This is a genomic window from Rhizobium chutanense (genome assembly GCF_002531935.1).
Classification (GTDB): Bacteria; Pseudomonadota; Alphaproteobacteria; order Rhizobiales; family Rhizobiaceae; genus Rhizobium; species Rhizobium chutanense.
In genome coordinates this window covers 1-57,061 of record NZ_NWSV01000018.1, presented here as the reverse complement: position 1 = coordinate 57,061, position 57,061 = coordinate 1, and the positions used below count along the sequence as shown (strand labels likewise).

General features: G+C 60.5%; 56 protein-coding genes (1 of these 56 cut by a window edge). 38 read left to right on the top strand and 18 right to left on the bottom strand.

Annotated features, from left to right (window positions below; all coding sequences use genetic code 11):
• Positions 1-1,069 carry the 5' portion of a calcium-binding protein gene (locus tag CO666_RS22745; protein WP_097614441.1) on the bottom strand. The gene continues 959 nt to the left of window position 1, outside the view, so the window shows 1,069 of its 2,028 coding nt (coding positions 1-1,069); the start codon lies at positions 1,067-1,069; its stop codon lies beyond the left edge, outside the window.
• A 479-nt stretch (positions 1,070-1,548) separates the two neighbouring features.
• Between CO666_RS22745 and CO666_RS22740 the strand changes: the two genes are divergently transcribed.
• On the top strand, positions 1,549-2,157 hold the full coding sequence (locus CO666_RS22740) for a shikimate kinase (protein ID WP_179869746.1): 609 nt from the start codon (positions 1,549-1,551) through the stop codon (positions 2,155-2,157).
• Between the two features lie 161 nt (positions 2,158-2,318).
• On the opposite strand, the gene CO666_RS22735 is transcribed toward CO666_RS22740, so the two are convergent.
• From CO666_RS22735 to CO666_RS22725, 3 genes are all read right to left on the bottom strand, one after another.
• Complete coding sequence (locus tag CO666_RS22735) at positions 2,319-3,554, bottom strand: RDD family protein (protein ID WP_097614439.1); 1,236 nt, start codon at positions 3,552-3,554, stop codon at positions 2,319-2,321.
• 300 nt (positions 3,555-3,854) lie between these two features.
• Positions 3,855-4,166: a hypothetical protein gene (locus tag CO666_RS22730; protein WP_097614438.1), complete on the bottom strand. Its 312-nt coding sequence runs from the start codon at positions 4,164-4,166 to the stop codon at positions 3,855-3,857.
• A gap of 193 nt (positions 4,167-4,359) precedes the next feature.
• Complete coding sequence (locus tag CO666_RS22725) at positions 4,360-4,806, bottom strand: DUF3597 domain-containing protein (protein ID WP_097614437.1); 447 nt, start codon at positions 4,804-4,806, stop codon at positions 4,360-4,362.
• A gap of 499 nt (positions 4,807-5,305) precedes the next feature.
• Here CO666_RS22725 and CO666_RS22720 point away from each other — a divergent pair, with 499 nt between their 5' ends.
• Complete coding sequence (locus tag CO666_RS22720) at positions 5,306-5,956, top strand: hypothetical protein (RefSeq protein ID WP_097614489.1); 651 nt, start codon at positions 5,306-5,308, stop codon at positions 5,954-5,956.
• A gap of 59 nt (positions 5,957-6,015) precedes the next feature.
• Here CO666_RS22720 and CO666_RS22715 read toward each other — a convergent pair whose 3' ends face one another.
• From CO666_RS22715 to CO666_RS22700, 4 genes are all read right to left on the bottom strand, one after another.
• A complete protein-coding gene (locus CO666_RS22715) occupies positions 6,016-6,789 on the bottom strand; it encodes an amino acid ABC transporter ATP-binding protein (RefSeq protein ID WP_085737131.1) in 774 nt (257 codons plus the stop codon).
• A gap of 15 nt (positions 6,790-6,804) precedes the next feature.
• Positions 6,805-7,950, bottom strand: a complete 1,146-nt coding sequence (locus CO666_RS22710; protein ID WP_097614436.1) for an amino acid ABC transporter permease — start codon at positions 7,948-7,950, stop codon at positions 6,805-6,807.
• Between the two features lies 1 nt (position 7,951).
• Entirely contained in the window at positions 7,952-9,154 is a 1,203-nt protein-coding gene (locus CO666_RS22705; RefSeq protein WP_097614435.1) for an amino acid ABC transporter permease, read from the bottom strand.
• A gap of 95 nt (positions 9,155-9,249) precedes the next feature.
• The gene (locus CO666_RS22700) at positions 9,250-10,275 is read right to left on the bottom strand and encodes an amino acid ABC transporter substrate-binding protein (RefSeq protein ID WP_097614434.1); all 1,026 of its coding nucleotides are present in this window, start codon (positions 10,273-10,275) and stop codon (positions 9,250-9,252) included.
• Between the two features lie 361 nt (positions 10,276-10,636).
• Between CO666_RS22700 and CO666_RS22695 the strand changes: the two genes are divergently transcribed.
• Positions 10,637-11,827 (top strand): cystathionine beta-lyase, encoded by a 1,191-nt coding sequence (locus tag CO666_RS22695; RefSeq protein WP_097614433.1) that lies wholly within the window; start codon positions 10,637-10,639, stop codon positions 11,825-11,827.
• 43 nt (positions 11,828-11,870) lie between these two features.
• On the opposite strand, the gene CO666_RS22690 is transcribed toward CO666_RS22695, so the two are convergent.
• Positions 11,871-13,022 carry an FAD-dependent monooxygenase gene (locus CO666_RS22690; RefSeq protein ID WP_097614432.1) on the bottom strand — a complete coding sequence of 384 codons (1,152 nt, stop codon included), beginning with the start codon at positions 13,020-13,022 and terminating at the stop codon, positions 11,871-11,873.
• Between the two features lie 27 nt (positions 13,023-13,049).
• The gene (locus CO666_RS22685; RefSeq protein ID WP_085737137.1) at positions 13,050-13,295 is read right to left on the bottom strand and encodes a zinc-finger domain-containing protein; all 246 of its coding nucleotides are present in this window, start codon (positions 13,293-13,295) and stop codon (positions 13,050-13,052) included.
• A gap of 157 nt (positions 13,296-13,452) precedes the next feature.
• On the opposite strand from CO666_RS22685, the gene CO666_RS22680 reads away from it, so the two are divergent.
• The 6 genes from CO666_RS22680 (at position 13,453) to clpA (ending at position 19,318) form a co-directional block, all read left to right on the top strand.
• Positions 13,453-14,238, top strand: a complete 786-nt coding sequence (locus CO666_RS22680) for an alpha/beta fold hydrolase (RefSeq protein ID WP_097614431.1) — start codon at positions 13,453-13,455, stop codon at positions 14,236-14,238.
• Between the two features lie 129 nt (positions 14,239-14,367).
• The gene (gene cysE / locus CO666_RS22675) at positions 14,368-15,201 is read left to right on the top strand and encodes a serine O-acetyltransferase (protein ID WP_097614430.1); all 834 of its coding nucleotides are present in this window, start codon (positions 14,368-14,370) and stop codon (positions 15,199-15,201) included.
• A gap of 138 nt (positions 15,202-15,339) precedes the next feature.
• On the top strand, positions 15,340-15,543 hold the full coding sequence (locus tag CO666_RS22670; RefSeq protein ID WP_085737140.1) for a DUF3126 family protein: 204 nt from the start codon (positions 15,340-15,342) through the stop codon (positions 15,541-15,543).
• 273 nt (positions 15,544-15,816) lie between these two features.
• Positions 15,817-16,188, top strand: coding sequence for a phasin family protein (locus tag CO666_RS22665; protein WP_097614429.1), 372 nt, complete (start codon positions 15,817-15,819; stop codon positions 16,186-16,188).
• A gap of 276 nt (positions 16,189-16,464) precedes the next feature.
• On the top strand, positions 16,465-16,815 hold the full coding sequence (gene clpS / locus CO666_RS22660; RefSeq protein ID WP_037094677.1) for an ATP-dependent Clp protease adapter ClpS: 351 nt from the start codon (positions 16,465-16,467) through the stop codon (positions 16,813-16,815).
• A 10-nt stretch (positions 16,816-16,825) separates the two neighbouring features.
• A complete protein-coding gene (gene clpA, locus CO666_RS22655; RefSeq protein ID WP_097614428.1) occupies positions 16,826-19,318 on the top strand; it encodes an ATP-dependent Clp protease ATP-binding subunit ClpA in 2,493 nt (830 codons plus the stop codon).
• 75 nt (positions 19,319-19,393) lie between these two features.
• Here clpA and CO666_RS22650 read toward each other — a convergent pair whose 3' ends face one another.
• The 4 genes from CO666_RS22650 to CO666_RS22635 all read right to left on the bottom strand — a co-directional run bounded on the left by CO666_RS22650 (position 19,394) and on the right by CO666_RS22635 (position 22,385).
• On the bottom strand, positions 19,394-19,825 hold the full coding sequence (locus CO666_RS22650) for an HIT family protein (RefSeq protein ID WP_097614427.1): 432 nt from the start codon (positions 19,823-19,825) through the stop codon (positions 19,394-19,396).
• A 107-nt stretch (positions 19,826-19,932) separates the two neighbouring features.
• Positions 19,933-21,123: a GNAT family N-acetyltransferase gene (locus CO666_RS22645; RefSeq protein ID WP_097614426.1), complete on the bottom strand. Its 1,191-nt coding sequence runs from the start codon at positions 21,121-21,123 to the stop codon at positions 19,933-19,935.
• A 78-nt stretch (positions 21,124-21,201) separates the two neighbouring features.
• Positions 21,202-21,918, bottom strand: a complete 717-nt coding sequence (locus CO666_RS22640; RefSeq protein ID WP_097614425.1) for a glycerophosphodiester phosphodiesterase — start codon at positions 21,916-21,918, stop codon at positions 21,202-21,204.
• Positions 21,915-22,385, bottom strand: a complete 471-nt coding sequence (locus CO666_RS22635) for a RidA family protein (RefSeq protein ID WP_097614424.1) — start codon at positions 22,383-22,385, stop codon at positions 21,915-21,917. The genes CO666_RS22640 and CO666_RS22635 overlap by 4 nt, the downstream gene beginning before the upstream one ends.
• Positions 22,386-22,521: 136 nt before the next feature.
• On the opposite strand from CO666_RS22635, the gene CO666_RS22630 reads away from it, so the two are divergent.
• The 14 genes from CO666_RS22630 to lpxB all read left to right on the top strand — a co-directional run bounded on the left by CO666_RS22630 (position 22,522) and on the right by lpxB (position 36,975).
• Positions 22,522-23,358: a cell envelope integrity EipB family protein gene (locus CO666_RS22630; RefSeq protein WP_097614423.1), complete on the top strand. Its 837-nt coding sequence runs from the start codon at positions 22,522-22,524 to the stop codon at positions 23,356-23,358.
• A 283-nt stretch (positions 23,359-23,641) separates the two neighbouring features.
• On the top strand, positions 23,642-24,409 hold the full coding sequence (gene rpsB / locus CO666_RS22625) for a 30S ribosomal protein S2 (RefSeq protein WP_003573382.1): 768 nt from the start codon (positions 23,642-23,644) through the stop codon (positions 24,407-24,409).
• A 239-nt stretch (positions 24,410-24,648) separates the two neighbouring features.
• A complete protein-coding gene (gene tsf, locus CO666_RS22620; protein ID WP_085737150.1) occupies positions 24,649-25,575 on the top strand; it encodes a translation elongation factor Ts in 927 nt (308 codons plus the stop codon).
• Positions 25,576-25,670: 95 nt separating this feature from the next.
• Entirely contained in the window at positions 25,671-26,393 is a 723-nt protein-coding gene (gene pyrH, locus CO666_RS22615; protein ID WP_097614422.1) for a UMP kinase, read from the top strand.
• Between the two features lie 268 nt (positions 26,394-26,661).
• A complete protein-coding gene (frr, locus tag CO666_RS22610) occupies positions 26,662-27,222 on the top strand; it encodes a ribosome recycling factor (protein WP_010066125.1) in 561 nt (186 codons plus the stop codon).
• Positions 27,223-27,259: 37 nt separating this feature from the next.
• On the top strand, positions 27,260-28,003 hold the full coding sequence (locus tag CO666_RS22605; protein ID WP_097614421.1) for an isoprenyl transferase: 744 nt from the start codon (positions 27,260-27,262) through the stop codon (positions 28,001-28,003).
• On the top strand, positions 28,003-28,833 hold the full coding sequence (locus CO666_RS22600) for a phosphatidate cytidylyltransferase (protein ID WP_097614420.1): 831 nt from the start codon (positions 28,003-28,005) through the stop codon (positions 28,831-28,833). Before CO666_RS22605 ends, CO666_RS22600 begins: the two co-directional genes overlap by 1 nt.
• Positions 28,834-28,861: 28 nt before the next feature.
• Positions 28,862-29,995, top strand: coding sequence for an RIP metalloprotease RseP (rseP, locus tag CO666_RS22595; RefSeq protein WP_097614419.1), 1,134 nt, complete (start codon positions 28,862-28,864; stop codon positions 29,993-29,995).
• Between the two features lie 196 nt (positions 29,996-30,191).
• Complete coding sequence (gene bamA, locus CO666_RS22590) at positions 30,192-32,531, top strand: outer membrane protein assembly factor BamA (protein WP_097614418.1); 2,340 nt, start codon at positions 30,192-30,194, stop codon at positions 32,529-32,531.
• A gap of 50 nt (positions 32,532-32,581) precedes the next feature.
• Complete coding sequence (lpxD, locus tag CO666_RS22585; protein WP_097614417.1) at positions 32,582-33,649, top strand: UDP-3-O-(3-hydroxymyristoyl)glucosamine N-acyltransferase; 1,068 nt, start codon at positions 32,582-32,584, stop codon at positions 33,647-33,649.
• Complete coding sequence (gene fabZ, locus CO666_RS22580) at positions 33,642-34,109, top strand: 3-hydroxyacyl-ACP dehydratase FabZ (protein WP_085737155.1); 468 nt, start codon at positions 33,642-33,644, stop codon at positions 34,107-34,109. Before lpxD ends, fabZ begins: the two co-directional genes overlap by 8 nt.
• Positions 34,106-34,924, top strand: a complete 819-nt coding sequence (gene lpxA / locus CO666_RS22575; RefSeq protein ID WP_097614416.1) for an acyl-ACP--UDP-N-acetylglucosamine O-acyltransferase — start codon at positions 34,106-34,108, stop codon at positions 34,922-34,924. Before fabZ ends, lpxA begins: the two co-directional genes overlap by 4 nt.
• A 3-nt stretch (positions 34,925-34,927) precedes the next feature.
• Positions 34,928-35,809 (top strand): LpxI family protein, encoded by an 882-nt coding sequence (locus CO666_RS22570; protein WP_097614415.1) that lies wholly within the window; start codon positions 34,928-34,930, stop codon positions 35,807-35,809.
• Positions 35,806-36,975, top strand: coding sequence for a lipid-A-disaccharide synthase (gene lpxB, locus CO666_RS22565; protein WP_097614414.1), 1,170 nt, complete (start codon positions 35,806-35,808; stop codon positions 36,973-36,975). The genes CO666_RS22570 and lpxB overlap by 4 nt, the downstream gene beginning before the upstream one ends.
• A gap of 28 nt (positions 36,976-37,003) precedes the next feature.
• Here lpxB and gltA read toward each other — a convergent pair whose 3' ends face one another.
• A complete protein-coding gene (gene gltA / locus CO666_RS22560) occupies positions 37,004-38,293 on the bottom strand; it encodes a citrate synthase (protein WP_085737159.1) in 1,290 nt (429 codons plus the stop codon).
• A gap of 290 nt (positions 38,294-38,583) precedes the next feature.
• Between gltA and CO666_RS22555 the strand changes: the two genes are divergently transcribed.
• Positions 38,584-41,013 carry a ComEC/Rec2 family competence protein gene (locus CO666_RS22555; protein WP_097614413.1) on the top strand — a complete coding sequence of 810 codons (2,430 nt, stop codon included), beginning with the start codon at positions 38,584-38,586 and terminating at the stop codon, positions 41,011-41,013.
• Here the strand turns inward: CO666_RS22555 and lexA are convergent.
• From lexA to choX, 3 genes are all read right to left on the bottom strand, one after another.
• Positions 40,994-41,713 (bottom strand): transcriptional repressor LexA, encoded by a 720-nt coding sequence (lexA, locus tag CO666_RS22550; protein ID WP_029873161.1) that lies wholly within the window; start codon positions 41,711-41,713, stop codon positions 40,994-40,996. The two genes, CO666_RS22555 and lexA, sit on opposite strands and share 20 nt — an antisense overlap.
• A gap of 420 nt (positions 41,714-42,133) precedes the next feature.
• The gene (locus tag CO666_RS22545) at positions 42,134-42,952 is read right to left on the bottom strand and encodes an alpha/beta fold hydrolase (RefSeq protein ID WP_245436838.1); all 819 of its coding nucleotides are present in this window, start codon (positions 42,950-42,952) and stop codon (positions 42,134-42,136) included.
• A 10-nt stretch (positions 42,953-42,962) separates the two neighbouring features.
• Positions 42,963-43,901: a choline ABC transporter substrate-binding protein gene (gene choX, locus CO666_RS22540; protein WP_097614411.1), complete on the bottom strand. Its 939-nt coding sequence runs from the start codon at positions 43,899-43,901 to the stop codon at positions 42,963-42,965.
• Positions 43,902-44,010: 109 nt separating this feature from the next.
• On the opposite strand from choX, the gene betI reads away from it, so the two are divergent.
• From betI to lipA, 14 genes are all read left to right on the top strand, one after another.
• A complete protein-coding gene (betI, locus tag CO666_RS22535) occupies positions 44,011-44,610 on the top strand; it encodes a choline-binding transcriptional repressor BetI (RefSeq protein ID WP_097614410.1) in 600 nt (199 codons plus the stop codon).
• A gap of 237 nt (positions 44,611-44,847) precedes the next feature.
• On the top strand, positions 44,848-45,744 hold the full coding sequence (locus tag CO666_RS22530) for a VOC family protein (RefSeq protein WP_097614409.1): 897 nt from the start codon (positions 44,848-44,850) through the stop codon (positions 45,742-45,744).
• On the top strand, positions 45,741-46,586 hold the full coding sequence (gene kdsA / locus CO666_RS22525; RefSeq protein WP_097614408.1) for a 3-deoxy-8-phosphooctulonate synthase: 846 nt from the start codon (positions 45,741-45,743) through the stop codon (positions 46,584-46,586). The genes CO666_RS22530 and kdsA overlap by 4 nt, the downstream gene beginning before the upstream one ends.
• A 142-nt stretch (positions 46,587-46,728) precedes the next feature.
• A complete protein-coding gene (gene eno / locus CO666_RS22520) occupies positions 46,729-48,003 on the top strand; it encodes a phosphopyruvate hydratase (RefSeq protein WP_097614407.1) in 1,275 nt (424 codons plus the stop codon).
• Positions 48,004-48,137: 134 nt separating this feature from the next.
• A complete protein-coding gene (locus tag CO666_RS22515; protein ID WP_011425208.1) occupies positions 48,138-48,458 on the top strand; it encodes an FtsB family cell division protein in 321 nt (106 codons plus the stop codon).
• A 145-nt stretch (positions 48,459-48,603) separates the two neighbouring features.
• Positions 48,604-49,650, top strand: a complete 1,047-nt coding sequence (gene pdhA / locus CO666_RS22510) for a pyruvate dehydrogenase (acetyl-transferring) E1 component subunit alpha (protein WP_097614406.1) — start codon at positions 48,604-48,606, stop codon at positions 49,648-49,650.
• Positions 49,651-49,665: 15 nt separating this feature from the next.
• Positions 49,666-51,051 carry a pyruvate dehydrogenase complex E1 component subunit beta gene (locus CO666_RS22505; RefSeq protein ID WP_097614405.1) on the top strand — a complete coding sequence of 462 codons (1,386 nt, stop codon included), beginning with the start codon at positions 49,666-49,668 and terminating at the stop codon, positions 51,049-51,051.
• Between the two features lie 15 nt (positions 51,052-51,066).
• On the top strand, positions 51,067-52,410 hold the full coding sequence (locus tag CO666_RS22500; protein WP_097614404.1) for a pyruvate dehydrogenase complex dihydrolipoamide acetyltransferase: 1,344 nt from the start codon (positions 51,067-51,069) through the stop codon (positions 52,408-52,410).
• 18 nt (positions 52,411-52,428) lie between these two features.
• Positions 52,429-53,070 (top strand): SGNH/GDSL hydrolase family protein, encoded by a 642-nt coding sequence (locus CO666_RS22495; protein WP_097614403.1) that lies wholly within the window; start codon positions 52,429-52,431, stop codon positions 53,068-53,070.
• A complete protein-coding gene (locus CO666_RS22490) occupies positions 53,071-53,652 on the top strand; it encodes a GNAT family N-acetyltransferase (protein ID WP_097614402.1) in 582 nt (193 codons plus the stop codon). It abuts the gene before it with no gap.
• Between the two features lie 18 nt (positions 53,653-53,670).
• Entirely contained in the window at positions 53,671-55,116 is a 1,446-nt protein-coding gene (gene lpdA, locus CO666_RS22485; protein WP_097614401.1) for a dihydrolipoyl dehydrogenase, read from the top strand.
• 96 nt (positions 55,117-55,212) lie between these two features.
• Positions 55,213-55,467: a GlsB/YeaQ/YmgE family stress response membrane protein gene (locus CO666_RS22480; RefSeq protein WP_085737168.1), complete on the top strand. Its 255-nt coding sequence runs from the start codon at positions 55,213-55,215 to the stop codon at positions 55,465-55,467.
• A 17-nt stretch (positions 55,468-55,484) separates the two neighbouring features.
• Positions 55,485-55,733 (top strand): GlsB/YeaQ/YmgE family stress response membrane protein, encoded by a 249-nt coding sequence (locus tag CO666_RS22475; RefSeq protein WP_097614400.1) that lies wholly within the window; start codon positions 55,485-55,487, stop codon positions 55,731-55,733.
• Between the two features lie 46 nt (positions 55,734-55,779).
• Positions 55,780-56,751, top strand: a complete 972-nt coding sequence (gene lipA, locus CO666_RS22470; protein WP_097614399.1) for a lipoyl synthase — start codon at positions 55,780-55,782, stop codon at positions 56,749-56,751.
• Positions 56,752-57,061 lie beyond the last annotated feature (310 nt).

The window sequence follows — 57,061 nt, the reverse complement described above, 5'->3', positions numbered from 1 at the left end:
CGAGGTGGAAGTCGCCGCTCGCTGCCCCCACGAAATGCGGGTCGATGCCCAGCTTGTTGCCGTTCGCCGTGCTCGGCATAGCGTTGCCGCCGTCGGTCCTGACCGAGGCCTGGCCGGCCGTGCCGTTGTAGGTGTTGTTGTTGGCCCAGACGACGTTGGCGTTGGTATAGCCGCCGTACGACGTGTTATCGACCGCAGTGTTGTTCTTGTTCACCGACGGGTCCGCGACGGCGATGTTGTTGGCCCAGGTGTTGTTGCTCGACTGCGCGTTGCTGAGTTCGCCGCGCCAGGTGCCGTCGTTCAGCGGGTCCTGATTGTTGTGGTATGCGGTGTTGTTCGTCACCGTGATGGAGTCGCTCCAGGCAACTTGGATGCCTTTGCCGCCGTTCTCGTAGACGAGGTTGTTGTCGACCAGGGTCTTGAACGTGTAGTTCGGATGACCGCTCGTTTGCGTGCTCTGGAAATCGTCGATGATGATGCCGTTGCCATCGGTGTGCGCACCCGTCTTGGTGACGTTGTCGTGCGAGATGTTGTTTTGGACGATATTCCGGTAGCCGGTCGTCGAGGTATCGCCTGTGATGTTCCGGTTCTCGTAGAGCGAGATGCCCGAGTACCAGCCCGTCGACGCGTTGTTGTAGGTCTCGTTGCCTATGACCTTGACGAAGTCCGAATAGTTGAACTGAATGCCCGACTCGCCGCTGTCGTGGACCTTGTTATTGAGAACTGAAACGTGATGGACGTTGTTCGCTTCGATGCCGTCACCGTTGCCGCCCTTGATGTCGAAACCGTCGATGGTCACGTAGTTGGCGTTGACGCTGATCCCGGTGTACGAGCCCGCGGGCGGGCGGATCAATGCTGCGCCGGGCACTTCCGAGCGTAGCGTGATGTCGGCTGCCGCCGAGCCGTCCTTGTCGATGTTGATGCTCTCGTTGTAGGTCCCCGGCTTCACCACGACCTCGTCACCGGGCTTAAGGTTCGACGCCATTGCCTCGCTGATCGTGCGAAAAGGAGACGAGGCACTGCCGTTGCCACCGCTGCTGCCGGTCGTCGCTACGTAGTAAGTCGTCATAATCTTGTTCCTCAACTTTAGCGTTGTTCTTTACCAATCACTAATTTTAGTTAATCAGCCGTTACCGCGGCGGGTTATAGGACGAGCTTCCGGAAGGCGCAACAGCAACGCGACAGTAAGTGCTTGAGAATCATAGCCATATTGCTGCCACATTATCCAAATGTGTCCGAAGTTACTTTTTGAAATATTTGGTGAATTTCGAGTCGCCCAAATTAGGACAATATATATGTCTCGTACGCCGCGAAATATTCTTTCTACAACTATAGCGATACGCGCTCGTTGAAAACATTAGAAAAATTTAGTGAGCGTAACGGGATTTCTTCCGTCAAAGGCGGAATCGACATTTTTTTCTGAATTTGGCAATTTTGGGCAGTTTTTCCCCACGAATTGGCACTGTCGGAATGGAAAAGCGGGAAAGTGAGTCGTTCTGACAAGCTATTGCTGGTGGTTGGACCGGCGGTATTTTGAGGATGCGGTCGATGGCAAAAACGCAGATCGAGGTTCGCAGGCCGTGGCGGCCATACGAGACTATTTTTCTGCTGGGACCGGGCGGCGTCGGAAAATCGACGCTCGGCCGACAGCTCGCAGAAAAGCTCGGTTGGGGGCTCGTCGACCTCGATCTGGAGTTCTGCGAGCGCCTGGAGACAATCGGAACCTACATTGCTTCCCACGGTTATGAGCGTTACCGCGCGGAAAACCTGGCGCTCGCGAAACATCTGGTGATGACCAATCCGGCGCCGCGTATTTTCGTCACGCCATCCGGATTCCTGGCGGCACAAGCGGGTACCTATGACTATGACGAGGCTCGGAGATTGGTGTCCACCGGCTATGGCATCGTCTTGCTGCCGTCTTTGGACATCGAGGTCGCGACCGCGGTGGTTGTCGAACGCCAATTGAAGCGAGGGTTCGGGCTTCAACACGCGACGGAAGATCGAAAGTTCAGGGAGCGCTTTCCCATCTATCTCAAGGAGGGGAACGCCTTGGTGGCCTCCATGGAGCGTCCCGCCGATGTTGCGGACGCTGTCATTCGGTCTGTTGCCGTGTCTCCGCCAACCAGGGCTCAGTCCACGCAGCCTGTCTGCACCTGATATCCTGACGCCGCTGCGGGGATCTCAATGACGACCTCGTGCAGAACGACTGATGCCAGCTTGCAAGTTCCGCCCCTGCAAGCCGACACGCGATCCTCGTTATAGGTTGCCCGCATGTTTGCGCGGTTTATACTGCGGCAACGCACGCTGACGCGATGTCATCAATTCGCCGTCCCGAATATAGCTTCGACGAAGTTATCTTTCTCCGGTAGTTGCTCAACCGGACGTCCGCGCGAAAAGATAAGCATTCGCCACGCGTTGCGGCCCACGACCGCTATCGTGACTTCCACGTGTGTGTCATCGGCTTTTACCGCATTACCGGTCGCTCGAAGGGCTGGAATGCCTTGTACAGATAGGGGTGCCCATTCGGAATTGATGCGAATATCCGAGGCGATCACCCCCTTGATGCCATTCGCGTATGCTAATTTGTCGATGCCGTCGAAGCCAAACTGTTCGTATCCGACGATCGCCTCCGCCAGAAGGCTCTGCGAGGCGAAGTAAAAGACACGGCCGCTGTTCGTCTTCATCTCTTCGCCGTGCCACGTGCGCCCGATCTGGGCTGTCAGTTGCGTGACCGGATTGATCCAAGTCTGTTTGGCGTAGACATCGTTTACAGCATTCTTGCTTTCCACCCGGAGGTAGACGGTGCCCGTGAACAAGGCTGCCACCACCGCTAATCCTGCCACCAGCCGCAAATTGGACGGATCCGCTAAGATATTGGGATTGCCCTCGTCATAGCTGGCAGTGTTGCCTGCCGCTATGAGCCGATATTGCCGGATTTGGGTAAACAGAGCGACGAACGGAATGCCGAGTCCTAATCCGGCTGCCCACACCTTCATTTCTCTCGCCAAAAAGAAGGCAAGACGGCTCTTGCTTGCTGGCACCGGCACTCGGACGCCGACGATGGCCTTTCCAGGAGTGGATCCGGTAGCAATCATGATGAGGGCGAGCAACAGATTAACAAGGGGAAGCAGCAGAACGCCGAGGAGTCCCTCATTCATCTCCGCGAGCTGAATATAGAGATGAGGCGCGTAAACTGCAGTTGATAGTCCAATGGCAAGACTAAGAAGTGGTGTGAAAATCAGAGTGTCAATAAATCTGGCCCAAAAGCGAGGCCAAGGACGCGACTTAGACGGTTGCTGCGTTTCCAGAGATGGCGGCGTTCCTTCCTGCGGCTGACATGGCCCAGACATGGAATGTGTGATCGGAAGGGGAGGTGGGACGACAAACGCGGCGGCTATCGTCGGCATTTCACCGGCTGGCTGCCAATCGTCCATTCCCTGCCGCCATAACAGAGTACTGTGTGAAATCCGACCGGTTTTTATCAGGTCGTGCAGCTTGTCTTCGCTTATTGGACCCTTGCGATCCTGCCCCTCTTCAAAGTGCCAAACAGTCATGATTCCCCCCAATAACAAAGAACAGTTAGCAGGGGAGAAATTGAACGTAAAGTTGTAGCGCTATGCCAATGGGCGAGATTTGTCCGTCCATGGTAAAGAACGGTCTTGCCGGATCGTAAGTTAGGGATGATATGAAAGTTCATGCAGTCTCGACCGTGAGGTGAGGCTTGTGGTCTGCCTGCTGCTCCGGCCACGGCTCGATTCAAGAAACTCGCTGAACCGATACGCCCCGCCAATACGGCAGGGTTTCTGTTTTTTGACTTCGACCGTCTACGGCGGATCGGCGCCGTTCGGCCTGTCTCAGCGATCCAGAAAATGCTCGAAGTAAACTTCGGGGATAGGGTAGGCGTAGACGCCTCTGTCGATGAAGCTGTGCCTGGAGAGGCAACTTCTCAGCGCCGCGTTATAGCGCAGGCTGCGTGAATCCTGCGAGCCGCGTTGCCAAGAGCCTGCCTCCGGTCCGCACCAGCGGAGCGCTTTGTCGTAGCGAGCCAGAAGGACCGGGTCGGTATCGACCCGAACGCCGCTGTAGGATTGATAGTTTGAAGGAGATTCCGCAGCCGAAATACAGCCCAAACCAAGTGTAACGCCGACGACCGCCATCAATCGCATTGGATTTAATTCTCCCCTGATCGATTATCGAAGTAATCAAGCGGAATGTTATTAGTTCCAGTGCCTGTGGGCAAGGGGACTCGTGGTCTCGGGATTGCCGAGCTTCCGTGAATAAGCCACTATCGAGAAGTGCCGGCGGCCGGATAGCCGCCGCAAAGTGGCGGCAGCTATCGGTTGTTGATCAGGCGAGGGATCAATCCATGAGATCGGCCGGGACTTTGCCGCCATTCTCCGAAAGCCGCTTCATCAATGCCTTGTGCAGCCACATATTCATTTTGGCGGAATCGCCGCCGTCGCCGGTATAGCCGAGCTCGGCGGCAAGTTCCTTGCGCTCAGCCATGCTGGCATCCATTCCAACGGCTTTCATCAAGTCGACGATCGAGTGGCGCCAATCGAGTTTCTGGCCGCTCTTTTTTACGGCCGCATCCAGGATGGGAACAATATCCACTGTGGCTGTGGCTGTGGCTGGGGCGGCAGCCGGCTTGCTCTGAGCGGGAGAGGCCGCAGGCGCCGGACTGGGCGATGCCGACGGCGAGGCAGGAGCCTGGGCGGGTTGCGTCTTTGGCGCGCTGGCTGTCACGGGTTCGGCCGCTTTCGCTTCTCCGAAGATTGCATGTTTGATCTTGTCGAAAATGCCCATTCTTGAACCTCCTCCATCAGATGAGAACATGCTGAAACATGGAATTCCCGTCTGATATATCCAGGCGGAAGGGGGCTATTTTTGGCGGTCTCAATTACTGGTGGAATCCGGTTCGAAGCAAGATACAGGCGATCTGCGCGACAACGCTCTCAATGGATCAACCGCCGGCAATCGTATCGAGAACCGGGCTTTGCTTGGCGGGTCTGAAGATTTTGACGTTGTTGGGAGGATATACTCGGGCCAGCGCTCCGGCTGCTGCCGGATATGTTCATTTTTGGCGCAGTCTGGTTGGAAATTCGTATTTCGATAACCGTGAAGGATCATTGTGCGCCACTAAGCCGACTTGCCGTGCCGTATTGCGAAACATTCCTCATGCCTTCACGTTGCTTTGCCGTGGACGCCCTGCAGGTTGCAGGAGATCCAGATGATCGAAGGCACGCGCGTTCCTCGATTTTCGACTGCCGGGCAGAGCGTCCGGCGAATGGAAACGGAGGAAAACATGAACCATAGTCACAAAAGACTATCCCTGACGGTGCTTGCATCCACCTGCGCCCTGCTTGCCATGCCGGCAAGCGATGCACGCGCCATCGATGTCGGCGTATCGGTGAATGCCGGCAACGCCGTTAGCGCCGATGTCGGGGCATCCCTTGGCGGCGGCAGCGGCATCAGCGCCGATGCCAATGCTTCCGTCGGCGGTTCGAGCGGCGTCAACGCCGATGCGAGCGCCAACGCCGGCGGCGGCCGGGTCGTCGATGCAGATGTCAACGCCGGCGTCGGCGGCCGCAATGGTCTGGACGCCAACGCCAATGCCAGGCTCGGTGGCGGGCGCGGCGTCGATGCCGATCTCAACGCACGCATCGGCGGTTCCGATGGGCTTGATACCGACGCCACGGCCTCGGTCAGACGCGGCAGCGGTGTCGATGCCGATCTCGCCATCGGCCGAGCGGACGGGGCAGGCGGCAGCAACAGGTCCGCAGCTAAGGGTGCCTTCAGCGCATCGCAGGCCCGTATCCTGGATGACTTCCGCGCAAGACCCGTGAATGAGCAGCGCAAGATGCTTGTCCGCTGCGCGGATATCGCGGCCTCGGGCGCCTCCGACTCCGGTCTTGCCGGTCTCTGCAGTCTGCTGCAGGCGTCAGCACCCCGCTGAACGTGAAAGACCCGCCGAACCGGAAGGCGCGGCGGGTCCTTTAAGACGCTTTCAGTTCCTCAATGCAGGATCTGGCTGAGGAACAGCTTGGTGCGTTCGTGCTGCGGATTGTCGAAGAATTCGGCCGGCGAATTCTGCTCGACGATCTGGCCCTGGTCCATGAAGATGACGCGGTTGGCGACCTGGCGGGCAAAGCCCATTTCGTGGGTGACGCAGAGCATGGTCATGCCTTCCTCGGCAAGACCCACCATGGTGTCGAGCACTTCCTTGATCATTTCAGGATCGAGCGCCGAGGTCGGCTCATCGAACAGCATGATTTTCGGGTTCATGCACAGCGACCGGGCGATCGCCACGCGCTGCTGCTGGCCGCCGGAAAGCTGGCCCGGATATTTGTTCGCCTGTTCCGGAATCTTGACGCGCTTCAGGAAGTGCATGGCGATTTCTTCCGCCTGCTTCTTCGGCATCTTGCGCACCCAGATCGGCGCCAGCGTGCAGTTTTCGAGGATCGTCAGGTGCGGGAAGAGGTTGAAGTGCTGGAACACCATGCCGACTTCGCGCCTGACCTCGTCGATCTTCTTCAGATCGTTGGTGAGCTCGGTGCCATCGACGATGATCTTGCCCTTCTGATGTTCTTCCAGGCGGTTGATGCAGCGGATCATCGTCGATTTGCCCGAACCCGACGGACCGGCAATGACGATGCGCTCGCCGCGCATGACCTTCAGGTTGATGTCGCGCAGCACGTGGAAATCGCCGTACCACTTGTTCATGTTGATGATCTCAATGGCGACCTCGGTCGCCGACACGGCCATCTTTTTTGTTTGAGCTTCTGCCATTTGGGGGACCCCTTTTTATCGTTTGTAGCCGGTGTCGAGGTGACGTTCAATGAATGCTGAATAGCGCGACATGCCGAAGCAGAAAAGCCAGAAGGCGAAGCCGGCGAAAATCAATCCCGTCAGCGGTGTGACCGCGCTTGCCCAGTTCGGATCGGTGAAGAGGAAACGAACGATGCCGAGCAAGTCGTACATGCTGATGATCGACACCAGTGAGGTATCCTTGAACATGCCGATGCAGGTGTTGACGATACCGGGGATCACCAGCTTGATCGCCTGCGGCAGTATGATCAGCCGCATCTTCTGCCAGTAGCCGAGGCCGAGGGAATCGGCGCCCTCGAATTGCCCCTTCGGGATCGCCTGCAGACCGCCGCGAATGACCTCGGCCATATAGGCGGAGGCGAAGATCGATACGCCGACGATCGCGCGCAGCAGCTTGTCCACCGTCCAGCCTGCGGGCAGGAACAGCGGCAGCATGACGCTCGCCATGAAGAGCACCGTGATCAGCGGCACACCACGGACGACTTCGATGAAGATGACGCAGATCGTGCGGATAACGGGCATGTGCGAACGCCTGCCGAGCGCCAGGACAATGCCGAGCGGGAAGGAGACCGCAATGCCGACGAAGGATAGCACCAGCGTCACCATCAGCCCGCCCCAGCGGGGGGTCTCGACGATTTCGAGGCCAAATCCGCCGTAAAGCAGAACGATGGAAATGATCGGCAGCGCGCCGAAAAGCAGGATGGCATTCAGGCCCTTGCGTGGTGCCGAAGGAATGAGCATCGGCACGAGCAGGAGTACGAAGAGAATGCCGACCAGCGTCGGGCGCCAGCGCTCGTCGGGGGGGTAGCCCCCGTAGATGATCTGGTCGAATTTTGCGTTGATGAAGGCCCAGCAGGCGCCGCTCCAGCCGTCCGGCTGGATGCCGCCCTGAACTGTCGTGGCGCAGAACGTGCGGTCCGGACCGCTCCAGACGGCCTGCACGAAGAGCCAGTCGATCGCGTGGAACAACGCCCAGGCGAGAAAGACCAGCGCCAGGGTGGTAAGCACGATGTCCTTCGGCGTTGCAAGCAGGTTACGGCGAAGCCAGGCGACCGCGCCTTTTTCTCCCAAGGGGGGCGGCTCGGGCGCCAGTATGGCGGTTCTGACGAAACTGTTGCTCATCTTATCTCTCCACCAGCGCCATCTTGGCATTGAACCAGTTCATGAACAGCGAGGTCACGATGCTGAGGCTGAGGTAGATGACCATCCAGATGAGGATCACCTCGACGGACTGACCGGTCTGGTTCAGCGTCGTGCTGCCGACAGCGACGAGATCGGCAAAACCGATGGCGATCGCCAGCGACGAGTTCTTGGTCAGATTGAGATACTGGCTGCTCAGCGGTGGAATGATGATGCGGAAGGCTTGCGGAATGACGACCAGACGGGTGATCGACGAGGGGTGGAGCCCAAGGGCGGCGGCAGCTTCCGTCTGTCCCTTCGGCACGCCGCGAATGCCCGCGCGCACGATCTCGGCGATGAAGGCGGCGGTATAGAAGGAAAGCGCCAGGAAGAGCGACATGAACTCGGGCCCGACGACGGAGCCGCCGGTGAGGTTGAATTTGCCCGCGATTGGATAATCGAAGGAAAGCGGAGCGCCGGCGAGCAGGAAGGCTGCAAGCGGCAGGCCGATCAGCAGGCCGATCGAAGCCCAGATCGTGTGAAACGGCTTACCTGTCGCCGCCTGCCGGCGATGCGCCCATCGGGCCGTCGCAAAGACGGCGATGATGGCGATGACGAAGGCGATGCCGACGAGCCAGAAACCTTCACCGAAAATCGGCTTGGGGAAGGAAAGGCCGCGATTGTTCAGATAGGATCCGAGCGGCAGATGCAGCGACTCGCGCGCATTCGGCAGAACCGCCAGAACGCCCGAATACCAGAAGAAGATCACAAGCAGCGGCGGGATGTTGCGGAAGACTTCGACATAAACCGTGCACAGCTTGGCAATCAGCCAGTTGCGCGACAGGCGGCCAATGCCGACGATGAAGCCGATGATGGTGGCGGTGATGATGCCGGTCACGGCGATCAGGATCGTATTCAGAAAGCCGACCAGCAGCGCGCGGCCGTAGGTCGAATCGCTGGAATAGGCGATCAGCGACTGACCGACCTCGAAGCCGGCGCGGCCGTTCAGAAAACCGAAACCGGATGCGATGTTGGCGCGCGCCAGATTGACGGCCGTGTTGTGCGCCACCCACCATACGAAGGCAACCAGCAATACGATGGTAAGAATTTGGAAGAAAATGCCCCGAATTGTCGGGTCGTAGAGGGCGGACTGGAAGCTCCAGCCGCTCCTGGATACACGTGTTGAATCCACAGCCTGATGCGTCATGCTTGGCCAATTCCCCATTACGCTCCTTTTCGGAGCTTTTTTATTGGAGGGGGAAAGGCGGTTGCCCCCCTTTCCGGCTTCATGCGTGATGCCGCTCAGCGAACCGGCGGAGCGTACTGGATGCCGCCCTTGTTCCACAGGGCGTTGAGGCCGCGAGCAATCTTGAGCGGGCTGCCCTGGCCGATATTGCGCTCGAACACTTCGCCGTAATTGCCGACGTTCTTGACGATGTTGTAAGCCCAGTCGTTGGTCAGGCCGAGATCGGTGCCGATCTTGGTATCGGCCTCGACGCCGAGGAAGCGCTTGATGTCCGGGTTCGGCGAGTTCTTCATGTCGTCGACATTCGCCTGGGTGATGCCGAATTCTTCAGCATTGATCATGGCATAGCCAACCCAGCTGACGATATCGAACCACTGATCGTCACCCTGGCGAACGGCCGGGGCGAGCGGCTCCTTGGAGATGATTTCCGGCAGGATCGTATGTTCGTCCGGGTTCTTCAGCGTCAGACGCAGCGAATAGAGGCCGGACTGATCGGTGGTGTAGACGTCGCAGCGGCCGGCATCATAGGCGGCATTGACCTCGTCCAGCTTTTCGAAGACGACCGGATTGTACTGAAGGTTGTTTGCCTTGAAGTAGTCGGCGAGGTTGAGCTCGGTGGTCGTGCCCGACTGGACGCAGACGGACGCGCCGGAGAGTTCCAGCGCCGACTTCACGTTCAGGCTCTTGCGAACCATGAAGCCCTGACCGTCATAGTAGTTGACGAAGCGGAAGTTCAGGCCGAGAGCGGTGTCGCGATTGATCGACCAGGTCGTATTGCGAGCGAGCACGTCGATTTCACCGGACTGAAGGGCCGGGAAGCGATTGGCGGCGCTGAGGGGGGTGAACTTCACCTTGGTGGGGTCGCCGAAGACAGCCGAAGCGACAGCCTTGCAGAAATCGACATCGAAGCCGGCCCAATTGCCGGAAGCGTCAGGCGCGGCAAAACCGGCGAGACCGGTATTGACGCCGCACTGAATGAAACCCTTTGCCTTTACGTCTCCGAGAGTAGTGGCCGAGGCGGCCGAGGCGCCAAGTGCCAAAACTGCTGCGCCGAGAGCGGCGGACAGAAGCTTGTTCTTCATTTTTTTCCCAACCTTTTCTGTTGTCTTATATTTTCTTGTGAGGATTCCGGCGGAAAAACCTGCCACCCCCATATGTCTCGACAACCTCCCGGCGCGAGTGGGCCTATCTCAGTCGCAAATGTCACTATGGTCAAGTGTCGCCATCAATAATTGCGGCAAAATTCAGAATTTTGGCAGATTGCGCTGAATTCGGAGGCGATTGGCTAGGAAATAGGCGTCTGATCGCGGAAAAATAACGCGAAAATCGAAAATTTCATCGTCCCGGGACATTATCCGCGACCGAACTTCAAGGGTTGACCGGAAACGGCGGGGCGTCCAAAAGTCTGCCTTCGCGCCCCTTCGCCAAAAGGCTATTTCCGACATGAAAGACAAAGACAGCGTGCTGCAGAATGCCGGGATCAATACCCGCCTGACCCATATCGGCAACGACCCTTTCGATTATCACGGCTTCGTCAATCCGCCGGTCGTGCATGCCTCGACGGTGTTGTTTCCGAATGCGCGGACGATGGAGACGCGCTCGCAGAAATATACCTACGGAACGCGCGGCACCCCGACGACGGATGCGCTCTGCGAGGCGATCGACGCTCTTGAAGGTTCGGCCGGCACGATTCTCGTGCCGTCGGGCCTTGCGGCCGTCACCATTCCGTTCCTGGGTTTTTCCGCCGCCGGCGATCATGCGCTGGTGGTCGATTCGGTCTATGGCCCGACCCGCCATTTCTGCGACACGATGATGAAGCGCCTCGGTGTCGAGGTGGAATATTACGACCCGGCGATCGGCGCCGGCATCGAGGCGCTGTTCCGGCCGAACACCAAGCTCGTCCACACCGAGGCTCCCGGCTCCAACACCTTCGAGATGCAGGATATTCCGGCGATCTCGGCAGTGGCGCACCGCCATGGCGCCATCGTCATGATGGACAATACCTGGGCGACGCCGCTCTATTTCAGGCCGCTCGATCACGGCGTCGACATCTCCATCCACGCGGCGACGAAATACCCGTCCGGCCATTCCGATATCCTGCTCGGAACGGTGTCGGCCAATGCCGAGCATTGGGAACGACTGAAGGAGGCGAATGGCGTGCTCGGCATTTGCGGCGCACCCGATGACGCTTATCAGATCCTGCGCGGCTTGCGCACCATGGGCCTGCGCCTCGAGCGACATTATCAAAGCGCGCTTGATATCGCAGAATGGCTGGAGGGCAGGGAGGATGTCGCCCGCGTGCTGCATCCGGCGCTGCCGAGTTTCCCCTCTCACCATCTCTGGAAGCGCGATTTCAAGGGCGCCAGCGGCATCTTTTCCTTCGTGCTGGCCGCCGATGGTCCCGAGAAGTCCAGAGCCAAGGCGCATGCCTTCCTCGATGCGCTCAGAATTTTCGGTCTCGGCTATTCCTGGGGCGGCTTTGAAAGCCTCGCTTTGCACGCCTACCTCAACGATCGCAAGGTCGCCAAGGCGCCGACGGATGGTGCGGTCATCCGCCTGCAAATCGGCATCGAGGATGTGGCCGACCTCAAAGCCGATATCGAACGGGGTTTTGCGGCCGCAAGCGCCGTCTGATAGGAGCCGTTTGATCGTAGCGGAAGTGGTGCGTCTGCCGCGCTTATGGCTGGCGCACAGCCTGGTAGCCGTAGATCCAATCGAGGTCGGCAGCCAGGCTTTGCGGCGGCTTGAGCCCGAGCACCAGATTGCGGCCGATCCGGATCGGCCCTTTCGCATGATAGGCAAAGCGGTTGAAGGCGCCGCGCTGGCGAAGCCTAACGATGCGCGGCGCTCGATGTCTTTCGAACAGCCCCAGCGCTTCCGACACCGGATGGTTCGAAAGAAACGCGGCAAGTTCGTAACCGTCCTCGATCGCCATGGCCGCACCCTGGGCGGCAAACGGCATCATCGCATGCGCGGCGTCGCCGATCAGAACCGTCGCGCGGCCATCCTGCCATGCGCCCGACGTGGTTTCGAACAGCGGCCAGAACGTCAGCTTCCGGTTTTCGAAGAGCGAGACGATCGCGGCGTTCCAGCCGGAAAAGCGTGTCCTGAGCTGGGCGCGCTGCTCTTCCGTCGCCTCGCTTTGCCAGGCCTGCGGCGCGATGTTGCCGGCGGTGATCGCCACCATGTTGAAGCTGCCGGTCTCTTTCAGCGGATAACAGACGAGATGCGCCGAGCCGCCGAGGAAAGCACAAACGCTTGTCCGATCGAGAAAGCCCGGCGTTTCCGCTTCGGCAATGGTGAAGCGGTAGGCGATATTGCCGGAAAAACGCGGCGAGGGACTATCGGCAACGGTTTGCCGGAGCTTCGACCAGACGCCGTCGGCACCAATGACGACATCGGCCGCCCGCTCGAAAGCCGGCAGGGCCGTTTCCATGCGCACACCGAGATGAAGCCGGCAGAGCGGATCGGCCTCGACCGCCGTCAGAAGGACTTTCTGCAACGTGGTGCGATGCAGGACCCCATAGGGAGCGCCCCAGCGCTGTCGCGCGAATTTGCCTGCCGGCACCGCCGCGAGCTGGCGCAGCGAGCTGCCGGATATCAGCCGGATCGTCTCCGGCTCGAGCCAGACCTTCGAGAGTTCTTCAAGAATGCCGAGTTCGGCAAGGATGCGGGAGGCGTTGGGGGAGATCTGCAATCCGGCGCCGATTTCGGTGAGTTCATCCGCCTGCTCGAAAATCTCCGAGCTGATGCCGCGCCGCGAAAGCGAAAGGGCGGCAGTCAGCCCGGATATCCCGGCGCCGATGATGGCGGCATGTTCGACCGGCATTGTCCGTCCGATCCCGAGCTGGATCGGCTACGCCGCCTTCACGTGGAAAACGCAGCCGGCCGGATTGGTCTGGCTCGGCTTGAGCGCCGAATTGAAGCGATAGAGCGTCGAGCAGTAGGAGCAGACCTTCTCGTTATCGTCGCCCATGTCGATGAAGATATGCGGATGGTCGTAGGGGGCCGAAGCGCCGGTGCACATGAATTCCTTGACGCCGACTTCGATAACGCGGTGACCGCCGTCGTTCTGGAAGTGGGGAATGTTGTGGCCGGCCATGTCGCTCTCCGAATGCTTTGAAATCTGCGCGGACCTTATAAGTCTTCGCCGCAAATGTGTAGAGCCAAAGCGCCGCAACGGGCACAGTTTTTAGCCGCAGTTTTTGGCTTCACGCTGAAAGATGGCTCGATTATGGTCGCGCCAAAAGGAAGACCCGATGAACCTGAATACGCCCACATTTTCAAGCTTCACCCATGACGGATTGAAACTGGCCTTTTTCGACGAAGGCGATCCTTCCGGCGTGCCCGTCTTGTTGATCCACGGTTTTGCCTCGACGGCAAACGTCAACTGGGTGCATCCAGGCTGGCTGAAGACGCTGGGTGACGCCGGCTACCGGGTGATCGCCATCGACAATCGCGGCCACGGCGCCAGCGACAAGCCGCATGATGCCGAAGCCTATCGTCCCTGGGTGATGGCGGGCGATGCGATCGCGTTGCTGGATCATCTGGGCATTCCGGAAGCCAATGTCATGGGCTATTCCATGGGCGCGCGCATTTCCGTCTTTGCCGCCCTTGCCAACCCGCATCGCGTCCGCTCGCTGGTGCTCGGCGGCCTCGGTATCGGCATGACCGACGGCGTCGGCGATTGGGACCCGATCGCCGAGGCGCTGCTGGCTCCCTCGTTGGATGCGGTGACGCATGACCGCGGCCGCATGTTCCGCGCCTTTGCCGAGCAAACGAAAAGCGACCGTGTCGCCCTTGCCCAATGCATCCGCGGCTCGCGTGATCTCGTGCCCCGCGCGGATATGGGAAAGCTCGACATGCCGACCCTGATCGGCGTCGGCACCAAGGACGATATTGCCGGCTCACCGCAGGAACTGGCGGCGCTGATGCCCAATGCCGAAGCGCTCGATATTCCGGGCCGCGATCATATGCTTGCCGTCGGCGACAAGGTTTTCAAGCACGCGGTTCTGGCCTTCTACGTGAACGTCGCCGGGCAGTGACATCATCGTGATGCCGTAAAACCTCATCTAAAAAACGATGGCGAGGGCACCCATTTATGTTATTGGCGTTTTCCTCTATATATTGGCATTCCGAAAACGGCCTTCCTGATGGCAACGAGGAGAGCGGCGATGGTCGCAAAGACTGACATCCGTGCTTTTGAGACGGGCCATCCGCTGAAGGTGATGGATCCCATCTGGGACAGCCTGCGCGAGGAAGCCCGGCTCGCTGCCGAACGGGATCCGGTTCTCGCCGCCTTCCTCTATTCGACGGTGATCAACTACCATTCGCTCGAGGAATGCGTCATCCACCGCATCTGCGAACGTCTCGATCATCCCGACATGCAGGCGAACCTGCTTCGTCAGACCTTCGAGGAAATGCTGCTCGACTGGCCGGAATGGAGCTCCATCCTGCGTGTCGATATCCAGGCGATCTACGACCGCGATCCCGCCTGCCTGCGTTTCATGGAAGCCGTGCTCTATTTCAAGGGCTTCCATGCGCTGCAGACGCATCGTCTGGCCCATTGGCTGCTGAACCGCGGCCGGCGTGATTTCGCGCTCTATCTGCAGAGCCGCTCCTCCAGCGTCTTCCAGACCGACATCAATCCGGCCGCCCGCATCGGTAAGGGCATCTTCCTCGATCACGCCACCGGCCTCGTCGTCGGCGAGACGGCTGTCATCGGCGACAACGTCTCGATCCTGCACGGCGTCACACTCGGCGGCACCGGCAAGGAGGGCGCCGACCGCCATCCGAAGATCGGTAGCGGCGTCATGATCGGCGCCGGCGCCAAGATCCTCGGCAATATCGAGATCGGCTACTGCTCGCGCATCGCAGCCGGCTCGGTCGTCTTGAAGGAAGTGCCGCCCAAGAAGACGGTCGCCGGCGTACCGGCCAAGGTCGTCGGCGAAGCCGGTTGTTCCGAACCGTCGCGCAACATGGACCAGGTCATCGGCGCCGATATCTGAGCGCCTGTTGGAAAAGGAAAGAAAAGCCGGCGGAACCGGAGCGGGGACAGAAATCGCCAAGCGGTCACCCTTGCCTTTACACCGCTGCTTTTCCTGTGCAAGAAGCGGCCAATCAAGACCGTTTACGGAGATGACAGAGTGAAGCCAGAAGAAATCAAGAAGCTCGACGCCTATTTCAAACGCATGTTGAACCCGCAGATCGTCGTCAAGGCGCGTCCGCGCAAGAATGATTCTGCGGAAGTCTATCTCGGCGAAGAATTTCTGGGCGTCGTCTATGTCGATGACGAGGACGGCGACCGCTCCTACAACTTTTCGATGGCGATCCTCGACGTCGATCTTTGATCGCGTTCGAATGTTTCAAGACGACCGGGCGGCGCATTCCGCCCGGTCTCTTTTATTTTTTTCGCCGCCGAGCCAAATTTTTTTTGAAGCTTCCGGTTGTGGCATTCTGATATATATTAGCAAAATCAGTTAAAGACGTACGTGCCCCGGCGCGCATGCTTTGTTATCTTTTTGTAATGCAACCTGTGAATGTTTTGCAATGCACAAGACTACTTGACTATTTGTGCGTTGCAGCTACCCTGCCGCCATCCCACAGCCCAACGGAGGACGGTCATGTTCAACTTTGACGATGCAAACAGGAAGAGCAAGGAAGCCGTCGATACGGCGCTGAAAACCTATTCCGAAACGACCAGGGGATTCCAGGCGATCGCCGCCGAAGCCGCTGACTATTCGAAGAAATCCTTTCAGGACGCGGTGACGCATTTCGAAACGCTGGCCGGCGTCAAGAGCTTCGAGGCCGCTTTCGAACTGCAGACCAACTACGTCAGGGCGTATTTCGAAGGCTTGGTCTCCGAGACGACGAAGCTCGGTGAAATGTATGCCGATCTCGCCAAATCCGCTTACAAGCCTTATGAGGCGCCGATCGCTGCTGCCGTCACCAAGGCGACTCGCCAGGCACCGCCGGCAACACCTGCCGCCGCATGATTTGATTTTAATAGTGCAACCTGCGCTATATGTTGAAATACCGAGACCGGCTACGCATCTGTAGCCGGTCTTTTTTGTTTCCACTTTCGCCGCAGCGTCTGCATGGATCGGCCGGGGACTTTTTTAGTCTTTCCCGTGCATGCCGGCCATTTCTTGATTGCAGTGACTGACAGGGGGCTTAAAATCGGCCTATTATGAACTAAGTTAGTGTTTCAGATATTCGGCGGAAAAAGCACCCTCCCATGCTCCGCCGGATTGCTTGAGGAATGAATGACAATGATCGCAAAGCCGATCCGGATGCAGAACGATAGCGAAAGGAACGGGGAGAACGGAAATCGAACCTCGGTCATCACGCGCACCAAGCCGAAGACCAAGAAGCCCAATCTCTACCGCGTGCTGCTTTTGAATGACGACTACACGCCCATGGAATTCGTCATCCATATTCTGGAGCGTTTTTTTCAAAAGGATCGTGAAAGTGCCACCCGCATCATGCTCCATGTCCATAACCACGGCGTCGGCGAATGCGGAATATTCACATACGAGGTAGCGGAAACGAAGGTCAGCCAGGTGATGGACTTCGCCCGGCAGCACCAGCATCCGCTGCAATGCGTCATGGAAAAGAAGTGAGGATCTGAACGTGCCAACATTTTCGCCTAGCTTAGAGAAGGCGCTCCATCAGGCACTGACCTTTGCCAACGAGCGGCACCACGAATATGCCACGCTCGAGCATCTGCTGCTCGCCCTGATCGACGATGCCGATGCGGCCGCGGTCATGGGGGCCTGCAATGTCGATCTCGACGCGCTGCGCAAGACGCTCGTCGAATATGTCGATAATGAACTGTCCAATCTGATCACCGGTTATGACGAGGATTCGAAGCCGACCTCCGGTTTCCAGCGTGTCATCCAGCGTGCCGTCATCCACGTGCAATCTTCCGGCCGCGAAGAAGTGACCGGCGCCAATGTGCTCGTCGCGATCTTCGCCGAGCGCGAAAGCCATGCCGCCTATTTCCTGCAGGAACAGGAGATGACCCGCTACGACGCCGTCAACTATATCTCCCACGGCATCGGCAAGCGCCCCGGCGCTTCGGAAGCACGCCCGCCGCGCGGCGCCGAGGACGAAGCCGAAAGCAGCAAGCCGACGGCGCGCGGCGGCGAGGAGGAGGGTGGCCCCAAGAAGCAGCAGGATGCGCTGAAAGCCTATTGCGTCAATCTCAACGAGAAGGCCAAGGGCGGCAAGATCGACCCGCTCATCGGCCGTCACGCCGAGGTCAGCCGCACCATCCAGATCCTGTGCCGCCGTTCGAAGAACAATCCGCTCTATGTCGGTGATCCCGGCGTTGGCAAGACGGCGATTGCCGAAGGCCTTGCCAAGCGCATCGTCGAAGGCAAGGTTCCCGAAGCGCTCGCCGATGCGACGATCTTCTCGCTGGATATGGGCACGCTGCTCGCCGGCACGCGCTACCGCGGCGATTTCGAGGAGCGCCTGAAGCAGGTCGTCAAGGAGCTGGAAGAATATCCGGGCGCCGTGCTCTTCATCGACGAGATCCATACGGTGATCGGCGCCGGCGCCACCTCCGGTGGCGCGATGGATGCATCGAACCTCCTGAAGCCGGCTTTGTCGTCGGGCGCGATCCGTTGCATCGGTTCGACCACCTACAAGGAATACCGCCAGTTCTTCGAGAAGGACCGGGCGCTGGTCCGCCGTTTCCAGAAGATCGACGTCAGCGAGCCGTCGATCGATGATGCCATCGAGATCATGAAGGGCCTGAAGCCCTATTTCGAAGAGTATCACCACCTGCGCTATTCGAACGATGCCATCAAATCGGCCGTCGAACTCTCGGCCCGCTACATCTCCGACCGCAAGCTGCCTGATAAGGCGATCGACGTGATCGACGAAACGGGTGCGGCCCAGATGCTGCTGCCGCCGTCGAAGCGCCGCAAGCTGATCACCGAAAAGGAGATCGAGGCAACGGTCGCCACCATGGCGCGTATTCCGCCGAAGACCGTCTCCAAGGACGACGAAGCGGTGCTTGCCAATCTCGAGCAGGAACTGCGTTCGGTCGTCTACGGCCAGGATATCGCGATCGAAGCCCTTTCGACCTCGATCAAGCTGGCACGTGCCGGCCTTCGCGAGCCGAACAAGCCGATCGGCGCCTATGTCTTCTCCGGCCCGACCGGCGTCGGCAAGACCGAGGTGGCAAAGCAGCTGGCATCGTCTCTCGGCGTCGAGCTTCTGCGCTTCGACATGTCGGAATATATGGAACGGCACACGGTGTCGCGTCTGCTCGGAGCGCCTCCCGGCTATGTCGGTTTCGACCAGGGCGGTCTGCTCACCGATGGCGTCGACCAGCACCCGCATTGCGTGGTCCTGCTCGACGAAATCGAGAAGGCGCATCCGGATATCTACAATATCCTGCTGCAGGTCATGGACCACGGCACGCTGACCGACCATAACGGCAAGAAGATCGACTTCCGCAACGTCATCCTGATCATGACGACCAATGCGGGCGCCTCCGAAATGGCCAAGGCGGCGATCGGCTTCGGCTCGTCCAAGCGCACCGGCGAGGACGAGGAGGCGCTGACCCGTCTGTTCACGCCGGAGTTCCGCAATCGTCTCGACGCGATCATCCCGTTTGCGGCGCTGCCGACGGCTGTCATCCACAAGGTCGTGCAGAAGTTCATCATGCAGCTGGAGGCCCAGCTTTCCGAAAGGAACGTCACCTTCGACCTGCATGCGGACGCGATCGCCTGGTTGGCGGAAAAGGGTTACGACGAGAAGATGGGCGCCCGCCCGCTTGCCCGCGTCATCCAGGACACGATCAAGAAGCCGCTGGCCAACGAAATCCTCTTCGGCAAGCTGAAGAAGGGCGGCGTCGTCAACGTCAGCGTCGGCCCGAAGGAAGACGGCAAGCCCGGCATCGTGCTGGAAGCCATTCCGGATACGGCGCCGATCAAGCCGAAGCCGGAAGCCGAGGTCGTCCATCCCGAAGCCGACGACGAGGGCGATGGCGAGCTGAAGACCAAGGCAGCGCCCAAGACCCGCGCCAAGACCGTACCGCAGGCCGAGCCCGAGGTCCGCGATGCGCCCAAGAAGGGCAGCACGGTTCCGAAGGTTCCACGCAAGAAGTGAGATTTCGTCACAGAATGGAAAAGGCCGCGTCACCCGCGGCCTTTTTTGTTTTTGGTTGAAACCGACAGGGCGACCCTACGCCAGTGCCGCCCTGATCTTTTCGGCATTGGCCGCAAGCACGGCGCCATCTTCCATCCTGCCGGAATGCGGCTTGAGGGCGAGGCCCTCATGGCGGGGGATGACGTGGAAATGCAGATGGAACACCGTCTGCCCTGCGGCGGGTTCGTTGAACTGGGCGATGAACACGCCATCGGCGTCGAAAACCTCTTGGACCGCCTGGGCGACCTTCTGGACGACGGTGATGGCATGGGCGAGGGTGGCGGGATCGGCGTCGAGGATATTGCGGGAGGGCGCCTTGGGAACGACGAGCACATGGCCCGGCGCCTGCGGCATCACATCCATGAAGGCGACGGTATGGGCGTCCTCGTAGATCCGGTGCGAGGGAATTTCGCCGCGCAGGATCTTGGCGAAGATGTTGTTGTCGTCATAGTCGGCCGGGCTGGTCATCACGAAATCTCCTCGGTTCCTACAGCATTTCGAATGACTGCATAACTCCTTAAATCGATTCCGATTTAAGGAGTTATGCAGGGGGTAGCGCGGCCGGCAGGGCGGCGTCAATCCTCCTGCAGGCGCTCGCCCTTGCGGAACGGGCTGTGCTCGGTGAACACCTCGCTCATCTGCTCGACATCGGCGCGTTCGCGCGCGAGATAATCGCCGATCGCCCGGCGCAGGCCGGCATGAGCGATATAATGGGCGGAATGTGTCGTCACCGGCAGGTAACCGCGGGCGAGCTTGTGTTCGCCCTGGGCGCCGGCCTCGACCCGTTTCAGCCCTTTCGAAAGCGCAAAGTCGATCGCCTGGTGATAGCAGACCTCGAAATGCAGGAAGGGGTGATCCTCGATACAGCCCCAGTGACGGCCATAGAGCGTATCGCCGCCGATAAAGTTGATCGCGCCGGCAATATAACGCCCGTCGCGTTTGGCCATGACCAGCAGGATGTCGTCGGCCATGCGCTCGCCGATCAGCGAATAGAACTTGCGGGTGAGGTAGGGCCGGCCCCATTTGCGGCCGCCGGTATCGATGTAGAATTTGAAGAACTGATCCCAGATGCGTTCCGTCAGGTCGCGGCCGGTGAGCCAGTCGATGCTGATGCCGTTTTCGAGCGCGGCGCGGCGCTCCTTGCGCAGCGCCTTGCGTTTGCGCGAGGCGAGCGTTTCGAGAAACGCCTCGTGGTCGGCATAGCCGTCGTTGATGAAATGGAACTGCTGGTCGGTACGGTGGAGATAGCCGTCCATCTCGAAGACGCCGATCTCCTCATCCGGCACGAAGGTGACGTGGGCCGAGGAGATGCCGAGCCGGCGCACGACCTCTTTCAGGCTTTCGGCGATCGCGCTCTGGATCGGCAGCCGCTGCAGGCCTTCGGCGACAAGAAGACGCGGGCCTGTCGCCGGCGTGAACGGAATAGAGCATTGAAGTTTGGGATAATAACGCCCGCCGGCCCGCTCGAAGGCATCGGCCCAGCCATGGTCGAAGACATATTCGCCCTGGCTGTGGTTCTTGAGGTAGCCGGGCAGGGCGCCGATCAACTCGCCGCGATCGGTCTCGAGCAGCAGGTGGTGTCCGAGCCAGCCGGTCTCGGCGCTGGCCGAACCGGACTCTTCCAGCGACGACAAAAAGGCATGCGAAACAAAGGGGTTGTAGGCAAGCGTGGCGCCACTCTTCGACGCCCCGGAAAGCCTGGACCAGCTCTCCGGGGAAATCGCGGTGAAGGAGCGTTCTACGCGAATGGATAATTCGTCGGTCATGCGGCAGATGCAAAGCCTGTGGGAGGATGGTCTCGGCTCTGTTTCAGTCTGCGCATGATCTTGGCCAAAAAGCGAGCGTCAAACCGCACGCGGGTCGAAACCTTCGAAGGTCATCTGGTCTGCATCGGCGAAAGTCCGCCGGCGCGCCTCTTCGTCGCGCACCGTCCAGGTAATGACGGGAATGCCCTTGTCGCGTTCGCCGGTGATGAAGGCGTTCGGCAGGTCGTCATAATAGTAGGAGATGAAATCGAGACCGATCTCCATTGCAGCCGCATGCGTCGCGAACGCCTCCGCAGTCTTGCCCTCGGCGGTCAGGCCGAGCGGGTAGGGTGAGCCAAGCGCCTTCAGATCGCGCAACAGCCAATGGTCGAAGCTCATCAGCGCCACTTTGCCCTGATAGCCTTGAAGCACTTCGAGGACGGCTTCGGCAAAACCTTCGTCATCGGTCTCGCGACCCTTGAGTTCCAGCACCAGCGGCACCTTGCCCTGGACGAGATCGAGAAGCTGGCTGAGCGTCGGCACCTTGTCGCTGGTGCCGCCGATTGCGATCAGTCCGAGTTCCCTGGAGGTGCGCTCGCGCACATCGCCGTTGAGGTTGCACAGGCGCTGCAGGTCCTCGTCGTGAAAGACGACCGGCACGCCGTCGGAGGCGTAATGCAGATCGCATTCGATCGCAAAGCCGGCTTCGACGGCGCGCGAAAAGGCCGAAAGCGTGTTTTCCCAGACGTCTCGGTTGAGGTCGTGATAGCCGCGATGGGCGACCGGCAGGTCCCTGATCCAGGCTGCATTGGTCATTCTTCGATTTCCATGATAGCATCGATTTCGACGGCGGCGTTCAGGGGCAGGGCGGCCATGCCGACGGCGGCACGGGCATGTTTGCCGGCCTCGCCGAGCACGCCGGCAATCAGGTTGGAAGCGCCGTTGATGACGAGATGCTGCTCGACGAAGTCGGGCGCCGAGGCGACGAAGCCGTTCAGCTTGATGACGCGCCGGATACGGCCGAGATCGCCACCAAGGGCCGCCTTCGCCTGGGCAAGAATGTTGATGGCGCAGAGTTCGGCGCCGCGCTGGCCGCTCGCCACGTCGACGGTCTTGCCGAGATGGCCCGACACAGCGATCTTGCCGCCTTCGAGCGGCAGCTGGCCGGAGATATAGAGAAGATTGCCGCTGATGACGTAGGGAACGTAATTTGCAGCAGGGGCTGCGGCTTCGGGCAGGGTTATCCCCATCTCAGTCAGGCGTGATGCAATTTCATCGGACATTTTCGTCTCCGCTTTTGTTGTCAATTCTTCAAAAATTATGCATCAAGACTGGAATCTTTAATATGACAGGTTCGAGCCTCGATTTGGCCGAAAGCGTTCTTATAACATCGCGACCGAGTCCAACAGGAGTTAATGAATGTTCCGATCAGGTCTTGTCGCTTTGCTTCTCGCCAGCGTTTCCGCCAATGCATGGGCGGCTGCGCCTGCGGTAAGCGCTGCGATCGCGACCGGCCTCGTCGCACATCGCGCGGTCTACGACCTGGAACTGAAGGATGCGTCGGATCGTTCCGGCATTGCCGGCATGTATGGTCGCATGGTCTATGAGTTCGACGGCAACTACTGCCAGGGCTTCACCACCAATTTCCGCTTCGTGACGCAGATCGACACCGGCGACAGCGTGCGCGTCAGCGACCAGCAGACGAAGACCTTCGAGAATCTCAAGGACGGCAAGTTCACCTTCGACACCAAATCCTTCACCGACCAACAGCTCGACAAGGAGGTCAATGGCGCGGCCGAGGATCAGCCGGATGGCGTCAAGGTCGATCTCAAGCAGCCGTCGAGCCGCGAATTGCAGCTGGCCGAAAGCCGTTTTCCCACCGAGCATATGCTCGACGTGATCCAGCACGCCAAGGACGGCAAGCGCTTCTTCGAGGCGCGCGTCTTCGACGGCTCCGACGACGGCGACAAATCGCTGGTGACGACGACGATCGTCGGCAAGCAGCAGACGCCGGTCGCCGAGGAGGCCGATGCCGGCAATGCCGGCGCCTTCTCAAAAGCGGCCTTCTGGCCGGTGACGATCGCCTATTTCAACGAGAATGCGAAATCGGATGCCTTGCCGGTCTACCGCATGTCGTTCAAGCTCTATGAGAACGGCATCACCCGCGACCTGACGATGGATTACGGCGATTTCGTCCTGACCGGCAAGCTCGCCAAGCTGGAACTGCTCGACCGCAACGCCGAGGTTTGCAAGTAGGCGCGAGATCGCGCTTGTCCTGACCGAGGTCGACGCCGTCCTGCCGATGTCCGACGCCGGCGTCATGCTGTCGCTCCTGTCGATGTTGGCAGGCTGAGGCGAATGAAGTCGGATTTTTTGGCATAAGCCTTGCTTTTGCGGCAAATCGAATGTATGGGCACCACCATTCCACACGTAAGGCATGGGATTGTCCGGGAGAAATCCGGATCGTTCCGCCCGGTGGCATCCTCGAAGAGGATGCTGTTCGCCTTGCGGAGGTTCAACCGGAAAAGGATAAAAAGGCATGGCATTGCCCGATTTCTCTATGCGCCAGCTTCTCGAAGCAGGCGTCCACTTCGGCCACCAGACGCACCGCTGGAACCCGAAGATGAAGCCGTACATTTTCGGCGATCGTAACAACATCCACATCATCGATCTGGCCCAGACCGTTCCGATGCTGTCGCGCGCCCTTCAGGTCGTCAGCGACACCGTTGCTCGCGGCGGCCGCGTTCTCTTCGTCGGCACCAAGCGCCAGGCGTCCGAGATCATCGCCGACAGCGCCAAGCGTTCGGCCCAGTACTACGTCAACTCGCGCTGGCTCGGCGGCATGATGACGAACTGGAAGACGATCTCCAACTCGATCCAGCGCCTGCGCAAGCTCGATGAGATCCTCAATGGCGAAGCCCAGGGCTTCACCAAGAAGGAACGCCTGAACCTCGAGCGCGAGCGCGAAAAGCTCGACAAGGCTCTCGGCGGTATCCGCGATATGGGCGGCACCCCGGACCTGATGTTCATCATCGACACCAACAAGGAAAAGATCGCGATCGACGAAGCCAAGCGCCTCGGCATCCCGGTTGTCGCCATCATCGATTCGAACTGCGATCCGGACCTGATCGACTATCCGATCCCGGGCAATGACGACGCATCGCGCGCCATCGCTCTCTACTGCGAGCTGATCTCCCGCGCCGCCATCGACGGTATCGCGCGTCAGCAGAGCTCGTCTGGTCGCGATCTCGGCGCATCCTCTGAAGTTCCGGTCGAGCCGGCTCTCGAGGAAGCAGCCGAAGGCTGATGAAAGCAGGCGGATCGAAAGCTCCGCCAAAGCTTACAGACTGGGACAAGGCCGCTCGCGACTCATCGAAGTTCGGCGGCCTTGCCTGTTTCAGGGCGAGAGCGCCAAACCTTTCGCCAGACAAGTTTCGTTATGACGCGTCTTCATCACGCTGTCATACATACAGGTACATTTCGTGCCTCAATCCGGTGCCGAGCCGCGCTTTGCGGTCCACCGTTTGAACCGACAAGAGGAAGCTAATGAGCGAGATTACGGCTGCAATGGTGAAGGAACTGCGCGAAAAGACCGGCGCAGGCATGATGGACTGCAAGAAGGCTCTTGCCGAAACCGGTGGCGACATGGAAGCGGCGATCGACTGGCTGCGCGCCAAGGGCATCGCCAAGGCCGACAAGAAGTCCGGCCGCACCGCTGCCGAAGGCCTCGTCGGCGTTTCGAGCCAGGGCACCAAGGCGGTTGTCGTCGAAGTCAATTCCGAAACCGACTTCGTCGCCCGTAACGATGCCTTCCAGGATCTCGTCCGCGGCATCGCCAAGGTCGCCGTCTCCACAAGCGGCACCGTCGACGCCGTTGCGGCTGCGGCCTACCCGGCATCGGGCAAGTCCGTTTCCGACACGATCAAGGACGCGATCGCAACCATCGGCGAGAACATGAATCTCCGCCGTTCGGTCGCGCTCTCCGTCGAGGACGGCGTCGTCGCCACCTATATCCACAATGCTGTTTCCGACGGCCTCGGCAAGCTCGGCGTGCTCGTTGCCCTGAAGTCGACCGGCGACAAGGAAGCTCTGAACGCAATCGGCCGCCAGGTCGCCATGCACATCGCCGCCACGGCGCCGCTGGCGATCCGCCCGGAAGAAGTCGATGCCGCCGTCGCCGAGCGCGAGCGCAACGTCTTCATCGAGCAGTCGCGCGCTTCCGGCAAGCCTGACAACATCATCGAGAAGATGGTCGACGGCCGCATGCGCAAGTTCTTCGAGGAAGTCGCTCTTCTCTCGCAGGCTTTCGTCATCAATCCCGACCTGACCGTTGCAGCCGCCATCAAGGAAGCTGAAAAGGCCGTCGGCGCGCCGATCGAAGTCGCCGGTATGGCCCGTCTCCTGCTCGGCGAAGGCGTCGAGAAGGAAGAGACCGATTTCGCGGCTGAAGTTGCGGCTGCCGTCAAGGGTTGATCTTCCAGCCATAATTGGGAAAACGCCAGGGCATCGCGTGACAACGCGGTGCCCTTCGTGTATCGGGCATTCACGGCAATTTACGAGGAGCCAAGATGTCTTTAGAGCCTGTCTATAAACGCGTTCTACTCAAGGCCTCCGGCGAAGCCCTCATGGGTAGCCAGGGCTTCGGCATCGATGTCGCGGTGGCGGACCGCATTGCATCCGATATCGCCGAGGCAAGGCACATGGGTGTGGAAGTCGGCGTCGTCGTCGGCGGCGGCAATATTTTCCGCGGTGTCGCGGTGGCGTCCAAGGGCGGAGACCGGGTCACCGGCGACCATATGGGCATGCTCGGCACCATCATCAATGCGCTGGCGCTGGCGACTTCGCTGCGCAAGCTGAACATCGATACGGTGGTGCTTTCGGCCATCTCCATGCCGGAGATCTGCGAGAGCTTTTCGCAGCGCGCAACCCTTTACCATCTGTCGATGGGACGCGTGGTGATCTTTGCCGGCGGCACCGGCAACCCCTTCTTCACCACCGATTCGGCCGCCGCACTGCGCGCTGCCGAAATGGGCGCGCAAGCGATCTTCAAGGGCACGCAGGTGGACGGTATCTACAGTGCCGACCCGAAGAAATATCCCGATGCGACCCGCTTCGACCGCCTGACGCACCAGGAAGTGCTGGACAGGGGGCTTGCGGTGATGGACGTTGCCGCCGTCGCGCTCGCCAGAGAGAATTCCATTCCGATCATCGTCTTCTCGATTCACGAGAAGGGCGGTTTTACCGAAATCTTGACGGGCGGTGGCCTCAAGACCATCGTCTCCGACAACTGATATAAGCTGCGCCGCCTTTCCGGCGCAGTCCTCGCTAGAACATGATGATTTTAGGCCCGCTTGGCCTAAAATCTGAATCATGTTCTACATTAAATAGTTAGAGCATGATGTCGTCCGAAAGCCGCTGACACTTTTCGGCATCGTGCTCTAGAGCATGTCGCGCAAAAGTGTGCAGCGGTTTTGCGAAAACGACATGCGTGAAACCAGGACTTAAAGCGCGGCAAGCGAATCTGAAAGATCGCGACGCGCTTTATACGGGAGCATCGACATGAGTGAAGGTATCGATATCAAGGAACTGAAGCGCCGCATGGACGGCGCGGTTTCCGCATTCAAAAGCGACATCGCCTCGCTGCGCACTGGCCGTGCTTCGGCCAACATTCTCGATCCGGTCACGATCGAGGCCTATGGTTCGCGTATGCCCCTGAACCAGGTCGCCAACATCACTGTGCCCGAGCCGCGCATGCTGTCGGTCTCCGTCTGGGACAAGTCGATGGTCGGCGCCGTCGACCGCGGCATCCGTGAATCCAATCTCGGCCTCAACCCGATCGTCGACGGGCAGAACCTGCGTATTCCGCTGCCGGAGCTGAACGAGGAGCGCCGCAAGTCGCTTGTCAAGGTGGCTCATGATTATGCCGAAAAGAGCAAGGTCGCGATTCGCCATGTTCGCCGCGATGGCATGGACGGCCTCAAGAAAGCCGAAAAGGATGGCGTAATCGGCCAGGACGAGGGCAGGGCGCAGTCGGAACGTGTACAGAAGATGACCGACGAGACGATTTCCGAAATCGACCGCTTGCTTGCCGAGAAGGAAAAGGAAATCATGCAGGTCTAGTGGATCTGTGCCTTTGCCTGGAAAGACCGGACGGGAAATGTCGGAATCTGTATTTGTAACTGTGCCAGAGCATGTTGCCATCATCATGGACGGCAATGGCCGTTGGGCCAAGCAGCGCGGCCTGCCGCGCACGATGGGCCATCGCAAGGGTGTCGAGGCGGTTCGCGAGACAGTGCGCGCCGCCGGCGTGGCCGGTATAAAATATCTGACCCTCTTTGCCTTCTCCTCGGAGAACTGGCGTCGGCCGGAGGCCGAAGTCTCCGATCTGCTGGGTCTGCTCAAGGCTTTCATCCGGCGTGACCTTGCCGAGCTTCATCGCCAGAATGTGCGCATCAAGGTGATCGGCGACCGCCACAGCCTGCGCAGCGACATTCTCGGCCTGTTGCTCGAGGCGGAGGAAACAACCAAGGACAATACGGCGCTGACGCTCGTCATCGCCTTCAACTACGGTTCGCGCGACGAGATTTCCCGCGCTGTGGTGAGCCTGGCGAAGGACGTCGAGGCTGGCCGCCTGAGGGCGCAGGACATCACGTCATCGCTGATCAATGCTCGTCTCGACACCGCAGGCATCCCTGATCCCGATCTCATCATCCGCACCAGCGGCGAGGAGCGGCTGTCCAATTTCCTCCTCTGGCAGGCCGCTTATTCGGAATTCATCTTCCTTCCGGAATACTGGCCGGATTTCAGCCCCGAGATCTTCCGCCAGGCGCTCGAGAAATTCGCCTCCCGCGACCGGCGCTTCGGCGGCCTGTCGTCGCAGGCAGCCGCGGTCGGCACCTGATGCAGAGGGAATTGAAGCTCCGCATCGTTTCAGGACTTATTCTGGCGGCCGTCGTTCTTGCCGCCACCTGGTATGGCGGGTTTGCCTTCCGCATCCTGGCGGCCGTGATCGGCCTACTGATCTATTATGAATGGTCCAAGATAACGGGTATCGTGCGTGATTGGGTCTCCAATACCGTTGGCTGGATCGGCCAGGCGGCAATCGCCTCCCTCGTGCTGGTCGGCCATTTCGAATTTGCCGCCGGTATGCTGGTCGGCGTCACGGCCGTCGGCATAGCGCTGATCATCCTGCACGGCACCAGCCGCTGGTTGCCGGTGGGGCTGTTTTATGCCGGCGCCACCGGCCTGGCGCTCGCCGCCATCAGAAGCGATGATCAGCCCGGCCTTTACGCCATGCTCTTCATCTTTGCCGTCGTTTGGGCAACCGACATCCTCGCTTATTTCGTCGGCAGGGCGCTTGGCGGACCGAAGCTCGCCCCTTCGATCTCGCCGGGAAAGACATGGTCGGGCGCCATCGGCGGCGCCGTTTCGGCGGTCGCAGCCGGCGTCGTTCTTATCCACTTTCTCATTCCGGGCGCCGAAATCATTGCCGCCGGTGCAGCGCTGGTTCTCTCGGTTTGCAGCCAGTCCGGAGATCTGTTCGAATCCTTCATCAAGCGAAAATTCGGCGTCAAGGATTCAAGCCGGCTCATTCCAGGCCATGGTGGCGTCATGGACCGTGTCGACGGACTGATTTTTGCCTGTTTTTCGGCGTTATTGCTTGCTGGAGCTTTTTCCTTGATAAAGGGAGCCGAAATAACGTCGCTCGGTGCGGCATTGTTCGGTCTCTGATGACGCGGCAGCCCGACGGAAGGAACTCATGGACGTGATGGCTGGTATATACGCATTCCTGATGGGGAATATCGTCACCTTCATCCTCGTGCTCTCGCTGCTCGTCTTCGTGCATGAGATGGGTCATTACCTCGTCGGGCGCTGGAGCGGTATCCGCATCCTTGCTTTTTCCGTCGGCTTCGGCCCGGAGCTATTCGGCTTCACAGACCGCCATGGAACGCGCTGGAAGATTTCGGTAGTCCCGCTTGGCGGCTATGTCCGTTTCTTCGGCGACGAGGATGCGTCCAGCAAGCCCGACAACGAGGGGATCGCCGCCATGTCCGAGGAGGACAGGGCGCGCTCCTTTGCCGGCGCCAAACTGTGGAAACGCGCTGCAACCGTTGCGGCCGGCCCGATCGCCAATTTTCTGCTGGCGATCGCCATCTTCACCATCCTTTTCTCCGTCTATGGCCGCACGATCGCCGATCCTGTCGTCGCCGAGGTCACGCCGGAGGGTGCGGCTGCCGCCGCCGGCGTCCTTCCAGGCGATCTCCTGGTCGCCATCGACGGCAACAAGATCGAGACCTTCGACGACGTGCGCCGCTATGTCAGCATCCGCCCGAGCCAGAATATCGTCGTGACGATCGAGCGCGCCGGCCAGAAACTCGACCTGCCGATGGTGCCGAAGCGCGTGGACCAGACGGACCAGTTCGGCAACAAGATCGAGATGGGCCAGATCGGCATCATCACCAACCAGCAGGCCGGCAATTTCCGCCTGCAGACCTACACGCCGCTCCAGGCGCTGCGGGAAGGCGTCATCCAGACCCGGGATATCGTCACCGGCACCTTCAAATATATCGGCAATATCTTCGCCGGAACGATGCGGGCAGATCAACTGGGCGGGCCGATCCGCGTAGCGCAAGCCTCGGGCCAGATGGCCACGCTTGGTATAGGCGCGGTGTTGCAGCTTGCCGCCATGCTGTCGGTTTCGATAGGATTGCTTAACCTGATGCCGGTTCCGGTACTTGATGGCGGCCATCTGATGTTCTATGCGGTGGAGGCGGTGAGGGGCAAACCCCTGGGTTCCGCAGCCCAGGAAATTGCATTTCGCATCGGCCTGGCGATGATACTGACATTGATGGTCTTCACGACCTGGAACGACATTGGCTCATGGATAGGGTAAACGAGCAAGGCGAGCGAATTACTATTTATTTACGATGTTTCAAGGCTGTAGTGGCGAATGGGTCACGCTTGCAAATGAAGTAAACAGAAATTAACGGCCTCGCTTGCTTGTATGTCAAAAGCGGGTAAAACGACACACGTGACCGGAATCGGGTTCTCCCGTGGATGGGACGAGGGAAACAAAGGTAATAGGTGAAATGAAGGCTGGTTCAAAGTTTTTGAACGCAGTATCGGCGGTTGCGCTGTCTGCTAGTGTTGTTGCTTCGGGCGCAGGTGCTTTGACGTTCGTTTCCGCTACCGCCGCTCAAGCCGCGGTCATCCAGCGCATTGACGTGCGCGGCGCAAGCCGCATCGGCGCGGAAGCTGTCCGCTCGAACCTCACCATCGCTCCCGGAAAGAGTTTTTCGAACAGCGATATCGATGCCTCGGTCAAGCAGCTCTATGGGACGGGTTATTTTTCCGACGTCAAGATCTCGGTCTCCGGCAGCACGCTCGTCGTCAATGTCCAGGAAGCCCAGCTGGTCAACCAGGTCGTCTTCAACGGCAACCGCAAGATCAAGGACGACAAGCTCGCGACGATCGTCCAGACCCACGCTGCCGGCCCCTACAGCGACACCCAGATCCAGGCCGACATTCAGTCGATCAAGGAAGCTTATGCTGCCACCGGCCGCAGCGAGGTCGAAGTGACGACGCAGGTGGTTCCGCTCGGCGAAGGCCGCGTCAACCTTGCCTTCGTCATCAACGAGGGTGATCGCACCAAGATCGATTCGATCAACTTCGTCGGCAACAATGCCTACAGCGCCGGCCGCCTGGCTGCCGTCATCCAGACCAAGCGTTCAAACTTTCTGTCGTTCCTGACCCGCAAGGACGTCTACAACGACGACAAGCTGCATGCCGACGAGGAAGCGCTGCGACAGTTCTATTACAATCGCGGCTACGCCGACATGCGCATCGTCTCTTCCGATGCCTCCTTCGACGAAGCGACCAACAAATACACGCTCACCTTCAACATCGAGGAAGGCCAGCGTTACGACTTCGGACCGGTGACTGTTCAGTCCACGGTCGAAGGCGTCGGCTCGGAACAGCTGCAGCCGCTCGTGCGCACGAAGGAGGGTCACCTCTACAGCGCCAAGGAAGTGCAGAAGTCGATCGAGGCGATCTCCGATCAGGTTGCTTCTGCCGGTTATCCCTTTGCGCGCGTCACGCCGCGCGGTAACCGCGACCTCAACAACAACACGATCGGTGTCGAATACCTGGTCGACCAGGGCGAGCGCGCCTATGTCGAGCGCATCGAGATCCGCGGCAACAGCCGCACGCGCGACTACGTGATCCGCCGCGAGTTCGACATGAGCGAAGGCGACGCCTTCAATCAGCAGATGATCACCAAGGCCAAGCGTCGCCTGGAAGCGCTCGGTTACTTCTCGTCCGTCAACATCTCCACCCAGCCCGGCAGCTCGCCGGATCGCGTCGTGGTGGTCGTCGACGTGCAGGATCAGTCCACGGGTTCGTTCGGTGTCGGCGCGGGTTATGCTGCCGGCGGCGACGGTCTGCTGCTCGAAGCGTCGATCGAAGAAAAGAACTTCCTCGGCCGCGGTCAGTACATCCGCATCTCGGCCGGCGGCGGTCAGGAAGGTTCGCGCGCCTACGGCGTCAGCTTCACCGAGCCCTATTTCCTTGGTTATCGTCTGGCAGCAGGCTTCGACGTCAACCACAGCGAGACGTCGAGCAATGACCACTACGACTACGAGGAAACCAGCGTCGTCCTGCGCGTCACTGCGCCGATCACCGAGGATCTGGCGACGACCTTCCGTTATAACTACAAGCAGATGAAGTACGACGCTGATAGCAGCGATCTTTCCGATCTGTCGGCACCGTATCAGCACCTCGTCGAGGACAGCCCTTGGACGCGTTCTTCGATCTCGCAGACGCTGACCTATAACACGCTCGACGATACGGTCCTGCCGCGCGAAGGTATCTACGCGACGGCGACGCAGGAAATTGCCGGTCTCGGCGGCGACTCGCAGTTCTATAAGATCTACGGCAAGGCCCGTTACTACCACCTGCTCGCCGACGATGCCGATATCATCGGCTCGGTTTCGGCTTCGGCGGGTTATGTCGTCGGCTTCGGAGAGCATCTGAATGTCTTCGACCAGTTCACCCTGACCAACGGCGATATTCGCGGCTTCGAAAACAAGGGTATCGGCCCACGCGTTTCCGGCACCAACGACGATCCGCTGGGTGGCACGACTTATTTCACGGCATCGGCCGAAGCGACCTTCCCGATGCCAGGCTTCCCGCGTGACTTCAACCTGCGCGGCGCCGTCTTCGCCGACGCCGGCACGTTGTTCGGCAATGACGTCGACCTGAGGGGCGACGGCATCGAAGGCGAAGACGCCTCTCTGCGCGCTTCCGTCGGTGTCGGTGTCGTCTGGCAGTCTCCCTTCGGTTCGTTGCGCCTGGATTACGCGATCCCGGTTCTCAAGGAAGACTTCGACAAGACGCAGAACTTCAAGTTTGGCATCAACAACCAATTCTGATATCGGCAGTCCGGAACTGTAAGACTCAATTCCGTTCTGGAGCATTGCCGATGGAGCAAAACGTTTTTTTTCTGCCCCATGAAGGTCTGAAGCTCGCTGAGCTTGCAGAGTTTCTTGGGGCGGAACTCGCCAATTCCGATCATTCAGATGTTGTCGTCAGGTCCGTTGCCCCCGTCAACCGGGCGCGGGCAGGCGATCTCTGTTATATCCTGTCGCGCCGCAACCGCGATGAACTGATGACATGCGAAGCCTCGGCGGTGATCTGCGACAAGGCTCTCGCTGATCTCGTGCCCGAGCACATCCCCGTCATCCTGTCCTCCAATCCGCATGCGGCCTTCGCCATGGCGGGCGGTCTGCTTTATCCCGCGGCCTTGCGCCCGGTCGTTTTTCCGTCGGGTGAAAGCGAAATCGCACCCAGCGCTGTGATCGACCCGAGCGCGAAACTCGAAAAGGGCGTGATCGTCGAGCCGCTGGCCGTTATCGGCCCGCATGCCGAGATCGGCGAAGGGACGCGGATCGGCGCACACAGCATTATCGGTCCAGGCGTCAAGATCGGTCGGGATTGTTCGATCGCGGCCGGTGCGAGCATTCTCTGCGCGCTGATCGGCAATGGCGTCATCATCCACAACGGTGTGCGCATCGGCCAGGATGGTTTCGGTTATGCACCGGGTCCGCGCGGCATGATCAAGATCGTCCAGATTGGCCGGGTAATCATCCAGGACAAGGTCGAGATCGGCGCCAATACCACGGTCGACCGCGGCGCCATGGACGATACGGTCATCGGCGAAGGCACCAAGATCGACAACCAGGTCCAGATCGGCCACAACGTCCAGATCGGCCGCCATTGCGCCATCGTTTCGCAGGTCGGCATCGCCGGCAGCACGAAGATCGGCAACGGCGTGCAGATCGGCGGCCAGGCCGGGATCAAGGGTCACGTGACGATCGGTGACGGCGTGCAGATCGCCGCCAAAAGCGGTATCATGACCGATCTTCCCGCCGGTGGACAATATGGCGGTGTCCCGGCACGGCCGCTAAAAGACTATCTGAGAGAGGCCGCACTGCAGGTGTCGAAAAGCAAGCTGCGCGGAAAGAACCCTGGAGGCAAGCAAAATGACTGAGGAAGCCACGACAACGCTTTCTTCGGCTGACATCATTGAGATCATGAAGCTGCTGCCGCACCGGTATCCGTTTCTCATGGTCGACAAGATTATCGAGATCGACGGCGACAACAGCGCGATCGGCATCAAGAACGTCACGGTGAACGAACCGCATTTCACCGGCCATTTTCCGGAAGCGCCGATCATGCCCGGCGTTCTGTTGATCGAGGGCATGGCGCAGACCGCCGGTGCGATCTGTGCCAAGAAGGAGGGCCAGCCCGGCAACCTCGTCTATTTCATGACCATCGAAAATGCGCGTTTTCGCAAGCCCGTCGTGCCCGGCGATCGCGTCGAATTCCATGTCAAGAAGCACAAGCAGCGCGGCAATATCTGGAAATTCCATTGCGACGCCAAGGTTGACGGCGCGCTTGTCGCCGAGGCCGATATCGGCGCGATGATCGTTCGTAAGGATCAGGCATGAGCAATATCGCCGAAAGCGCCCATATTCATCCGATGGCCGTCGTCGAAGACGGCGCTGTTATCGGTGAGGGCGTCAAAATCGGTCCCTTCTGCTATGTCGGCCCGCATGTCGTGCTTCATGCGGATGTCGAGCTCCTGGCGCATGCGGTCGTCACCGGCCGCACCGTGATCGGCAAGGGCACGCGTATCTTTCCGATGGCCGTCGTCGGCGGCGATCCCCAGAGCGTGCATCACGGCGGCGAGGAGACGACGCTGACGGTCGGTGCCAACTGCACGATCCGCGAAGGTGTCACGATGAACACCGGCACGGCCGATTTCGGTGGCCAGACGATCGTCGGCGACAACAACCTCTTCCTTGCCAATTCCCATGTCGCGCATGATTGCCGTGTCGGAAATCACGTGATCATGTCGAACAACGTCATGCTTGCCGGCCACGTCGTCATCGAGGATCGTGTCATCCTGGGCGGCGGCTCGGCCGTTCACCAGTTCACCCGCGTCGGCCGGCAGGCCTTCGTCGGCGGGCTTTCGGCGGTGAGTTACGACGTCATTCCCTACGGCATGCTGAACGGCAATCCCGGGCTGCTGAGCGGCCTCAATGTCGTCGGCATGACGCGCGCCGGCGTCGACCGCGCCGTCATCCACAGGGTGCGTCGCGCCTATAAATCGATCTTCGAAGGCACGGCCTCCGTCCGCGAAAACGCGGCCGCCATCCGCGACGAATATGCCGATTGCGAGCAGGTGGTCCAAATCCTCGATTTCATTGCTGCCGACAGCGACCGCGCCTTGTCCTCGCCGACCCGGGGGCAGAAGGGCTAGTCCGTGGATTTGTCAGGCGACACCGCTGCGGGCCGGCTGGCGATCATCGCCGGCGGTGGTCTTCTGCCTTCCTATGTCGCCGAAGCCGCGCGCGCGGCGGGTGAAAATCCCGTCATCGTCGCGCTGAAGGACGAGAGCGACCGGCGCTGGGAAGGTTATGACCATGCCGTCGTCGGCATCGGTGATTTCGCCGCCCTCGACGGCCTCTTCAACCGCTACGGCGTCAGCCGCGTCGTGATGTCCGGCAGCGTGCGCCGCCGGCCGGAGTGGCGCGAGGTGCGCCCGACGCTGCGTATCCTGATGAAAGTGCCGGCCGCCATCCGCACGCTGCTCTCCGGCGGCGACGACACGGTTCTGCAGATGGTGATCCGGTTGATCGAGGGAAACGGTCGTCGCGTCGTCGGCGCCCATGAAATCGCTCCCGATCTGCTTGCCTCCATCGGCCCCCTTGGCGCGGTCGCGCCCGGCGAGGAAGATCGCCGCGATATCGCCCGCGCTGCCGAAGCCGCCGAAACGCTTGGTCGGCTCGATATCGGGCAGGGCGCCGTCAGCATCGGCGGGCGCGTGGTTGCCCTGGAGGGGCTGGAGGGCACGGACGAGATGCTGGAACGTGTTGCAGGTCTCAGAGCCGCCGGGCGCATCTCGCCGCGCCGCCGCGGCGCGCTCGTCAAGCTCTGCAAGCCGCAACAGGATATTCGCGCCGACCTGCCGGCGATCGGCGTCTCGACGATCCTGAACGCAAAAAGAGCCGGTCTCGGCGGTATTGCCGTCGAGGCCGGCCGCTCGCTGGTGCTTGATCGCGCCGCCGTCATCAAGGCCGCCGATGAGGCCGGACTTTTTGTCTGCGGCATCGATCGTGGGTTGCCGACATGGGGGCTCGAATGAACGGGACGCGGCTGAAGGTCGCCGTCATTGCCGGCGAGGTCTCGGGCGATCTGCTCGGCGCCGATCTCATCGCCGCCCTGAAGCGAATTCACGGCGGACCGGTGGAACTCGTCGGCGTCGGCGGTGAGGGGCTGCAGGCCGAAGGCTTGACATCCCTGTTCGATTTTTCCGAGCTTTCGATCATGGGCATCACCCAGGTGCTGAGCCGGCTGCCAAGACTCTATACGCTGATCCGCCAGACGACCGCCGCCATTATCGCCGCAAGGCCCGACATTCTGCTGATCATCGACAGCCCGGATTTCACCCATCGCGTCGCAAAGCGAGTTCGCACCGCGTTGCCCGATCTGCCTGTCGTCAATTATGTCTGTCCGAGTGTATGGGCCTGGAAGGAATATCGCGCCACGCGCATGCTTGCCTATGTCGATCACGTGCTCGCCATCCTGCCCTTCGAGCCGGCAACGATGCGCGCGCTCGCCGGGCCGCCGACGACCTATGTCGGGCATCGCCTGACGGCCGACCCTGCGCTCTTGGAAACCCGCAGCCTGCGCGCCGGCAGGCAACCCGGCAACGGTACGATCCTGCTTCTTCCCGGATCGCGCGCCTCGGAGATCAAGAAACTCCTGCCTTACTTCGAGTCCGCAACGAAGGAGCTCGTCGCCCGCAACGGCTCGATGCGCTTCATTCTGCCAACCGTGCCGCACCGGCAAGCGCTTGTTCGCGAAATGACGGCGAAATGGGCGGTACAGCCGGAGATCGTTGTTGGCGCGGAAGCCAAATGGAAAGCCTTCACTGAGGCCGACGCAGCCATGGCAGCCTCCGGAACCGTTATTCTTGAGCTTGCGCTTGCCGACGTTCCCGTCGTCTCCGCCTACAAGGTCGACTGGATCATGCGCATGCTGACGTCGAGCATCAAGACCTGGACCGGGGCGCTGCCGAACCTGGTTGCCGATTATGCGGTCGTGCCGGAATATCTGAACGATGTCGTTCGTGGCGCAAGCCTGGCGCGCTGGATGGAAAGGCTATCGGCCGACACCTACCAGCTCAAGGCAATGAAGGAAGGCTACGAACTTATCTGGCAGCGAATGCAGACGGAAATACCGCCTGGAGAACATTCGGCGCAGATCGTGCTTACTGTTTTAGCCAACAAAAAACCCGGCCATTCCTGACCGGGTTTTCTTTTGGAGCTCGAAGCGATCAGCGCTTCGAAACCGGCACGTAATCGCGCTTCGGTTCGCCGACATAGAGCTGGCGCGGACGGCCGATGCGCTGTTCCGGATCTTCGATCATCTCGTTCCACTGGGCGATCCAGCCGACGGTGCGGGCAAGCGCGAACAGCACGGTGAACATGGTCGTGGGGAAGCCTAGCGCCTTCAGCGTGATGCCGGAATAGAAGTCGATGTTCGGATAGAGCTTCTTCTCGATGAAATATTCGTCGGTGAGCGCGATGCGCTCCAGCTCCATCGCCACTTCGAGCAGCGGATCGTCCTTGATGCCGAGCTCGCCGAGCACTTCATGCGTCGTCTTCTGCATGATCTTGGCGCGCGGATCGTAGTTCTTGTAGACGCGGTGACCGAAGCCCATCAGGCGGAACGGGTCGTTCTTGTCCTTGGCGCGGGCGACATATTCCGGAATGCGGTCAACGGTGCCGATTTCCGTCAGCATGTTGAGAGCCGCTTCGTTGGCGCCGCCATGGGCGGGGCCCCAGAGGCAGGCGATGCCGGCCGCGATGCAGGCGAACGGATTGGCGCCCGACGAACCGGCAAGGCGGACCGTCGAGGTCGAAGCGTTCTGCTCGTGGTCGGCATGCAGGATGAAGATGCGGTCCATGGCGCGGGCAAGCACCGGATTGACCACATATTCCTCGCAGGGCACGGCAAAGCACATGCGCAGGAAGTTCGAGGCGTAGTCGAGGTCGTTCTTCGGGTAAACGAAGGGCTGGCCGATATGGTACTTGTAGGCCATGGCGGCAAGCGTCGGCATCTTGGCGATCATGCGCAGGCTGGCGACCATGCGCTGGTGCGGATCGGTGATGTCGGTGGAGTCATGATAGAAGGCCGACAGTGCGCCGACGCAGCCGCACATGACGGCCATCGGATGTGCGTCGCGGCGGAAGCCGGTGAAGAAGCGGCTCATCTGCTCGTGCACCATGGTGTGGTGCGTGACGCGATAGTCGAAATCCTTCTTCTGCGCGGTGGTCGGCAGTTCGCCGTAGAGAAGCAGGTAGCAGACCTCGAGGAAGTCGCCGTGCTCGGCCAGCTGCTCGATCGGATAGCCGCGGTGCAGCAACACACCTTCGTCGCCGTCGATGTAGGTGATTTTCGATTCACAGGATGCGGTCGACGTAAAACCCGGATCGTAGGTGAAGGAAGCCGTGTTCTTGTAGAGGGCACCGATATCGATGACGCTCGGGCCGATCGTGCCGCTTTTGACGGCGAGGTCGACTGATTTGTCACCGATTTTTATTGTTGCGCTTTGATCCGTCATGCTGATCCTCCGAACTGGCGGTGGCGCCATAAAAGCGCCATAGGGGTTAAGCGTCCTCAGCGATAGCTATATGATCGCGAAGCTAATGCCAAGTTACCGTGACGGCTTTTTGTGCATTGCGGCATCACCTTTTAGGCACTGCAGCGATGAGCCGCACGCATAGCGGAAGCCAATGATTCGACTGATCTTTTGGCGCTCTCGATTTTCCCTCACATTTCAATCGATTATTCTTGCTCGTTTTGATTGAAGGTTGCATTCTGGCCGCCGGGGCGGGTGACCTTGGGCGGCACATGCAGGAGTTGACGACAGTCGAATTGCGGCCGGAAGCAGGCAGCGGCCTTGCCGATCCGCCGGGTCTTCCCGCGCATGCGGTGGTGACCCAACCGGCAAGGACGCAGTCGCAGACCCCATTGCGCCATCGGCTGCCGGCCGCCGCCTGGCAATCGCTGCGTGCCGGAGCCCGCATGCTGGGCGAGGAGGCCGATCATGGCCGCCTGCTGCTGTTCTCCCCGGTCTTCCTCGGCGCCGGCTCGGCCTTCTGGTTTCTTGCGGCATCGGATTTTCCGCTCGTTGCATCGCTGCTCTGCCTGCTGGTGCCGGCGGCTGCGGTTTTTCTTGTCGGTGCCAGCCGGCCGGCCTTGCGCGCAGCATTCCTGGCGCTGGCACTTTTCGCCGGCGGCATGCTCTCGGCCCAGTTCGAGAGCTGGCGGGCTTCGACCGTCATCCTCGATTCATCCGTGACGACGACGGTGAGCGGCCGTATCGAACGGCGGGAAGGCGACGGCCGCGGCCGCTGGCGCTACATTCTTGCTGTCACCGGCACCGAGGCGCCGGAGCTGAAGCGGCCGCCGGGACGCATCACCGCGATCGTCCGGGGCGCCGACGCGCCTTTCGAGATCGGCGACATCATATCAGGCAGGGCACGTCTGACACCGCCGGCGGGGCCTGCACTTCCCACGCTCAACGACTTCTCCTTCGGTGCCTACTTCGATGGCATCGGCGCCAACGGTTTCTTCTACGGTGCGCCGGAGAAACTCGACGCGCAGGCAGGCCAAGCGGCCAGGTCGACGTCGGACGCGCTGCTCGAATGGCTCTACCGGCTGCGCAGCAGCATCGGCGACCGCATAAGGTCTATCCTGCCCGGCGACACCGGCGCTTTTGCCGCTGCCCTGGTGACGGACGAACGGCGCGCCATCTCGAAGACGACGACGGAGGCGCTGCGCCAGTCCGGCCTTGCCCATATCGTCGCGATCTCGGGCCTCAACATGGCGCTGTCGGCCGGCATCTTCTTCGTCGGCTTCCGGATGCTGCTCAGCCTCTTTCCCGGCGTCGCCCAAGCCTATCCGACAAAGAAGATCGCCGCCGCCGGTGCGCTCATCGCCGTCACCGCCTACTACCTGATCTCCGGTTTCGGGGTTTCGGCCGAGCGCGCTTTTATCATGATGGCCATCATGCTGATTGCCGTCTTCTTCGATCGGCCGTCGATCAGCCTGCGCAATGTCGTTCTCTCCGCGCTCATCATCATCGCCATTTCACCTTCGGAAGTATTGGGTCCGAGCTTTCAGATGTCCTTTGCCGCGACATTGGCTTTGGTATCGGGCTATCAGTTGTGGAAGGACAGGCGTGTCCGCGAAAACGCTTTTCTGAAGCTGCCGATCATCAGGCCGATGGTTGCCGTCGCCGGTTTCTTCGGCGGCGTCTTCCTGACCTCGCTGATCGGCGGCTTTTCCACCGCGCTGTTTTCGATCGAGCATTTTCATCGCCTGACGGCTTACGGCCTGCCGGCAAATCTCGCGACGATGCCGATCATCTCCTTCATCGTCATGCCGGCCGGGCTGCTGGCGATGCTGCTCATGCCTTTCGGTCTGGACGCTCCACTCTGGAAGGTGGTCGGATTCGGTCTCGATCTGGTGATTGCGGTTGCCAAGACGGTGTCCGGCTGGGGCGGTGATATCGGCATCGGCCGCTTGCCCGCCTGGTATTTCGCTGTTGCCGTGGCAGGCTTTCTACTGCTGACGCTGCTGCGCACCCGCCTGCGCCATGCCGGCACATCGATCATATCAGTCTCGACACTCACCGTACTGCTGCTGCCGGCTCCCAGGCCGCCGGATCTGGTGATTTCGGAGGACGGCAGTCTGGTTGCGGTCGTCGCGGCTGAGGCAATCGCGTCCAACCGTGAAAACCCGCCGGATTTCATCTTCGACCAGTGGCAGCGAGCGTTGGTCCTGCCGACGCATTATGCGCCGAAGATGCTGGATGGTCCCGCTATCCCGCCGGAAGGAGAAGACCGCCGCGTCAGGCTTTCCCGCGATCAGCAGAACGAAGCGAGCGCAGCGATGCGGGCCGCCGCAGCAGGTGGTGAAGCAAACCGCTTTTCCTGCGTCAAGAAAGCCTGGTGCACATCAAGACTCGGCAACGGCCATATCGTCACCGTCATCGACAATGCCGCCTATCTCGGCCCGGCCTGCGATACGGCCGATATCGTCGTGACCGCGGTCCGCCTGCGTTTCAACAGCTGCCGTTCAGGTGGCACGCTGTTCACCGGCGAGACGCTGCGCAGGACCGGTTCCGTCGAATTGCGCTTCACTGAAGCCGGCCTGGAGGTCGCAACCGCATTCGAGACGCTGTCGCGGCCATGGATGCGACATCGCGCTTATGACTGGCGCAGCAACAGTTTTACCGAATCCGGTCCGTCCGGTGTCAGTGATAGCGGCGAATGAGGCCGACGAGCTTGCCCTGTACCTTGACGCGATCGGGCCCAAAGATCCGGGTCTCGTAAGCCGGGTTGGCGGCTTCCAGCGCGATCGAGGCGCCCTTGCGGCGGAAGCGCTTCAGCGTCGCTTCCTCGTCATCGACGAGGGCAACGACGATGTCGCCGGGACTTGCGGTGCTGCCGTTGCGGATGATCACGGTGTCGCCGTCGAAGATGCCGGCGTCGATCATCGAATCGCCCTTGACCTCCAGCGCGTAGTGTTCACCGGAGCCGAGCATGTCGGCGGGGACGACAATGTCGTGGGTGTTGTTCTGGATCGCCGAGATCGGCACGCCGGCGGCGATTCGGCCCATGACCGGCACGGAGACCGAGTTGCCGTTGTCGGCAACGGGTTTTGCAGGAGCGGGAGCGGCGACCGGCTGGGGCTTGCCGAGGCTACCTTCGATGACGCTCGGCGAAAAGCCGCGCCGGGGCTGGATGCTGGGGCTATAGGCTTCCGGCAGCTTGATGACTTCGAGGGCGCGAGCGCGGTTCGGTAGGCGGCGAATGAAGCCGCGCTCCTCGAGCGCCGTAATCAGCCGATGAATGCCCGATTTCGAGGCGAGATCCAGGGCATCCTTCATTTCGTCGAAAGACGGCGGAACGCCGGATTCCTTCATGCGCTCGTGAATGAAAAGGAGAAGCTCCTGTTGTTTGCGCGTGAGCATCGACGTCAGACCCCTGATTGAAACAAATCCAGAACAGACACTATATGTTCCATATGTGTTCCGCAAGTAGCTAAATTTCCGTAAACTGGAGGCGCAAAAAATTATCTGGGAATAGCGACTAGACGAGCTCATTCTCGAGAAGGTATTAACTATTTGTTTTAATGGTGAGAGGCACTTAAGTTTTAAGCCTAGGAAACCGTTCGGTTGGCCAACCCGGCGGGCAACCTCGCAAAGCTGGTGAGCATACACCTTCGAGCATTCCGGTTCGTGAAGGATATGAAGCGGACCGGAATATCGCCGAGGCGGTGAATGCGTTCACCGTCTCGGCGTCGGTTTGATGACACTGATTGGACCTAGCCGAACCTTCCGGGACAATCCCACTCAATTGCTCAAGTCGGGCATTCTCAGAGGAGAAGCTTTTCAGTCAAAAGTGGCTTGAAAGAAGTCGCGGAGAACCACCGAGACCTTTTCGGGATCCTCCCAGTGCGGGTTATGTCCAAATCCTTCCATCAGGACTGATTGTGCTTTCGGGAGTGCATCTTCAAGCGCCAGCCGATGACCTGCATCAAACAGCACATCCTCGCTCCCCGCCATGCAAAGCACGGGCGCTCTGACCTGTATAGCGGTCTCCGTCAGATCGAGTGTGGAAAAACAGACCAAAATGCCATGCCAAATCTCTGCCGAAATAGCTGCTGCCTCACGGCTGATGGGGGCGAGGAAACCAGGATCGACCGGATGCGGACAGGCGTGCCAGAGATCGAAGAAGGGATTGCCGGGATCGATCGGATCGCAAAGCCCAAGGATTCCGTCCGTGACCGGATCGTCCTGCGGAAAGGCCGGGCGCACCGTGCCGGAAATCGTCACCAGCGCGGAGACAACGTCGTGCAGCCGGGCAGCAAGATCGATACCGATCATCGCTCCCATTGAATGGCCAATGACCGCGAAGCGCTCAACAGAGAGAGCCGCCATCAGCGCAACGATGTCATCGGTGAAATCCGCGACGGTCATGCCTGTCCCGACCGCGGAACCTCCATGGCCGGGCAAATCCGGGATGACAAGGCGGTAGCCGCAGAGCCACGGCTCCAATAGCGAAAAGCTGCGGCTGGAATCCGAGTAGCCGTGCAGCAGCAGCAGCGTCGGCCCCGAGCCACCAGTATCAATATATGCGAGCGACCGCCCGTCAGTAATGGGCAGCACGCGCTTGCGTGCCGCCCAGCCGTTTTGATCGACGATGTTCATCAAAATCGGCTCACAGCGCCAGCTTAACTTTCACAGCCTCAAGCCCTGGCTTGCCATCGAGGGTCGTCACGCCATCCAGCCAGGCATTGAGACGTCGCGGTTCGCTGGCGATGGCTTTCAGGCCAGCCTCCTCCGGAGTCAGGCCATCCGCCATTAGATAACCCATGCCCTTGTTTTCGAAATCGACGTCGAAAGTCAGGTTTTGCAGCAGTTTCGCGACGTTGGGGCATTCCTGAAGGTAACCCTTGCGCACCTGCGTCGAGACCGTGGCTGCGCCGAAATCCGGTCCGTAGAACTTGTCCCCACCGGTCAGGTATTTGATATCCAGCTCGGTATTCATCGGATGCGGCGCCCAGCCCTGGAAGACTATGAAGGCTTTGTCCTTTGCGTGGCGCTTGACCTCGGCGAGCATGCCCTGTTCGCTGGATTCGACAACATCCCAGCCGGAAAGACCGAGCGTCTGATCCTGGACCGCGTCCAGCATCAACTGGTTCGAGCCAGGCTCGATGCCGTAGAGCTTCTTTTCGAACTGATCGGGGAATTTCTGCAGGTCGGCGAAATCTTTGACGCCGGCGTCCCAAACATAGGTCGGGACGGCAAAGGTGTATTTCGCGCCCTTCAGATTAGTCACGACGTTCTCAACGGAGCCGTCTTCCTTGTAGGGCTTGTAGTAGGTGACCATGGCAGGGTCCCAATAGCCAAGAAAGACGTCGAGATTCTTGTTTTTCAAGCTGAGATAGATGACGTCGATGCCCAGCAGCGAGCTTCGCGGCTCGTATCCCAGGGCCTTCAAAAGAGTGAGGCCGACGCCGGAGGTGAAAGCGAGATCGTTCCAGCCGGGCTCTGCCATGCGGATCACCTTGCAGCTTTCCGGATCGGCGGCGAAAGCCGGCATGGCTACGGCGCTGAGGAGTATGGAAAGAACGCCTGTCTTCAGATGCTGACTCATTTGCATGTTCCTTTTATTAACCACAAGGTTTTTTAATTGTCCCGCCGGTCAATAATTGATCTTTGCGGAAGAATTGTCAATAATGGAGACAAGATGAACGGGCACGAGCATGAAACTGACTAAAATCAGCGCAATCCGGCGCAAGGAGCTGCGACAGGCGGCCTTCGAGGTGTTGCAGCAGGAAGGCATGGCGGGCGCGACGTTGGAAAAGGTGGCTGCCCATGCCGGTGCCTCCAAAGGCATCGTGCTGCACTATTTTCGCAGCAAGCAGGAGCTATTCGAGCATGCGATGCGCGAGGCGAATCTTTCACTCAGTGAGGCGGTGAACGCCCGGCTGAAACAGGCGACGACGCCTTGCGAGCGACTGGAGGCGATCATCGAAGGCAATTTCGAGGAGCGTTTCTTCCGACCTTCTATCTGCCACGCCTGGCTTTCTCTTTGCGCCGAGGTTCCGCGTGAGCCGCAGCTCGCCCGTATCCAGAAGGTGATCCATGCCCGCATGCGTTCCAACTTGATGTCGGCGCTGGTCCATCTTCTGCCACGTGCCGAATGCGAGGCCGTGACGCTGGCGATCACGGCGCTGATCGATGGGCTCTGGCTGCGGGCCGGCTTGCAATCGGAAGGCCTGACCCGAGATATAGCCCTCAACCAGATGCGCGAATATCTGAAATACCGCATCCCCACGCTGAACATCCGCGCAGCGCGCTAGGTGAGGTCAGCGCCTGGGCGTGGCTATGCAAATCTTCTCGGTGTGAACATGATGCACGGCCTACAAGTGCATCGGCTGCTGCGTTGCGGGATCAAATCTTGCATTCGTTGCATCCGCTCGACTTGGCTTAGTAGAGGGCTGCGTCGGCCCCAAGTTTTCGACTTCGCCGGATTGCCAGGCAGGCCTTGCCTTGAAGGCCGTGGTATCACACATCTCTGTCGTGTCAGGGAGGGATTCATGAACGCGCATTCCGCTAACCCGCATCCGCTGGACCATGTCGTGCTGCCCGTCGTCAATATCGACCTGGCGCGCGAAAGACTCGGCAAGCTCGGCTTCACCGTCGCCGCCGATGCGCGCCATCCCTTCGGAACGGAAAACGCCTGCGTCTTCTTTGCCGACAAAACCTATCTGGAGCCGCTCGGCGTCGCGAGCGTCGAAGAGAGCAACGCAGCGGCGCGGCAGGGCAATGTCTTCACCGCCCGCAACCAGGCGTTCCGCTTCCGTTGCGGCGAGGAGGGGCTCTCGGCGGTAGCTTTCGGCACCAGCGACGCCGGCCGCGATCATCGGAGCTTTGTCGGCCGCGGATCGAGCGCCGGCGACGTGCTGCAGTTCAGCCGGCCGCTGAAAATGCCGGATGGTTCCGAGACTATGGCCGGCTTCAAGCTGGCCTTTACTACCGATCTGCGCGCGCCGGATTTCTTCTTTTTCAGCGTCGAGCGTATCAATCCGCTGCCTGCCGACCGCGGCACGCTGGAAACGCATGCCAATGGCGTGACGGGGATTGCCGAGATCGCGCTCTGTGCGCCCGATGCCGCCGCGTTTGCCGCCTTCGTCGGTCTTGCCGCGGCGCAATCGGCCGTCGAAAAAACCGGCTTCGGCGTCAACATCGCCGCGTCGAATGTGAAAATCAGCCTGATGACGCCGGAAGGGCTGGAGGCCTATTTCGAGATCGCCGTCTCATCCGCCGATCGCGGCCTGCGCGGCCGGGCAATCCTCTTCAATGTCGCCGATCTTGCCGTGACAGAAGCGCATTTGACTGCTAACGGGGTGACCTACACGCGCAAGAACAATCGCATTCTGGTGAAGCCCGCGCCCGGGCAGGGCACGCTCTTCGCCTTCGAGGAAACACGATGAGCACCGATACGAATTCCGTAGTCAAGGTCGGCGAAGGCCAGAGCCAGGTCACCTTTTCCAACACAGGCCGCCTGTCGCTGATTGCCGGCCCCTGCCAGATGGAGAGCCGCGACCATGCTTTCATGGTCGCCGGCACGCTGAAGGAGCTGTGCGCAAAGCTCGGCATCGGCCTCGTCTACAAGAGCTCCTTCGACAAGGCGAACCGGACCTCGCTTTCGGCCGAACGCGGCATCGGGATCGAAAAGGGCATGGAGGTCTTTGCCGAGTTGAAGAAGGAGTTCGGTTTTCCCGTCCTGACCGACGTCCATACCGCCGAGCAATGCGCCGAGGTCGCAAAGGTGGTTGATGTGCTGCAGATCCCGGCCTTCCTCTGCCGCCAGACCGACCTTCTGATCGCCGCCGCCCGGACCGGCCGCGTCGTCAACGTCAAGAAAGGCCAGTTCCTCGCGCCCTGGGATATGAAGAACGTCCTGAAGAAGCTCAATGTCAGCGGCAATCCGAACGTGCTCCTGTGCGAGCGCGGCGCTTCCTTCGGTTATAACACTTTGGTTTCCGACATGCGTTCGCTGCCGATCATGGCGGCGATGGGCGCGCCCGTCATCTTCGACGCGACCCATTCGGTGGCGCAGCCCGGCGGGCAGGGCGAATCCTCCGGCGGTCAGCGGGAATTCGTGGAAACGCTGGCGCGCGCCGCAGTCGCCACCGGCATTGCCGGCGTCTTCGTGGAAACCCACCAGGATCCGGACAATGCGCCTTCCGACGGCCCGAACATGGTCTATCTCAAGGACATGCCGCGGCTTCTGGAAAAGCTGCTCGCCTTCGATGCGGTCGCCAAGGCCTGACGTTCAACAGTCTGACATGATCGTGCTATAGGCGAGATCGGACAAGCTGGTTCGAAGGCGGAAAACTGCGCCATTGTAATTTGCACGCCTTCGATTATGACAGGCTTCGAACGACTTATCACCCACCGAGCAGGAAGAACCCATGACTGCAATCACCGATATCATCGCCCGCGAGATTCTCGATAGCCGTGGCAACCCCACCGTCGAAGTCGATATCTATCTCGAAGACGGCAGCATGGGCCGCGCGGCCGTTCCCTCGGGCGCCTCGACGGGCGCGCACGAGGCGGTCGAACTGCGCGACGGCGGCAAGCGCTACCTCGGCAAGGGCGTCCAGAAGGCGGTCGATGCCGCCAATACCGAGATCTTCGACGCGATCGGCGGCATCGACGCCGAAAACCAGATCCAGATCGACAACATCATGATCGAGCTGGACGGCACGCCGAACAAGTCGCGCCTCGGCGCCAACGCCATCCTTGGCGTCTCGCTCGCCGTCGCCAAGGCTGCCGCCCAGGCCTCCGGCCTGCCGCTTTACCGTTACGTCGGCGGCGCGTCTGCAAGCCTCCTGCCGGTGCCGATGATGAACATCATCAACGGCGGCGCCCATGCCGACAACCCGATCGATTTCCAGGAATTCATGATCCTGCCGGTCGGCGCCGATACGATCGCCGAAGCCGTGCGCATGGGCTCGGAAGTCTTCCATACGCTCCGCAAGGAACTGGCCGCCCAGGGCCACAACACCAATGTCGGCGACGAAGGCGGTTTCGCACCGGGCCTGAAGAGCGCTTCGGAAGCCCTCGACTTCATCATGAAGTCGGTCGAGAAAGCCGGCTACAAGCCGGGCGAGGACATCTACCTCGGCCTCGATTGCGCCTCGACGGAATTCTTCAAGGACGGCAAATACGTTCTCGAAGGTGAAGGACGCACCCTCGAATCGGGCGCCATGGCTGAATATCTGGCCGAACTCGCCGCCAAGTACCCGATCATCTCGATCGAAGACGGCATGGCCGAAGACGATTGGGACGGCTGGAAGACGCTGACCGATCTGACCGGCAAGAAGACCCAGCTCGTCGGCGACGATCTCTTCGTCACCAATTCCGCCCGTCTTCGCGATGGCATCCGCATGGGCGTCGCCAATTCGATCCTCGTCAAGGTCAACCAGATCGGCTCGCTGACGGAAACCCTCGACGCCGTCAACACGGCGCACAAGGCAGCCTATACCGCCGTCATGTCGCACCGCTCCGGCGAAACCGAAGATTCGACCATCGCCGATCTCGCAGTCGCCACCAACTGCGGCCAGATCAAGACCGGCTCGCTGTCGCGTTCCGACCGTCTTGCCAAGTACAACCAGCTGATCCGCATCGAGGAAGGCCTTGGCCCGCAGGCTCAGTATGCCGGCCGCTCGATCATCCGCGGCTGATCGGATCCGATTTGCAATGCTCGACCCGCGCCTCCCGGCGCGGGTTTTTTCTTGCCGGCGATTACGGTCAATGAACGGTTAATCTCTGCGCGTTATGCTGAACGAATTGGTAATGCGTTCAAGAGCATGCGTGTATGTGGACAAAGCATCATAAGAAGAGAAAACTCGGCCGCTTCGTCATTCCGGCTATGACGGTCGCCTTCCTTTCCTATTTCGGTTATCATTGCATTCATGGCGATTACGGACTGCGCGCAACGGAGACGTTCGAGCATCAGCGTGTCGCGCGTGAAAAAGAGCTTGCGATCTTGAAGGCGAAGCGCGAACATCTGGAAAATCAGGTCGCGCTCCTCAGTGACGGTTCGCTCGACAAGGATATGCTGGACGAAAAGGCGCGCTATCAGCTGAATATGTCGCGCGCCGACGAGATCGTCATATTCAATCATTATTCCAATTAACCGGAATTCGGTTAATTGGAATTTCTATTGTATTTCCAATTATTTAGTGCCGAATACGAGCCATGCAATTATGGCATTGCTGTGGTCATATTTCTTCCCTATGGTACGCGGCAACCGAGAACCGACAAACCATAGGGAGGGTTGAATGGCGCCGCGAAAGACCGCGACGGTTTCCAGCCGGAAAACATCAGCAAAACCCGCAGTCAAAGCCTCGAATGGAGGCCCTGTAGCCGACTTCGATCGCGATGAGGAGCTTAAGGCCTATCGCGAAATGCTGCTGATCCGCCGCTTCGAGGAGAAGGCCGGTCAGCTTTACGGCATGGGCTTCATCGGCGGCTTTTGCCACCTCTACATCGGTCAGGAAGCTGTCGTCGTCGGCATGCAGATGGCGCAGAAGGAAGGCGACCAGGTTATCACCGCCTATCGCGACCACGGCCACATGCTGGCAACCGGCATGGAAGCACGCGGCGTCATGGCGGAACTGACCGGGCGCCGCAGCGGCTATTCCCACGGGAAGGGCGGCTCGATGCACATGTTCTCGAAAGAGAAGCATTTCTACGGCGGCCACGGCATCGTCGGCGCCCAGGTTTCGCTCGGAACGGGCCTTGCCTTTGCAAACCACTACCGCGGCAACGGCAATGTCTCGATCGCCTATTTCGGCGACGGCGCCGCCAACCAGGGCCAGGTCTACGAGAGCTTCAACATGGCGGCGCTCTGGAAGCTGCCGATCGTTTATATCGTCGAGAACAACCGTTACGCCATGGGCACCTCGACTGCCCGCGCCACGGCTCAGTCGAACTACTCGCTGCGCGGCTCCGGCTTCGGCATTCCCGGCATTCAGGTCGACGGCATGGATGTTCGCGCCGTCAAGGCGGCGGCCGACGAGGCGCTCGAACATTGCCGCTCCGGCAAGGGCCCGATCATCTTGGAAATGCTGACCTATCGCTATCGCGGTCACTCCATGTCCGATCCGGCGAAGTATCGCTCCAAGGAAGAAGTGCAGAAGATGCGCTCCGAGCAGGATCCGATCGAGCAGGTCAAGGCGCGCCTCATCGAAAAGGGCTGGGCTTCCGAAGACGATCTGAAGGCGATCGACAAGGATGTCCGCGACATCGTCGCCGACAGCGCCGACTTCGCCCAGGCCGATCCGGAGCCGGATGCATCCGAGCTCTACACCGACATTCTGCTCTAATCGGGGAGGGAACCCATGCCTATCGATATCCTCATGCCCGCCCTCTCTCCGACGATGGAAGAAGGCACGCTGTCCAAATGGCTGAAGCAGGAAGGTGACAAGGTCACCTCAGGCGACGTCATTGCCGAAATCGAAACCGACAAGGCGACGATGGAAGTCGAAGCCGTCGACGAAGGCGTCATCGGCAAGCTGCTCGTCGACGCCGGCACCGAAGGCGTCAAGGTCAACACCAAGATCGCCGTACTGCTGCAGGACGGCGAATCCGCTGCGGATCTTTCCGCCGCCAAGCCGGCCGCCGCAGCAGCGCCTGCCGTTGCTCAGGAAGAGAAGCCGACCAATACCGGCTCTGCTTCCGCGCCGCTGCCGGCCGAGCCGAAGGCCGTCGTTCCGAACGATCCGGAAATTCCGGCCGGCACCGAAATGGTGTCGATGACCGTGCGCGAAGCGCTGCGTGACGCCATGGCCGAAGAAATGCGCGCCAGCGACGATGTCTTCGTTATGGGCGAGGAAGTCGCAGAATATCAGGGCGCCTACAAGGTCACCCAGGGCCTGCTGCAGGAGTTCGGGCCGCGTCGTGTCATCGACACGCCGATCACCGAGCACGGCTTTGCCGGCGTCGGCGTCGGCGCCGCCATGGCCGGCCTTCGCCCGATCGTCGAATTCATGACCTTCAACTTCGCCATGCAGGCGATCGACCACATCATCAACTCCGCCGCCAAGACGCTCTATATGTCCGGCGGCCAGATGGGTGCTCCGATCGTCTTCCGCGGCCCGAACGGCGCTGCCGCCCGCGTCGGCGCCCAGCACAGTCAGGATTACGCCGCCTGGTACAGCGCCATCCCCGGCCTCAAGGTCGTCATGCCCTACACGGCATCCGACGCCAAGGGCCTGCTGAAGGCGGCGATCCGCGATCCGAACCCGGTCATCTTCCTCGAAAACGAAATTCTCTACGGTCAGCACTTCGACGTGCCGAAGCTCGACAATTTCGTGCTGCCGATCGGCAAGGCCCGCATCCACCGCCCGGGCAAGGATGTCACGGTCGTCTCCTTCGGTATCGGCATGACCTATGCGACGAAGGCCGCCGCCGAACTCGAGAAGATCGGCATCGATGTCGAGCTGATCGACCTTCGCACCATTCGCCCGATGGACCTGCCGACGATCATCGAATCGGTCAAGAAGACCGGCCGTCTGGTCACCGTCGAGGAAGGTTATCCGCAGTCTTCGGTCGGCACCGAAATTGCCACCCGCGTCATGCAGCAGGCCTTCGACTATCTCGATGCGCCGGTGCTGACGATCGCCGGCAAGGACGTTCCGATGCCTTATGCAGCCAATCTCGAAAAGCTGGCACTTCCGAATGTCGGCGAAGTCGTCGATGCGGTGAAGGCTGTTTGCTACAAATAAGGGGAGGGTATTTCGATGCCGATCAATATCACGATGCCCGCCCTCTCTCCGACCATGGAGGAAGGCAATCTTTCCAAATGGCTGGTCAAGGAAGGCGACACGGTCAAATCAGGCGATGTGATCGCCGAGATCGAGACCGACAAGGCAACGATGGAAGTCGAAGCCGTCGATGAAGGCACGGTCGCCAAGCTGGTCGTTGCCGCCGGCACCGAAGGCGTCAAGGTCAACGCGCTGATCGCCGTCCTCGCCGCCGATGGCGAGGATGTCGCCGCTGCCGCAAGCGGCGCGGGTTCCGCCGCTCCGAAGGCCGAAGCCGCACCTGCGCCGAAGGCTGATGCCGCACCGGCGAAGGCTGAGTCCGCTCCGGCTGCTGCCGCTGCACCGGCATCGGTTTCGGGAGGCGGCAACCGCACCTTCTCTTCGCCGCTTGCACGCCGTCTGGCCAAGGAAGCCGGTATCGATCTTTCTGCCGTCGCAGGCTCCGGCCCGCATGGCCGCGTCATCAAGAGCGATGTCGAAGCTGCCGTCGCCGGCGGTGGCGCCAAGGCTGCGTCCGCACCGGCTGCTGCCGCTCCGCAGGCCGCCGCAACTCCGGCCCCGGCTGCCGCAGCGCCGAAGGGCGCTTCCGAGGACGCCGTGCTCAAGCTTTTCGAACCTGGCTCCTACGAGCTCGTGCCGCATGACGGCATGCGCAAGACGATCGCCCGGCGCCTGGTCGAATCCAAGCAGACGATCCCGCATTTCTACGTCAGCGTCGATTGCGAACTCGACGCGCTGATGGCGCTGCGCGCCCAGTTGAACGATGCGGCTCCGCGCAAGGACAATGCTCCGGCCTACAAGCTCTCGGTCAACGACATGGTCATCAAGGCCATGGCGCTGGCGCTGCGCGATGTTCCGGACGCCAACGTCTCCTGGACCGACAGCAACATGGTCAAGCACAAGCACGCCGATGTCGGTGTTGCCGTCTCGATCCCCGGCGGTCTGATCACCCCGATCATCCGCAAGGCCGAGCAGAAGACGCTGTCTGCGATCTCCAACGAGATGCGCGATCTCGGCAAGCGCGCCAAAGACCGCAAGCTGAAGCCTGAGGAATATCAGGGCGGCACCAGCTCGGTCTCGAACATGGGCATGATGGGCGTGAAGAACTTCGCCGCCGTCGTCAACCCGCCGCATGCGACGATCCTCGCGGTCGGCGCCGGCGAACAGCGGGTCGTCGTCAAGAACGGCGAAATGGCGATCGCCACCGTGATGTCGGTGACGCTGTCGACCGACCATCGCTGCGTCGACGGCGCGCTCGGCGCGGAGCTGCTCCAGGCCTTCAAGGGCTACATCGAGAACCCGATGGGCATGCTTGTCTGACGCTTGGCGGAGGCGGAAATGACCAAGACCGTTCTTTGCTATGGCGACTCGCTGACCTGGGGTTATGACGCCGAGACGATCGGCCGTCATGACTACAAGAACCGCTGGCCGAGCGTGCTTCAGGCAGCGCTCGGCAGCGAGGCGCGTGTCATCCCCGAGGGCCTGAACGGTCGCACGACCGCTTTCGACGACCACCTCGCCGATTGCGACCGCAACGGCGCGCGCGTCCTGCCGACGATCCTGCAGACGCATGCGCCGCTCGATCTCGTGATCCTGCTGCTCGGCACCAATGACATGAAGCCGGTTGTATCGGGTTCCGCCTTTGCCGCCTGCCAGGGCATCAGCCGCCTGGTGCGGCTGATCCGCAATCATGCCTGGCCCTTCGAATTCGACGGGCCGGAGATCCTGATCGTGGCGCCGCCGGCGATCTGCGCGACGGGCAATGTGCCCTTCGCGGCGTCCTTTCCCGGCGGCATCGAGGAATCGGCAAAGCTCGCAACGCTTTATCGTGATCTTGCCGACGAACTCGGCTGCGGCTTTTTCGACGGCAATTCCGTCGCCAGAACCACGCCGATCGATGGCATTCATCTCGATGCGGAAAATACGCGCGCGCTCGGGCGCGGGCTGGAATCGATCGTGCGGATGATGCTGGGGATCTGAATGGCCGCCTTCATCGCGCTGCGGCAGGCCTCACGGCGTGATGCCTCGGAGCTGGCGATCCTGGCGGATATCGCATCGCACGGTTTTGCCTCCTGGCTCTGGTTCGCCGATGTGGCGAACGGCGTCAGCGACACGCCGCTGGAGCGGGGCAGGCTGAAGATGCGTGAGGAAGAAGCTGTCGGCGGCTGGCGGGATGCCGTTATCGCCGAAGCCTATGGCGAGGTCGCCGGTGTGGCGATCGGTCATGCGCTTGACGAAGGCATAGGCAATATCGAGGCGAGCATCCCGGCAACGGCGCCGATGCTCGCTTTGCAGAAAACGGTTGTGGGAAGCTGGTTCATCGGCAGTCTCGGTGTTTACCGCCATCTGCGCGGCATCGGCATCGGGCGCAGGCTGCTGGACGATCAGATCGAAAGGGCGGATTGCCGCTCGGTCAGTCTCATCACCGCAAGTGATAACGAGGCGGCTCTGTCGCTTTATGGAAGAAACGGATTCCTGGAGGCTGCGCGTGCCGATGCCGTGCCGCTCTTCGACAACAGCAAGAGACACGCGTGGGTGCTCATGACCCGCAGCGCAGCGTAACAAAAGGGCAGGAAACACATGGCTGAATCCTACGACGTCATCATCATCGGCTCCGGTCCCGGCGGCTATGTCGCCGCCATCCGCGCCAGCCAGCTCGGCCTCAAGACCGCGATCGTCGAGCGCGAGCATATGGGCGGCATCTGCCTCAACTGGGGCTGCATCCCCACAAAGGCGCTGCTGCGCTCGGCCGAAGTGCTCGACCATGCCAATCACTTCAAGGATTTCGGCCTGGTTCTCGAAGGCACGGTCAAGCCGGATGCCAAGGCTGTCGTCGGCCGCTCGCGCGCCGTCTCCGCCCGCCTGAATGCCGGCGTCGGCTTCTTGATGAAGAAGAACAAGATCGACATCATCTGGGGCGAGGCGAAGATCACCAAGCCAGGTGAGATCGTCGTCGGCAAGTCGTCGAAGCCGGTGGTCGAGCCGCAGCACCCGCTGCCGAAGAACGTCAAGGGCGAGGGCACCTATAACGCCAAGCACATCATCATCGCGACCGGTGCCCGTCCGCGCGCGCTGCCCGGCATCGAGCCCGATGGCAAGCTGATCTGGACCTATTTCGAAGCGCTGAAGCCGGACGCGCTGCCGAAATCGCTGATCGTCATGGGCTCGGGCGCGATCGGCATCGAATTCGCAAGCTTCTACCGCTCGATGGGCGTCGACGTCACGGTTGTCGAAGTCATGCCGACCATCATGCCGGTCGAGGATGCCGAAATCACCGCCATCGCCCGCAAGCAGCTGGAAAAGCGCGGCCTCAAGATCTTCACCAGTGCCAAGGTGACCAAGGTCGAGAAGGGGGCGGGCAGCATCACCGCCCATGTCGAGACGTCAGACGGCAAGGTGCAGCAGATCACCGCCGACCGGATGATTTCGGCCGTCGGCGTTCAGGGCAACATCGAAAACCTCGGCCTCGAGGCGCTCGGCATCAAGACCGACCGCGGCTGCGTCGTCGCCGACGGTTACGGCAAGACCAATGTCGCCGGCATCTATGCGATCGGCGACGTTGCCGGCCCGCCGATGCTGGCCCACAAGGCCGAGCACGAAGGTGTCGTCTGCGTCGAAAAGATCGCCGGCCTGCCGCACGTTCATCCCACCGACAAGGGCAAGGTTCCGGGCTGCACCTATTGCAATCCGCAGGTCGCCTCCGTCGGCCTCACAGAAGCCAAGGCCAAGGAGCAGGGCCGTGACATCCGCGTCGGCCGCTTCTCCTTTGCGGCGAACGGCAAGGCGATCGCGCTCGGCGAAGACCAGGGCATGGTGAAGGTGATCTTCGACAAGAAGACCGGCGAACTGCTCGGCGCTCACATGGTCGGCGCCGAAGTCACCGAGCTCATCCAGGGCTTCGTCGTCGCGATGAACCTCGAAACGACCGAGGAAGAGCTGATGCACACCATCTTCCCGCACCCGACGGTGTCCGAAACGATGAAGGAAGCAGTGCTCGATGCCTATGGCCGCGTGCTGAACGCTTGATAATGTCCCGAGCCGCCCTTTATCCCGAGGCGGCGAAGCCGTCCTCCAGGATGGCCTAGGCCGTCCCGGGGGTGGAAAAGACGAAAGGAAATTATCATGTCTATGGAGACGCAAGCGTTGTTGGTATTTTTGTTGATCGGCCTGGTTGCAGGCTTCCTCGCAAGTCTGGTCGTCGGTGGCGGTGGCCTGATAAGATGCCTGCTCAGCGGCATCATCGGCGCCTTCGTCGGCGGATATCTGTTCAGCGCGCTCGGCATTTCGCTGGGCATTGAAAACGCGCTTGTTGTGCAGATCATCCACGCCACGGTCGGTGCGATCGTCGTGGTGCTGATCGCGAGAGCGGTCGCGTAAGGGCAAAGAGGGCAGGCATGGAAGGCGTGGGCTGGATTTCGGCAATCATCATCGGCGGACTTGCGGGCTGGCTGGCCGGCAAGCTGATGGAAGCGCGATACGGGATTTTCCTGAACATCGTGCTCGGCATCGTCGGCTCGGTCGTTGCCAGCGCCATCCTCGCGCAGTTCCATGTCGCGGTGGTCGGCGGGCGGCTCGGCTATTTCGTAACGGGTTTCCTCGGCGCCTGCCTGCTGATATTCCTTGCGCGGCTGGTGCGGCGCTAGCTCCTGATGATTTGCCGCATAGGGGCGGTAGAAAGCTGAAACTGCAATGGTGACCATTCTCGACACGATCAATCCCGACGCCAAGCGCGTGCGCCATCCTGAGAAGGCGCATCGCCCGGATACGGAGGTCATGCGCAAGCCGGACTGGATCCGCGTCAAGGCGCCGACCTCCAAGGGTTATGCCGAGACGCGGGCGATCGTGAAGGAGCACAAGCTCGTCACCGTCTGCGAGGAAGCCGGCTGCCCGAATATCGGCGAGTGCTGGGACAAGAAGCACGCCACCTTCATGATCATGGGCGAGATCTGTACCCGCGCCTGCGCCTTCTGCAACGTCGCGACCGGCAAGCCGAACGCGCTCGATATGGCCGAGCCCGAGAACGTCGCCAAGGCGGTCAAGGAAATGGGCCTGTCCCACGTCGTCATCACCTCGGTCGACCGTGATGATCTGGAAGATGGCGGCGCCGAACATTTCGAAAAGGTGATCTGGGCGATCCGTGCTGCTTCGCCGGCAACGACGATCGAGATCCTCACACCCGACTTTCTGAAGAAGCCGGGCGCCTTGGAGCGCGTTGTCGCCGCCAAGCCCGACGTCTTCAACCACAACATGGAAACGGTTCCCGGCAACTATCTGACGGTCCGCCCCGGTGCCCGTTATTTCCACTCCATCCGGCTGCTGCAGCGGGTGAAGGAACTCGATCCGACCATGTTCACCAAATCGGGCATCATGGTCGGCCTCGGCGAGGAGCGCAACGAAGTGCTGCAGCTGATGGACGATCTGCGCACCGCCGATGTCGATTTTCTCACCATCGGCCAATACCTGCAGCCGACCCGCAAACACCATCAGGTCATGAGCTTCGTCACCCCCGACGAGTTCAAGTCCTACGAGACGGTCGCCTACAGCAAGGGCTTCCTGATGGTCGCCTCCAGCCCGCTGACCCGCTCGTCTCACCACGCCGGTGATGATTTTGCTCGGCTGAGAGCGGCGCGGGAGAAGAAGTTGTTGTTGGCCGCCGAGTAAGATTTGGCATTGGGTTTGTCCCATAACGGTCCGATCCGTGCCACCCAAGACCCCGCCCCAAACCCCTCCCCACAAGGGGGAGGGGCTTAATCTGCCGCACCCGTTTTCCCTATCTGCGGCGTTTCGAGTGGGACCAGGCGAGCACTCCGGGTTAGTCCCTCCCCCTTGTGGGGAGGGGTTGGGGAGGGGACTTTAGCAAAGGCGGATGGGGAACGGAGAGGTGCGGCTATCCTCCTTCGCCCCGTTTACGGGGAGAAGGTGGCGGCAGCCGGATGAGCGACTATCTGGGTTGTCAAGTTGCATATTCGAA

Coding starts and splice junctions, on each gene's coding strand:
- betI (WP_097614410.1), top strand. CDS start 44,011: ATGAAACTGACTAAAATCAGCGCAATCCGGCGCAAGGAGCTGCGACAG.
- clpS (WP_037094677.1), top strand. CDS start 16,465: ATGATCGCAAAGCCGATCCGGATGCAGAACGATAGCGAAAGGAACGGG.
- CO666_RS22600 (WP_097614420.1), top strand. CDS start 28,003: ATGCAGAGGGAATTGAAGCTCCGCATCGTTTCAGGACTTATTCTGGCG.
- CO666_RS22700 (WP_097614434.1), bottom strand. CDS start 10,275: ATGAAGAACAAGCTTCTGTCCGCCGCTCTCGGCGCAGCAGTTTTGGCA.
- CO666_RS22710 (WP_097614436.1), bottom strand. CDS start 7,950: ATGAGCAACAGTTTCGTCAGAACCGCCATACTGGCGCCCGAGCCGCCC.
- choX (WP_097614411.1), bottom strand. CDS start 43,901: ATGAGTCAGCATCTGAAGACAGGCGTTCTTTCCATACTCCTCAGCGCC.
- CO666_RS22705 (WP_097614435.1), bottom strand. CDS start 9,154: ATGACGCATCAGGCTGTGGATTCAACACGTGTATCCAGGAGCGGCTGG.
- pdhA (WP_097614406.1), top strand. CDS start 48,604: ATGGCGCCGCGAAAGACCGCGACGGTTTCCAGCCGGAAAACATCAGCA.
- frr (WP_010066125.1), top strand. CDS start 26,662: ATGAGTGAAGGTATCGATATCAAGGAACTGAAGCGCCGCATGGACGGC.
- rpsB (WP_003573382.1), top strand. CDS start 23,642: ATGGCATTGCCCGATTTCTCTATGCGCCAGCTTCTCGAAGCAGGCGTC.
- CO666_RS22725 (WP_097614437.1), bottom strand. CDS start 4,806: ATGGGCATTTTCGACAAGATCAAACATGCAATCTTCGGAGAAGCGAAA.
- CO666_RS22495 (WP_097614403.1), top strand. CDS start 52,429: ATGACCAAGACCGTTCTTTGCTATGGCGACTCGCTGACCTGGGGTTAT.
- CO666_RS22475 (WP_097614400.1), top strand. CDS start 55,485: ATGGAAGGCGTGGGCTGGATTTCGGCAATCATCATCGGCGGACTTGCG.
- pyrH (WP_097614422.1), top strand. CDS start 25,671: ATGTCTTTAGAGCCTGTCTATAAACGCGTTCTACTCAAGGCCTCCGGC.
- lpxB (WP_097614414.1), top strand. CDS start 35,806: ATGAACGGGACGCGGCTGAAGGTCGCCGTCATTGCCGGCGAGGTCTCG.
- lexA (WP_029873161.1), bottom strand. CDS start 41,713: ATGCTCACGCGCAAACAACAGGAGCTTCTCCTTTTCATTCACGAGCGC.
- eno (WP_097614407.1), top strand. CDS start 46,729: ATGACTGCAATCACCGATATCATCGCCCGCGAGATTCTCGATAGCCGT.
- CO666_RS22720 (WP_097614489.1), top strand. CDS start 5,306: ATGAACCATAGTCACAAAAGACTATCCCTGACGGTGCTTGCATCCACC.
- CO666_RS22650 (WP_097614427.1), bottom strand. CDS start 19,825: ATGACCAGCCCGGCCGACTATGACGACAACAACATCTTCGCCAAGATC.
- lipA (WP_097614399.1), top strand. CDS start 55,780: ATGGTGACCATTCTCGACACGATCAATCCCGACGCCAAGCGCGTGCGC.
- CO666_RS22730 (WP_097614438.1), bottom strand. CDS start 4,166: ATGCGATTGATGGCGGTCGTCGGCGTTACACTTGGTTTGGGCTGTATT.
- CO666_RS22635 (WP_097614424.1), bottom strand. CDS start 22,385: ATGTCCGATGAAATTGCATCACGCCTGACTGAGATGGGGATAACCCTG.
- CO666_RS22680 (WP_097614431.1), top strand. CDS start 13,453: ATGAACCTGAATACGCCCACATTTTCAAGCTTCACCCATGACGGATTG.
- lpdA (WP_097614401.1), top strand. CDS start 53,671: ATGGCTGAATCCTACGACGTCATCATCATCGGCTCCGGTCCCGGCGGC.
- fabZ (WP_085737155.1), top strand. CDS start 33,642: ATGACTGAGGAAGCCACGACAACGCTTTCTTCGGCTGACATCATTGAG.
- CO666_RS22740 (WP_179869746.1), top strand. CDS start 1,549: ATGGCAAAAACGCAGATCGAGGTTCGCAGGCCGTGGCGGCCATACGAG.
- lpxD (WP_097614417.1), top strand. CDS start 32,582: ATGGAGCAAAACGTTTTTTTTCTGCCCCATGAAGGTCTGAAGCTCGCT.
- CO666_RS22690 (WP_097614432.1), bottom strand. CDS start 13,022: ATGCCGGTCGAACATGCCGCCATCATCGGCGCCGGGATATCCGGGCTG.
- CO666_RS22665 (WP_097614429.1), top strand. CDS start 15,817: ATGTTCAACTTTGACGATGCAAACAGGAAGAGCAAGGAAGCCGTCGAT.
- CO666_RS22500 (WP_097614404.1), top strand. CDS start 51,067: ATGCCGATCAATATCACGATGCCCGCCCTCTCTCCGACCATGGAGGAA.
- CO666_RS22515 (WP_011425208.1), top strand. CDS start 48,138: ATGTGGACAAAGCATCATAAGAAGAGAAAACTCGGCCGCTTCGTCATT.
- CO666_RS22530 (WP_097614409.1), top strand. CDS start 44,848: ATGAACGCGCATTCCGCTAACCCGCATCCGCTGGACCATGTCGTGCTG.
- gltA (WP_085737159.1), bottom strand. CDS start 38,293: ATGACGGATCAAAGCGCAACAATAAAAATCGGTGACAAATCAGTCGAC.
- CO666_RS22505 (WP_097614405.1), top strand. CDS start 49,666: ATGCCTATCGATATCCTCATGCCCGCCCTCTCTCCGACGATGGAAGAA.
- CO666_RS22640 (WP_097614425.1), bottom strand. CDS start 21,918: ATGACCAATGCAGCCTGGATCAGGGACCTGCCGGTCGCCCATCGCGGC.
- tsf (WP_085737150.1), top strand. CDS start 24,649: ATGAGCGAGATTACGGCTGCAATGGTGAAGGAACTGCGCGAAAAGACC.
- bamA (WP_097614418.1), top strand. CDS start 30,192: ATGAAGGCTGGTTCAAAGTTTTTGAACGCAGTATCGGCGGTTGCGCTG.
- CO666_RS22545 (WP_245436838.1), bottom strand. CDS start 42,952: ATGAACATCGTCGATCAAAACGGCTGGGCGGCACGCAAGCGCGTGCTG.
- CO666_RS22715 (WP_085737131.1), bottom strand. CDS start 6,789: ATGGCAGAAGCTCAAACAAAAAAGATGGCCGTGTCGGCGACCGAGGTC.
- CO666_RS22555 (WP_097614413.1), top strand. CDS start 38,584: ATGCAGGAGTTGACGACAGTCGAATTGCGGCCGGAAGCAGGCAGCGGC.
- CO666_RS22695 (WP_097614433.1), top strand. CDS start 10,637: ATGAAAGACAAAGACAGCGTGCTGCAGAATGCCGGGATCAATACCCGC.
- CO666_RS22685 (WP_085737137.1), bottom strand. CDS start 13,295: ATGGCCGGCCACAACATTCCCCACTTCCAGAACGACGGCGGTCACCGC.
- rseP (WP_097614419.1), top strand. CDS start 28,862: ATGGACGTGATGGCTGGTATATACGCATTCCTGATGGGGAATATCGTC.
- CO666_RS22735 (WP_097614439.1), bottom strand. CDS start 3,554: ATGACTGTTTGGCACTTTGAAGAGGGGCAGGATCGCAAGGGTCCAATA.
- CO666_RS22605 (WP_097614421.1), top strand. CDS start 27,260: ATGTCGGAATCTGTATTTGTAACTGTGCCAGAGCATGTTGCCATCATC.
- lpxA (WP_097614416.1), top strand. CDS start 34,106: ATGAGCAATATCGCCGAAAGCGCCCATATTCATCCGATGGCCGTCGTC.
- kdsA (WP_097614408.1), top strand. CDS start 45,741: ATGAGCACCGATACGAATTCCGTAGTCAAGGTCGGCGAAGGCCAGAGC.
- CO666_RS22480 (WP_085737168.1), top strand. CDS start 55,213: ATGTCTATGGAGACGCAAGCGTTGTTGGTATTTTTGTTGATCGGCCTG.
- CO666_RS22490 (WP_097614402.1), top strand. CDS start 53,071: ATGGCCGCCTTCATCGCGCTGCGGCAGGCCTCACGGCGTGATGCCTCG.
- cysE (WP_097614430.1), top strand. CDS start 14,368: ATGGTCGCAAAGACTGACATCCGTGCTTTTGAGACGGGCCATCCGCTG.
- CO666_RS22645 (WP_097614426.1), bottom strand. CDS start 21,123: ATGACCGACGAATTATCCATTCGCGTAGAACGCTCCTTCACCGCGATT.
- CO666_RS22630 (WP_097614423.1), top strand. CDS start 22,522: ATGTTCCGATCAGGTCTTGTCGCTTTGCTTCTCGCCAGCGTTTCCGCC.